This is a genomic window from Citrobacter portucalensis (assembly GCF_023374935.1).
GTDB lineage: Bacteria > Pseudomonadota > Gammaproteobacteria > Enterobacterales > Enterobacteriaceae > Citrobacter > Citrobacter portucalensis.
The window spans coordinates 114,269-171,939 of the sequence record NZ_CP092467.1 but is presented as its reverse complement, the minus strand read 5'-3'; the positions used below and the strand labels follow the sequence as shown (position 1 = coordinate 171,939).

The following is a 57,671-nucleotide window of genomic DNA, read 5'->3' as shown; positions in this document are numbered from 1 at the left end:
CGATAAAGTAGATGTAACCATATGCTGCACGACTACCTCTATCCTGAGACGTACCCAGATGTGTGGCCCCCCACAGAGGTCCAGCTGCACAACCTACCAAAACACTTACTATCCAGTTACCAATACCAGTCATCCAGTAGATAAACGGAATAAATGGCAAGTAAATTGAAAGTGTAAATCCAGCGCTAAACATAAGTAATAACAAGAAGTAAACAGCTGGGGAAATGGCATCAAGCCCTTTATCTACAGCACTAATTACCCCTGTCATATCGACAACTTTTCCAAGAAGCGATGATTCCCCCCCTGCAACCGCAGCACGTAGGATGGTGTAAGCTGTCAAAGTCCCCTCAGCTGCAACAAGAGTATAATCCCCAACGTTTTTCATCTTAACTAAAGGGTTTACTTGTCCTGTTGTAGTACCAGTCCCACTATAATTTGTTGCAATATTGCTTGTTAAGCTTACGAAAAATGGGGTAATGGAGTTCATGAGTATGCTATTGGGGTCATTACCCTCTGATGCGCTTAACTCATTTTTCGATGTTGTTGTACCTGCAGGGGGAGCATAGCTGGAGTTCTGCAACTGAGTTCGATAGGTACTCATTAACGCGCTGAAAAGATCACCGCTACCAATTTCCCCTAAAGAGGACATCCCACTGGTCGCTGGTGCGCGACTGGCAACTTCAGTCAGGCGCTGGTTGGCCGTGGCGAAAGTCTGGTACCAGGCACCGAGAGCCGCCCAGCCGTATGTGTCGAGGTAATTCCTGACTGCATCCTGAATGCCATTCTGCTCATTCTGTGCCGGCAGCGCGCGCTGGACCGTTTGTTCATAGTTGCTGGCAGCCCGCTGAATGCGGGTTTCGATATCCGGGAGTGTGCCGCTGCCGGTCGTTCGCTTATTCATAAACCCTGTCACAAACTCGCTGGCCGCACTGTCCATATCCTGGATCATGGCTTCCATTGCTTTGTTTTGTGCGTCCACGACTTCTCGTGTGTCGCTATTACTGAAGGGGTTAAAGAAGCTCCCGGAGCCAGACGAGGAGCCCGATTTCTGTTGTTCCGGGATTGTCGCTGTGCCACACACTCCACTGCCGTTAGTGACCCGGTAGGTATAATTTCCTCCAGACGAACCGAATATCTCCGTCATTTTTGCTGTGGTGGAATTGGCAGTGCTGCTGTAATCGTCCAGTGCCGTGTTGATGGCGTATTTGCACAGCTGCATCTCAAAAATACCGCGTGCAGATGTGCGGGTCGAGGCCTGAGTGGGCTGTACCGTCAGGGAGTAGCCGCTGGCAATATCATTTGCAGCTTTGGACACCATCAGGTTGGCAGAGCCCACGCCCATAATCGATGCGCCCCAGAGGATGATGAGCTGAGACATGCTCCAGCCATTGGCTGTCGGGATAATCATCAAAAATCCTGAGACGGTGCTCAGTGTACTGGTGATATCGCGATCACCACTGAATACCTTTCCCTGATGCCCCGTTTTGTTGATGTGCTTCAGGCCAATAATCACAAACCAGACGACGGCAAGGACGGCAATAATTCCGTTAAACAGCGCAAACAGATTCCCGATCATCGTGGTATTACCGGCGGCGAGAGGGTCCAGTACCACGTCGCCGAAGATAGTGACCAGTGCCTGCCGGGAGAGGTCCTGTGCATTAGTCGCAGCAGAGACTATGTCATCGTAAGTTACACCGGCGCGTGCCGGCGTAACAGGTATAAGCAGCCCTGCGCAAAGCGCACGAATGAGATTTTTCACGGTAACTCCGGATAAAACATGAATGCCGGGATGGCGATATGGAGCAGAGGAGGGTCGTTATTTTCTGAGAATGGCATCTCGTACGGCATGTGTTTCCGTCATGAAGTGCTGAAAGGTGCCTCCTTCGGCAAGACTTACACGCCGGTTGCGTAACTGCCACAGTCGATAGGTTACGATTAGCGCTTTTGACCACGCCACGCCAGCGCCGGAAAACAGCACCACACAGGTGCTGATCTGGTGCGCTGTGATACTCCCACCGATAATGAATGTTGTCAGTGGCGCAAGCGGAACGGGTATAACCATAAGCCAGAACAGAAATCGCCAGCGCCGGCGCTGGCTAACATACCCCTTATCCAGTTGTTCGGGAGTAAAGCCGGATTCTTCAATGGCTTTTTCCCAGTCAGGCGCTGCAGGCGGTTTGTCGTCGGTATTGAGCTCAGGAAAGGCATCACGCATTCGCTCCAGATTACGTGACGTCATGTGTCTCGCTGACCGCAGAAACCACTTCGTTTCCTGCACTGGTAGAAAGATGCTAAGCAATCCGATGGTGATACGCCCGGTGAGGCTTTTTTTTCGTGAGACTATTTTTTCAGATGTCATTTGGCCGCTCCCTGGTTCATGGCTGATTCGAGTTGTTTTAGTCGTGGGGCATAGGACTGACGGGCAAAGGCAGCGAGCAACTGGCCGTCGATAACGTTCCCTTTGCGCATCAACTCTTTAATGTCATTAAGTTGCCAGTTCATCTGCGCCGTGGTTCGGATGAGTTCGCGCATAAGGTTATCTCCGTTCATTTGCTGCAGGTCAGAGAGATAGGCTGTATTTGCATATCGACGTCCGGCCTCAAAGGATTCAAATTCTCGCTGGCTCATGTAGCCCTTCGCTTTCGCCTCGGGTGAAGCCACATCATCAAAATACTGCGCTGCGGAAGGGGACTGCAGTGCTTCTTTCAGAGCATCACGGGTGGTTTCACTGGGCTTACTGTCGGCAATCAGCGAGAGCTGAGGTTCAGAGGCGGCATCGGTGATACCGTTGTACTCGTTGAGCAATCCTACATACGTCCGTCCGGTTACGGTGTTGACTTCACCTTTACCGGGCGTGCGACCGGCCGAAGGGCGAGATGTGTTTTTCATGTAGGCCATTGCGGCGTCGGTCTGTTCCTGTGTCCAGGACAGTGCTGGTGCCGTCCCTTCCGGTCCTGCTCCACCATAGATCGAGCGTACTTGGCTGTCACCACCGGGCATTTTACTGACTGCTGGGCAGATCCCCGTCCCACCAAAACGCTCATATTCTGCTGCTGTGCAGTACGCTGCATGCACGTTCGCACCGTCATAAGCGTCGCGGGCCTGCTCTTCTGATGCAGTGGAAATCCTCTTACGCACCGCTGAGCTGGAAACGCCTTTGCCGGAAGAGAGTTTTGATGCGGTACTACCTGACGCACTTTTACTTTGTGCAGCAACGCCGGAGGCTGAATCACTGCAGACCGAATCCGGTACCGAAAAACTCTGTCTAGCTTCTTCCAGCCGTTGGGTTTCATTATTGAAAATCATTTGCTGACGGGTGGCCTGTCCATCCTGATTAATCAGCGCGCCGAGCTTGTCAGCATTCTGTGTGATTGCTGTACCGGTGGCCTGCTGCATCTGTAGTATTTCGACCAACGTTGCCTGGATGGTGGCCATCTCAGGCAGAACCTGAGTAGTTATCGGAACACTGGAGTTCACGTTGACTGTGAAAGCACTGGCAACAGTGGGAAGGCTGGACGCGATGGCAAGTGCCAGCGCGGGGAGATGGCGTTGTATCATGAAATTCTCCATTTAGTTGAGCGGGGTAAATACGTTGGGAAGGCGAGTTGACTGTGGGTCGGGGGCGAGGGCTACCAGAGGGAAGGTCTGAAAGCGTCTGCTGATACGTCCTTCCCGGCTGCGGGTGTCTATGATAGTCAACCCACGACGAGCGATCCGTGAGTGAGTTGAAGGGGTAATATCCAGTACAGGCCAGTCTCCTGGGCTGAGTTGTGGGGTCTCTGCCCCCTCCGGCCATAACCAGGTATCATCACTTAACACCGTCCTTATATCCTCAGGTAACAGCCACTGGACCACATGACGCGATTCTCGCACCTGTTCGCCTGGCTCTTGTACCTGCCATATGGCCGTAGTTACCAATTGGCGAGGACGATCTTTGATCGTAAGAAGAACGCCACAGGCTTCTTGTGGAGCCCGACGATCAGTAGCGTATACAGCCCGAGAGTTCACTGCACTGTCTGTACGAAAGTGACGAGATGGTAGAACAAACTCCACGCCGTCAACATCGATCATCAGGCGTGAAAGTCTGACCTGTCCCTTTGCCGGGCGACGGCAGCGTGGCGTCAGGTGGATGGAACACATCACAGGTCATACCCCAGTTCGTTAATCATTTCGTCCGCCATCAATTCGATGACACCCTTATCGCCACGGACGCCACTGTTACGCTCTCTGTACTCAATGAGTTTTTTTGCAGACCCTCGTGGGAACTTATCTGCCAGCAACTGACGGGCACGGGCAGTGCCGATCGTCGCGGAGAGATTTTTGCGTAGCGCACCGTCTTTTTTGTCTGAGTTAAGCGACCACAGCTCCAGCGGTCCGAGCGTAAACCGGACAATCCGCGCCAGCGTGCCCTGGGTCGTGCGCATCATACACAGCATCGGTACTCCACTACCGTCTGCAGCAGGACCGGCTGGCATACGCAGGAAAGCATGGAGATTGTGTTCGGGGATCTTAAAACTGTCTCGTAAAAGAGGAATGTCTTCCTGGCGGAAGCGCAGCAGCCAGAGGGTGTTGGCAGAGTCGAGCAGGCTTTTCGGGTAATCGGTAAGGAACTGGGTACTTAACACTGTGCGGATGCCAAACTTACGCTGTTCCCTGTCCTGCGTGTCCAGCGCCTCGAAGATGAAATCAATGCCCTTGACGTTGTGCAGCTCGTCGTAGATTTTTGTTTTCATTTCGCTGTCGAGCTGGTTGATGCGCCGTATAATGCCCGGGAGATAGGCTTCCGGCACCGTTTTCAATATCTCTTCCTGATACTGAGGAAGCGTAAAATCACCAGCTGTTATGTGGCCAGCAAAGAGGAACATGATGCCGGTTTTCAGTCTGCCTGCCGGGGTCTTATCGCCAGCGACGTTGTTTAAGTCTACGGCAATAATGCGTGTGTTCGGGTTCAGCGCGAAGCGAGTCCGACTGGCCATCATCGGATAGTCCTGTCGTGCCTGAATCATACAACGCTCAATGTACTCCAGTAGTGGCTCCTGTGAACCGTCACGCTGTACTCTGCCAAAACTCTCCTGAATTGCCTCACTGCGTAGCAACGCTGGCATATCAGCGAGTTCTGGTACAGCCTGATAGTGCGCCCGTTGAGCCGCGGACAACTGCCCACGCTCATGGAGGAGATCACGTACTTCATACCATGGAGTCGCAGTCCACCATTCCTGATCGTGCTCATCTCTCAACCCGCATGACTCCAGCGCCTCGTCCACTTCTGGCTCTACGTTTGACCGGAACATGTTTGGCTCAATACCGCTGCGCATGTCGTACGCCAGATCAATCAGGCGGTTCACTATCTGCCGGGTATCGGTCGGGTTCGGAGGTGTTCCTTTATCTGGTTCAATACAGAAGGCCATCAGCATGGACGCGATAAATTGCTTCTCCGGCGTTACTGGCTTATGGGCACCGTACAGGATGTCGAAAACATTGCGCGACTTAGACGGGTCGTTGCTAAGAATAATACCAACGGCTTCGTCCTTTCGCTCCTCCGGCAAACTGTCACGAATCAGTTGGATGAACCCCATAGCGCTGAATCCTTTATCGATATGCGCCACATAGGGAAGTGAAACCTGGGCGGAAGATACCTGTATTTCCGTCAGGGTATTAATCAGTACCGACTTACCAAGGCCTGAGTCACCCGGGGCAAGTTCGGTGTGCTTGTTCTGTCGTGAAGAACCCAGCCCAACTTCCCAGGCGCAGCCGTCTTCAGTGTGCAGCATCAAATTACCTTCCCCGCGCCAGACGGAACCTGGTCGGTTGAAAGGCAGCATAGAAAGCGCATGGGAGAGTGGCGGATAAAGCGGGACGGGGCCTGAGCCTGCTGACGCTGCCAACATGCTGTTGACCCATCCCCGGCGTGGATCACCGAAGGTTGTGGTTGTGTTACAAACCCCCCACCCCTGCATAGCTGATTCAAGCAGCATCTGATTACGGGTGCATACTTCACGGGTACGCCCCCAGGTGGAAGCTACAATGGTCATCACGCAAACTGGGTCTCGTTCATCCGTTTCAGCCAACTGCGTAAAAGCGTCGTAAAGCGGACGAATGGAGGGAATAAATTGTCCAAATGATGAAATATTCTTTTTCCAGCCCAGCGCCTTCATCCCACCCGGCATGATGTCGATCCGAATACGCCAGGGAACGGCACGTGGAACCAGTTTAACCAGTTCATTGAAGGGGCTGGGGTGCTGAGGAGGCAGAGTTATGGCTACCATGCCGTGCCACAGCCCCTCTGCATACACCAGATTACCTTCAGTTTTTGGTGTACAACCAAAGACCTGAAGATTCAGGAAGGGAGCAAGCAGAGCCGTGGCGTCATCATCATGAAGCGTACCTGAGGGGGCGGCCTTCCCCGGTAGTGCAGGGCGCCATGCTGCCGATGTGCTGTTACGTGCTGTTTCACGTCTGATTTCGTTACAGAACTCAGGCACGTCGAGCAGGCGGACAAGCAGGCCGTCTCCGCCGCGTACGAGTGCTTTTTCAAGAGTAGAGATAAAGCTGTCATGCCTGATCTTCAGACCAGACATTTGCCAGCGCCAGGGTTCCTGGCCAAAACGCGCGACCGGCGCTTTATCCTGGATAGCCCGAACGGTGGCGTTGAAATCTGTTCTTTCCTGATGGCTCACCAGTGTCGGTGAGCTCCAGACGGCAAGCCAGCATCGCTCACGGACAAGCCACGGTGAGATTACGTTTACCTTTTCATTGAGCAGGTCATCCAACTGGATGCCGATGTGCTGAATGGAACGCTTTTGTGGGGCGATCATGGCGCTGACTTCGTCACGCCCCTTTTCCGGATCACGTTCAAAAATGAAGGCCAACTTATGGCCGGTATTTTTCCAGGTCGTACTGAGTGTGGAAGTGAGGTGAGCGATCATTCCTTCAAACGCATCCGGATGGTCGGCTGAAGCTGTTTCTGACAGTTCACGCAATGCCCCGGAAATTTCGAATACAGAAAGGTAATAGCCATGATGGGTGACACCAATATAAGGTGCTTCCAGCCAGGGTCTGAGCTCCAGGTCGTGTTTGTCCAGTCCGATCACTGTACGAATGTCGCAATAGTCGACAAAGTCAGCAGAGATGGTGAAACGGGAAAAGGTGTTCATAACGTCTTCAATGGCGAAGACAAGGCGGTTGATATTCATAGCAGTGAAGACTCCACCAGGATGGCGTGTATTGATGGGCGCGATGGCGCATCTGTGTGACGAGGTGCGCTTCAGTTTTGTGTGACAGTGGTGCCTGGGGGCTGCGCCGATACTATTTTTTTCTGCGGGATTTCTGACAGCACGTCACTGTCCGTGACTGAATCCGGTGTAAGGATCAACGCCACGCCGTTCATTTTCTGTCGCATTTCATCGCGAATGACTGGCGGGAAGCGTTTAAGCGCATCTGCATAATCAGCAGGCCGCCACCCTCCGAAACGTTCTTCCAGAGGCAATCGATGCCGGATCAATTCCGACAGCACCCGGCGACCCTCCCGAATTTTGTAAGGAATGTTGCTGAAAACGGCCTGCAGAGCTTTTCGGTTCAGGGCGACGACATTACGTGGATGCAGGTCCGGTAACCAGACCATTACACCCTGAGCAGCAGCAAATCCGTTGAGGGCATGCCAGGCGTGGCAGATAAAACAGAGATTAAACGGCAGCGTGAGCCGTTCGAACTCAGCATATTCAGTATCAGACAGTAAACCGGTATCGGTCAGAAGCGCGGTCGGAATGTGGCGCAGGGCAAGGCGGCGGGCGGCAAGTGATGCGTGCTGCATCCCGGTTTGTGCGGCTTTCAGTGCCCGAGTATGTTTTTCGTATTCAGCCGGTACCTGCGGCGTGGGGCGGGACGCCAGCTGAGCCAGCGTATCTTTCGCTCTGAGTAGCCGGGCCTCTGCATCCTGCGCGTCTTCCGCCAGCCGGGTTAAGGGCAGGGATTCCGGTAACATAAACAGATGTTTCATATCAGCACCGCAGCAATAACAGCGTCCCCCTGAAACGCTCACGGGGGCAGGAAGTTGGGGGGCTGTGGTATGGACAACATCAGGCACTGGAAGCGGATGTAGCCACCGAAGGTCAGGTGTCTTTTTCTTATTACTCATCGTTTTCTCCTGAAAGGGTCGGTGTTTACCGACCCTTTCCTGTGATTAGCTGATGGTGACGGAGCTGGTACCGAGCTGTTTCTGGGTACGACTCATGATTTCAGGGACAACGGCCAGCAGACCGCCAATAGCCAGACCTGCACAGCAGCGGCCGAGTGTTACCTGCGGGTTGGTACCAATTTTTTTGAAGGCCAGTAGGGAACCGATGAAGATGAAAACGCCGATCGCCTGGGCAATTTCCAGCCCGGAAGTTTTACCGCTTTTAGCACCGTCAGCGGCGCTGCGCATCATGTCGGCAATATCGCCTTCAGCGAAGGCCATGCCGGGTAACAGGAACGTAACCAGGGCACATAGCCCCTGAATCATTCGCTCACGGCACTGCATCATGGTCAGCTGACAGAAAATAACAACGGCATAAATACGCGCGGAAATAGCACGGAAAAGTGACATGGTGTCTCCTTGGGTTATAAAAAACGAATGGTGTTAAAAAGCGAGTCCGAAGGTGGAGAGTGCGGCATCGATGAGCTGAGGTGAAAAGACCATCGCGGTTCCGGCCATCAGCTTTACGGTCGCGGCACGAATACTTTCGCTTGAACTGAGCGCGGTATGCCCCTCAAGTTCTGAACGTCGAAACATATCGAGTGCCGCATAGACAAATCCCACTCCTGCGAGCCGAACCAGGGAAAGCACGGCGTTAGCGGCCCCTGCAGCAACGCCGTAGGTGGCGGGCTGCACATAAGCGATCGCATCAAAAGATGTGGCGCCAAAACCAAGCTGCGCACCACTGGCATTAATTATGGAGGGAAGGGATACCAGTGCGGCGCAGGAAAAAAGGCCAATAGCGAACCTGCCCGGAGATAAGGGACCACGACTGGAACGTTGCCGGACCAGTAGGGCGATGAGGCCAAAAAAACCAATCATCTCAGACCAACTGAACAGTAAATCCAGTCCAGCGGTGAAGATGCCCGAAGCCAGGTTCTCTATTAGCGTAATGGCATCCAGTGCCATTAGCGCAGGGTTCCTCCTGTTGTCACCACTGAGCGTGTGGCGGGATCAATCTGACGAATAGTGACTTTACCCAGCGTATCCCCCTCCCGGACGGACCAGGTACTGCCCTGCCATTTGATCCAGGCCATTCCCGACTCCAGTGACATGATTTTCATGCCTGAAATAGCACTGGCTACCTGCCGTTTTTGGAGCCTGGAAGCGGGTTTTGAGGTATCAGAGGCGCTTGCCCGGGCTTCCAGCACTGCCAGCTTTTGTATCAGGTCAGTAAGCTGGGCACGCGTTTCTACCGCGTATGCCTCATCCCTCTTGATAGCATCAGACAGACGGGTGACGCTGTCTTTCAGTGACGTCAGAGAGTCATTTATCTTTCGATCGCGGTCGTTCAGCTCGTCACGAATATCCGTCATCATGCTCGTCGTATCGCCCTGGAGCATCGGAGGTGCAGTTTGTGTCGCTGGCTGCGCTACGGGGATCGGGGGCCTCGTGGGCTGAATAGTCTCAACCGAACTGTGCGGTGCACCGTCGAGCGTACTTTCAACCTCACTGAAGCTGCTTTCAGACGGTGTGTTACTTGTAAATGACAGTGACGGACCGAACAGATACCAGAGACTGACCACTGCCAGAAGCGTTATCCCGAGAAGCCACGGCAGAGAATAGCCAAACAGCAGCTCCCGCTTCCAGAAAGGCAGTTTCTGACGGGGATCTGGCGCACCAAAATCATCCTCGTTTTCCAGCGTGTCTTCTTCAGATATGTCAATTTGCTGATTCATCATTGTTCCTCACGGGTACGGTATCGCCATATTGACGACGGATTTCAGCCTGGCGGCGCACGATGGCTTCCTGCAGGCGGGATTCTGTTTGCTGCTCTGCTGCAACGGGTGTTAGTACTGATGTACTGGTAGCGGGGAGTGCGACTTTCTTATTACTGATAACGTCGTCTGAAGTTACTGATTCAACGAAGAGAATGGAGATAACCTCTTTCTGCTTCACTGTGACCTGGCGGAACGGCTCGCGGGCCATCTCCTGTTTGATGACTTCCGCACCTGTCTGGGCTGTGCCACCGACCATTACGCCAGCTACTGTGCTGCCGTCAGGTTTCCCCACGCGTCCGGTGACGGTTCCGACGCTGGACTGCATGACCTGCGTGTTAGCATCTTTGTACAGTCCCCCCAGGTCGCCAAGACCACCTAATACAGCTGGCAGAACGATGTGTGTCCCCCATCGATGGTTGACATCGGAGGCCACCGAAGACATCAGGTTTTTCTCGCTCTGTGCGCTTGCTTTTACGTTCAGTTCCATACCGTTCCAGTTCATACTGGTGAATTTGATATCGAGTCCATTTCCGGCAAGTTTTACTGAAGGGCTATGAAGTCTGGCACCAGCCAGCGGCCCGGCAGGTATGACCGCAACCACCTCTGAGTTGGGGTTATCCGAATCCACGGCAGTCTCCATATAACCGGACGCACGAGTGAGTGCAGGGATGAAGACCTGTGCGCTTTCTGTTTTAGCTGTGGATTCTGCCTGGCGGCCAGCACCAGACGCTGGTGAAGTCCGCGTAACGCTTGCCAGTGCAGTGGCAAGAACCGGTGCATCACCGCCCGCCTGCGCGGCACTGATTCGCGTAAGCAGTTTCTGGAGTTGAGCCTGGCGTTTCTCGTTCGCCTGCTCTTCTCCGGCCGTGTTTTCCGTGCGTCGTGACGATTTTACCGACTGTGGCGATGGTGGATCTTGTGATGCTGGCTTTGTTACCGGCGGCTTATCAGGCGGGGGTTCCGTGACTTCAAGGCCTACCGGGAGGCTGGCGATAAAAGATGAATCAGTCCGTGCGGCTTCTTGCGCACCTAAGTCGTTTGAGGCTTTCAGCAGCTCACGGTATCGCGGGCTTTCCGTTGTGGTGGTTACGGCACTTGAGGCCGTGCCGTTAAGGTTAACGGCAGAATCCTTTCCTGAAGGGTCATGTGTCAGCCATGACACTAACCAGTAACCGGCAGTCAGTAAAGCTAGGGCTCCAAATCCGATTATTGAAATAAGTTTTTTGCCGTTATTTCCGGCATCCTGTTCTGCGCTCATTACTGAAGCTCCGGCGTGACGTTAACGGATTTCCCGTTCACTGAGAAGGTCAGTAACGGGGTGAGGGGGAGTTTCCAGAGATGTGTGCCGTCCGCTGAAGAAAGTGTCTGTTCAAACTCATCGCGAAGCATTGCCCGGGAACGAACCATCAGATCATCACCGCTTTGCCAGATGATGGTGTCTGGAACGTTGCCCTGGAATTTCAGGCGACGGGCATCTTTCGGTGGCGTGCCATCCAGAAAGGCCTGCAAAGTGGCACTGTGGAGTGCGATTTTATCGACGGTCACGCCGGGGAGTGCGGTGCCAGGCCCCAGGCGTGGGACACGTAAATCCAGCCGGCTGTCGATCTCCTGGCTGGCTGTGCGGGTGTCAGTCTCACCACTTGTCACGTTAATCATGATCGGAACATCGAGTCCCTTCAGATACACGGAAATGTTCCCTGCCGCCCACGGACGCAGCGGGGTTATCGCCAGCATGTTGGTGCCAGCATTGAATTTCACGTCAAAACTCTTCGGACTGGCATTAATCGGCGGATCCGACTGTGGCCACGGCGCACCACTGATGTCTGTCAGGGTAACGACGCTCTGGTTGTTCATGGCCGTACGTACCAACGGGATACTGGCTCCTGGTGAAAGATTAAGGGTTAACGAACTGATGCGCGGAACCACGCTTATCATTGGGGCATTTACCGACCGCTCGTTGTCTGTCAGTCGCAGACGCAGTTCGCGTATCTCATCCGCTGACAGAGGCGAGTCCATGCTTGCCGCTTCGTCTACCAGCGGTGAGCTTTGTCCTGGTGCCGGTAACTCCCCACTAATCCGGGTTGCGGGTACGTCCGTTGTATGTGGTTCAGCACCTTGCTGGGCTGGAGCTGCACTTGTTGCGCCAGGTGTCCTGGCGTTCTGCCAGCCAGTATTGTCAGCAGCGGCTGCGAGAGCCGGACCACACAGCAGTAGGGTGGTCATGAGATAACGAAGTTTCATGGCGGGAGCCTCAGAGGTTGCGGGGGGCGTTGCGTGAGATCATCTGGCGGATTTCCATCCCGACAGGTTTCTGTCGTGGATCTACGCGCTGGATGGTGATTTCGAAAACAAACGGCTGTTCGGGCTTGCTGGTTGTCTGACCAACCAGACGCAGACGTACCGGATATTGCATAGTCCAGAACCAGGTTCCGTCAGACAGGCGTCCACGCCGGATGACGACACCAGCCCCAACGGAGCCGGTAAGGTTCATACGTTCACGCTTCAGGGCATCATAGATATTGGAGTTAGTAAGCGCCTGGATGTAACTGGCGTGCCCTTCTTCAGAGAACAGCGAGGCCGTGGAAGATACCTGCTCACGATAGTGAACGAAGTCCAGGTTAAAGGCTCGCATCAGAGCCTTGCTGCCAAAGGCGATTGCATCGTCCTGGCTCCATGCCGGTTCGGATGTGGGAGCCAGGCGAACCAGGCGTCCGCTGTCGGTGGCAAAGTAATCCCGTGGCTGTTGTATCAGAGCCCAGGTTAAACCGGCGTTGAGTATTATGCTGATAAGTAGGCCAGTCCCCAGTCGGAGATTACTCTTCATCAGCTCTGGTGCCATTTTTTGGCGCTTTTCTGCCGTGATCATCATTTTTACGGCGTCGTTCAGCGGATCCTCCGTAGCGGAGGAGGCCCGCCCCTTTGCAGGGGGGGCCGGTTGAGTCAGTTTTGTCATAGGTTTCGGGAGTTGAAGTTTTTCCAGGGATCGATATTGTCTGGAATCTGTTCGTTGACCTTATCAAGGGCAGCTTCGCAGACCTTATTTTCCAGTTGAGAAATGATTTCATCGAGCCCGGGGAATTGCGGCAGGCTCACTTTGACGCTCTTGATACGGGACAGACAGGACTGCAGGGAGGATGAGACATTGCTTTCGCGCTGTTCCCAGGCTGTTGCGGCCGCCCTGGCCCGCTCATAACCAGCCTGACTACCCGCTTCAGCGGCACTTCCTGCTCGGCAGGTCGCCGCCGTAGCGGCGGTAGATACAAGCATGAAGCCGGACAAGAGTCCGGCTTTAAGCATTTGATATCGCATTCTCTCTCCTTATCGGCTTAGCGGCCGGGGCTGTGGGAGTGTTCCTGATGAAGCGTTTTTTCCTGTCTGCCCTCCGGCTTTCGTGCGTCATCCCATTGTTTCCAGGTCTGTTCAAAACCAAGACGCTGGAACAGGGTGTCTGCCTGTTTTTCCGGTGTGTAGAGTCGGGCGGGAAGCGGTGTGTCCTCTTCCCGACCTTTCAGGTGGAACGTCATCAACTGAGGAGCGGCACGGGTAGTGCCGTCGGGTTCGAAATTCACCGCCTGTCCGTAACCCGCAAAGCGGGGACCGTCGTCGGTGATTGCATTGATAACCAACTGACTATTGTCGGTGGTTGGTGTGGCCAGTGCCGGATACAGTGTGCCATCCAGTCGCACCATACCCTGCAGATGTTCCCCCGCTGACTGTACAAGCAGCAGGTCTAACTGGTTTGACTGTGTGTCCATAGAGGCCATAACGGGTATCAACCTGTCCGGGGCGTCTGTGGATGGTGGCAAAATGCTTGCTGCAGCTACCGGTGACTTCACCGGGTGTCTGTCTTCACCCAGATAAAACTGACGTTCTTCCAGGCGAGGTGGCAGCTTCAGGTCTGTGGTGTACTCGGGCCAGGCCTGACGGATTTGCTGAGTGAGACGGCCAAACGTATCGACCGGAAAAACTTGCAGGGGTTGCCCCTGCTCTGGCCGATCGTGCGCCACGGCAAGGCCAGTCGAAGCGGACGTCAATGACCAGTTATTTTTTACGCGTCCATTTTCCTCTCCTGGTACATGCCAGCTGTCACGGGAGTTAAGCGTCAGTGTAACCACATCACCGGTTTTGTGGTTTTCTATAAGTTCTCTTAAATCCTGCCCCCAGTAGGTATGACTCCCTCCACGGTTCTGTAGCTCGATAAAGAAGCTCCCACCCTTTTGCTCTTTATTTTCGTAGGTCGCCTCGCCAAAGTTTTTCAATACCGCCGTGATGCTCTGCCCTGGTTTCAGTGTGGAGGGCGCTGGCTCAGCGGGCATTTCCGGGACCCGGATACTGTCGGCAGCCTTTGACGCGACAGCCTCAGTAGAGGTTGAAAACGCAGGCTGAGGCGTGCCGGGTTCTTGTGCCTGTGATACCGGGTTTGGTGATGCAGGGGGTGTTGGTGTGCCAGGCGCGTTAGAGGAAACAGCTTCAGGTGCGGCTGTTGCCGATGACAGTGGCGGTGCGGCATCAGGTGATGGTGTCTGCCGATTCAGATCCGGCGTAGGTATATGCGTTGTGATTGAATCACTGGTCGTCCCCATCTGTTGCCGAAGTGCCTCAAGTTGCGCGCGCTGCGCAGGCAACTTCATGCGGATATCGAGGTCATTTTCGATAATAAGACGCATAGCCTGCTCTTTAAACTCCGTACTGCCGGTTAGCTCCACCACGCCGCCGTAAAAACGTGATGCAACCGCCAGCGCGGCGAGTACCCTTCGTTTGTCCTGACTTGCACCGTTACACATTTCGAGGCGGTTGCCGAGATCGCGAAAGGCATCTTCCCCGTCGAGGCGGTAGAGCACCGTGTTGTCGCGCTGCTCTTCCGTTGACAGGGCTTTGATGATTTTATCCAGATCTTCACGTTGCAGCGGTTCCGGTCTACGAGGCCCATAGACAAGTCCATCCGCTTCATTCACCTCATTCTCTGCCGTTTTCGCCCAGTTCGGTTTCGGCTCTGGAATGTCTGCCTCTGCATCGGCTGTCTGAGTTTGTTCCTGTTTTTTCCCGGTTGATGGTACTCCAGGGGACTGTGGAGGGATTGGCAATTCAGACGAGATCGGTGCCGGGGGCTCCGCGTTTTTATCATGTAACGCCGCCTCAGGTTTTACAGCCTGTTTATCCGTTTCCTGCCGTTCATGGGCTGTAAGTTGTTCCTGAGCAGGCATAGGGGGTAAGTCATCAGACTGACTGTGCATCCATTCACCAAACTGTGGGTCGTCCATTTGCGCGCGTATGTCTGCATAATCATCCAGGTCAGGTAACGGTGTATGCGACCCTGCTTCGACGACGCTCTGGCTACTCTGACTGGAATCATCGGGAGATGTCCCGAGCGTCCCATCAGGGTTGTTCTGCGTATCAGGAATTAAAACGTCAGCTTCTATTGGGGGCATGGGGGATGGCTCATCGTGTACATCTGCAGGTTGAGGTTGTTCCGGCTCAGTCGGCGCGGGATTCTGTTCGTTGGCAGGAGTTGCCGGCTCTGGTTTATTGGGTTCTGCAACGAATTTCTGGTCAGGGTTTATGTTTACGACAGCACTATCAATAATGCGGCCCAGTGGCGCAGCGCTATTATCATGATTCAGGTCAAGGCTTCTTATTGCCTCCGCATATAGTCGGTTTAAGGGGGTAATATTTGTTTTTCTATCAGGGGGACTATCAATAGTTTCAACGAATGTATGTGTAAGTAGAGCCGTCAACCTTTCAGCTTCATCGGGCCGGTTTTGAGCCACTGTCAGATTTATTAGTTCAGAACGGATGGCTTCATAATGTATTGAAATATTCTGTTCCTTTTGCAATATCTCTGACAATCTCGAAGCATCCTGAGCAACGTTACTTAATGCCTTGTCTATATATTGCGTCATTTCTGCTTTTATATTTCCACCTGCAGAGCGCAAACGAATATTATCAATTAAATCCGTATTGATAATAGCGACATAACTATTGTCTTTTAATGCATCAACGCCTGCCTCTTTCAGAATGCTCATCCCCTGAGGGCTGCTGGCGAAGTTAAGAAAGGTGTCATCTATCGCCTTGCTGTCAGCGAGTTTATTTCCGATCTCTGAGCGAGAAACATTTTCGCTTTCATTGAGTTGCTGATGCCCCGATTTTCCAGCTTCTCTGATTCGTTCCCGTAGTTCATCTGTTAATGTGGAATTATCCCAACGATCTAAAACAACAGATTTAGAAGGGATCTCTAATTCATATATGTGAAAGTCCTTATGATTTATTTCCTCCATCACATACTGCACGCCTAAAATAGACGTGTCAGTATAAAAACCTTTCCCCACCAGATTTTGACCTAATCCTATTTTTTCAGAATCAATGGCACTGAAGGTGGCAGGTGAACCATGAAACAATGTTATCGTTTCACGCCCGACTTTCTGTGATGTCTGGTTTTCTGGAGGCTGCGCTGGTGCCTCCGTCGCTGGTTTTTCTGCTGCAGTGGCCTCGGCCAACTTACTAACGGTATGTTCACGGACGATGTCATTATCGGATATATGTGCGATATCCGGAGATTCATGATTATCCATAGCAGTTTCCTGAACAGGGGTGAAGACAAGACCGCCTTCTACAAAGGCGTTACGGGTTTGTGAGTTTGTGTTGAATGGGGTTTCTATCCCCATAGCGTGAAGCTGAACATTGATGAGATGCCTGGCGAGGTCTTTTCCTCTACTGAGGATCAAATCGTTGAAGTCAGTAAGGTTTTGTTCAAGCTCTGCCGGTGTAAATGCTGGGGCTATTACTTCACCGTTCGTCAGTTCGGCGGCCCTGGTGGCACTTAGGATGCCTTTATTCTCAGGCTCACCAGTCAACGGGTTTTTTAACTGATGGTCGTTGTCTGCGCAGAAGATAAACTGACTGTCAGGCCAGACGGCACGGGCGTTCTGACCAACGGCAATCATGTTTCCTGCATCAATAGTCATCAGTACCGGCAGACCTGATGCCTCATGTATGGAGGCTGCTGTTGCATATCCTTCAGCAAACAGCAGCGGCTGGCCATTCTGCGGGGTCCCCAGAGCAAACCAGTTACCTGTTTTTTCACTGTCTTTAAGAATCCGGGCGTCTTTCCCACCGGTAAGAGGAATACGCTGGTAAGAGCGAATGTCGCCATGCGCGTTGCTGAAGGGGATAACAAGCTCTTGCTTATCGTTGATTCTTATACCCGGAGCGGCCTCTACTCCCTTGCGGGTCAGGTAGGCGTTTGATGTAGCCTGTGGGTACCGGTCAACGTATCGGGCGGCATATTCCGCCTGACGTTTATACTGCTGCTCAAGAGCACGCGCATTGTCTTCACGGGTTTGCTGGGCGTGAGCCCGGAGATGAAGGCGCGCAAGCGGGTCCATCTCGCCACCACCTGAAAACACCCACTGCGTTGGTTTTGCGTCGGCGCTGCGATAATCGCGGTACCATCCGGCAGGGCGCCCATCCAGGTATGCTTTGTAAGCTCCGCTTTTGGAACCCTTTTTGTCCTGTTTTGTCGGTACACGCTGAAGGCTGCCATCCATCACGGGCACCCCTTTAACAATCAGCCCTGCTTCTTCGAGTTTTTGTGCAAACTCTGTTACCGGATCATCTGCATTCATCGACAGTTCGTGTGGCCGGGGCATCCATCGTTCGAACCTGCTCAGCTCGGCACCTGGTTGGGCATACCAGAGCCGGTGTTCATTGTCCCATTCAAGGGCTTTCTGACCATTGCTGAAACGTGGGTGGGCATTGATGGCTTCATCCTTCTCTTCATGAGGCACGGCAAGCCATACGCGGTGATTCTTTTTCATGACCTTGCTCCAGGGCGGAGGCGAATGGGATAACGCGGGAAGATGCGTTACGGTAAGGGGTTCATTCAGTCGCAGAGATAATCCGGAAAGGCATATCCGGTGGGCAGAAGCAGTGACAGAAAACGCAAGCATTCGTCTCAGATGCAGTTGCTGCTGATATTTCTGATATTGACTTATGATGGTTCAACTTCATATTTAAAAGATTTTTTGACTGCATAAATGACAGAATTAAAAGAGATATAAATCCCAGGGATACAAACCCATAAAGATGAATTAAAGACATAATCACATCATCCAATAGAAGTCTGGTGAAAATAAATATCTTTGATTTTGTGTTTTACAGGGTTACTTAATGAGATGTTTATATGATCTTTTTGCCGTCCGGCATAATAAAAAGTGAATGATGAGATAATTCAGCAATAACATCATTAATTCCAATGGCTGTCACAGCTGTCAGTACACTTCTTTTATTGAGAAAAGCATTTACGCCTATAGATATGTTTATATTATTTGGTTTTCCATCACAGACCATCAATCCTTGGTCTGAAAGAGTTGCTATCTCGTTAATCAAAGTTGTGACGCCGGAACCCGGTTTCCCAAAAACTGCAACAAAACAAGGAGCCATCTCTTTCAGTATGGATGCACATTCATTCGGATCAGGTCTCCAGAGTATTCCACGCAATTCAACGTCAAGCTTATTATAGAAGAAAACTCCGGGGTGGTGTAAACCTGATATGTTTATCATTCCATCTAAACTTTCCAGGGTAAGGCTTTCTAAACCTTTCTGAATTACCAGTTTAACCATTTCTTCTCGGTTTGCGGGGTATTGAGTGCGATTAAATAGCTCATATCTTTTTTTGTCGATGAGCGACATTGTTTTTTTACACAGGTTAATTATCATAATTTTCCTCACTATATTCGTTTTTATATTCCTAACAACTTCACAACCCGGTCCAGTCTCTCGGCTTTTCAATGAAATGTCGGTACCACCAGGGACGACCGGAGGCAATCTTTCCTCTGAAGGTACTAACCACGCGCAGGCAGATGGCTCGTATACTCCAGCCAAAGAAATTCAGTGCAACAAAGAATCCCAGAATGGCGGAACAGATATACAGCGTGTTCATGGATGGCCAGCGAAACCAAACCAGATACAGCAGCAGGAACGGCAGCGGAATACCAAAAAAGCTGACCGGCGGAGTGGCATAACGCCAGAACCCTTCTCGTTTCATTGCGTTAGTTCCTTACCTGACAGATAGAGCGCCGCTTCATCTCTGTCTATGTCACCTGTTACGAAACCTTCCCGCACCTGATCGACAATACGCCGCTTTTCCATCCTCAGAATGGTGTCGATGTGCGCCGGCCACTTTTCTGACGGGATATTCTGAAGCGCGTCGCGTAAGTCATCGTCGAATACGATGTATTCCCGAAGGGCACGACGTTTGCCATCAGTTGTTTTGACAAGTACCTGGACTGCGATGAAACGCAACATACCAAGAAGCTCCCACGCGCGCGCGTCTCGAATCTGAGGCGGGAACAAACCAAGTAATCGGTTCAGGGTTTCACCCGGTGACTTTGAGTGCAGAGTCCCGATAGTCATGTGTCCGCTTTCCCCGGCCTGAACAGAGGCTTCTGCTGTTTCAGTATCACGGATCTCCCCGATACCGATGATCTCCGGGTTACGGCGCATGGCGGAGCGAAGCCCATCTGCAAAACTTGCCACGTCACGGCCTACCTGAGCCTGATGCGGTGGCAAAAGGTCATCGGGACGGCCAAGAATGTACTCAACCGGATCTTCGTAGGTCACAATCTTGCGGTCAGGTTGAGTGTTCTGACAGTGTCGATACAACGCCGCCTGAAGTGTTGATTTTCCGGAACCTGTTTCGCCGCAGATGAGACCCAGCCCGGTTTTTGGCAACATGGAGGCTGCCAGATCAGGCTCTATACCCATCTTCAGAAAGTCGGGAATGATGTGTGGGATCACGCGCAGAGTGACGGATAATGCCTTTTCTTCCCGGGCAGAGGTTCCCTGAATAATGTGCGCGCGCAGTCGCACGCGTTCACCCCGTTTCAGGCCATAACGCCCGTGCATGTCGCCGTCGATCTGGATGGCTCTGTCCGACGGTTTACCACCCTGCACTCTAGGGCGCACTTCTGGTCCCAGCAGGTCATCAAGCATATTTCCCAGCATGGTATTCGGCAGTACGGTGTCGGAGACTCTCTCACGCCGACCGTAACGGCTAACGGAAACGGGAGATCCACCGACCAGGTCCACGTCACTTACAGCTTGTGCTGAGCACCAGGCAAAAAATGCCCTGAACTCGTCGGCTGTGAAGGCACCACTAAATGGAAAAATCCCGAACTTATCCGGGATAACAGATGTGTTCACGAGAAAACTCCTCACTGAATGGTAACAGACGGGCGCCAGCGGGACTTCTGGAGCTCAAACGACGCATGTGATTTGAGTCGGCGTACGCGATCGCCAGTAATGAGTTTCTGCCCACTGCCGGTCACAGTCTGCTGTTGTTCGGTAACTTCCGGTCGGGAAATCATTCCCCGACGCCAGAGCAGGGAGTAAAGCATCATGCCCCGATAATCACGGGTGAGCTGATTCATACTGGCTTCAAGGGTCAGATCGGCATTTTCGCGACCTTCCTGCCAGCCTTTTTTCAGCGCGTCTTCCCATACCTTTCTCTGAGAGCTGTCTTCCGGTACGACCAGCCCTTCTGTGCCCGGGGTTGCCGTGGTGGCCAGCCCGCGAAGTAACCAACTGCGCCAACTGGGCGGGTTACTGACAAATCTCTCCGGTCGGATAATGGTCCAGACCTTTGAGGCGGTGCGGATTTGATCAGGAGTGATGCGTGCAACGTCCTGCGCTTCATCGATAACCGGCGGCAGCCAGCCCTCAGGGCTGATAAGCGGCCGGAAATCGTAAAGGGCGTTGAGGGTTGACTCTCGGGCATTTAGCGCCTGGGTCAACTCCCACGCCCGCTGAGATTTACCCCCTCGAAATCCCAGTGTTCTGCCAGCATCAGTAAGCATCTGCCAGCGAGTTTCGGAAATACTGTCAGGTCTCTGTCGCTCCGGATTGAGCCAGGCCTGCATATCTGGTGGAGACACACTCGCATCTGTTGGTGACGCAGGACGATCGGTGGCACAACCGGTCAGGAGCAGTACAGGGAAAAGTAATAAGAGAAAGCCTTTCATTTCTTACTGGTCTCCGGTTGCATGAAGTTGAGCTGGAGCAGTCCCGGATACTGATTCAGGGTAGCTCGCCATGCTGTCTGCGCTTCAATCACGCGCAGCACGTTGCTGAACGTCATACCCCGAACGTGTAGCGTTACGGGTAGGGGCAGACGCACGCCGCTGTAGTTGAATTGCAGGGCTCGTGCACGCGCCAGTTCAGCCAGTAACTCCACAGCATCACCTTCCCAGTCGAAGGAAACCTCAGCACTGTTAGTACGTATTATTTCCATGGGAGATGGCGCATTTTTCGAACCGGACCAAAGACCGTTATTCCACATCTGATATTGCGTGTGACGGGCAACGGCGACAGATGATGCTGCACCGTAGCGGTCGGGAGATACTGAAGCTGGAGGTGTCGATGGTGGACTCCAAGGCTGGCAGCCGGCAAGAAGGGAGATAGCCAGCACGCCGGGAAGAATTAAGTAGTTCATAGTAGTTACCTTGCCGGGAGGGCGACTGAGGTTAAGGCCAGAAGATTCAGGGCGACGGAGTTTTGCAGACGGTAGAAATATTGATCGGAAGTAAACGGCAGAGGAAGCCCATTGCGGGCTTCCCAGTGATTATCAGAACGTGAACTGCAACTGCGCAACAGCGCCGTAGGTACGATCAGTTCCGGCTATACCGGTAAGGTCCAGATGTACAACATCAAACGGAGAGAAGCCCAGACCAGCGGTGAAGGCGTTACCCTCGCTGGAGACCATGTTCTGGCGATAGCCAGCACGGACCTGCATCCAGCTCCAGGCGTTCAGCTCAGCCCCTACACTGGCGAACTGGCGTTTGTCATCTCGCTCAAAACGGCTGGCTTCGGTCAGATCCACATCGAGTGCGGTGGTCAGGATGTTGTTGCTCCAGGCGACGCCAGCAGTGGCCTGAGGTTTCACTTTGAACGTTTCTTTCTCGCCGTTCACTTCTTTAGTGTCAACACTGCAGGCAATGATGTTCTGTACCGCCAGACCCAGCATCCAGTTATCTCCGAGGTTTGTGGCCAGACCTATGTCGGCGTTAAATCCGGTTTTGGTGTTGCGGTAATCGTCTGAGTTCACGTCATTTTTGTCGAAGTCGTTTACCGTTGCGCTGTAATTGAAAAGATCGATTCGCTGATACTTGGGCGTAATGCCCAGGGACCAACTGTGTCCTGCCGTTTCAAATTCATGCGCCATAGCTACACCTACGTCGGTGATAACGGCCGCCCGACCATAGGCACGGGACGTTAGTGCATCTTTGTCTACCGCATCTGCTGGTATGGCCCCGCTGGCGATTTTGTCGAGATACTGCAGATCGTGGTCGCTGACCGTGCCGTTTACGGAAACGGTGCCCCATGATTTCACGACAACAGCAAATGGGAGTACTTTATTCGGGGTGGTGGCAATAACAGATGCCCCGACCTGCCCATTTGCCTTCACATCTTTCAAATCTTCCAGCTTATTGCGTAACGCGGCAGCGCTTTCGCTAACACCGCTTTGGCTGTCGACAGCATTGTCAAAATTGTTCCACAGATCTTTCACGTCATCGGCAGTATCAATGGCCTTATCGGGGTCTGCCACCTGGACACCCACAGACGGCAGCACCAGACTGAAGTCATCATTCGCGCCAAACTTCGTCAGGAGTGCCGGATTGGATAAGGCGGCAGTGCCGTAGTGTGCAGAGGCCACGCCGGTGCCCCCCATGGCATCGCTGCGGGCTTCCATGTAGGAGGTTGCTGCACCTGCATGAAAAGTCATCATGACGGCGGAAGAAATCAGTGTTTTTGCAATGTAAGTCTTTTTCATCATTAAATTTCCTGTAGTCAGGTCTGGATTTTGGGCAAAAGAAAGTCCTGATGCGGCAGCATCAAAAATTTCTTTTTCTTTTTTAATTCAATATTTCTGCGTGGTTTAAAGCTGTCTGAATATAAGTGCGGGTAGCGTTATTCCTTGTTCAAGCGCTGTGGATAGTCCCTTGCTGACCGTGACGGTGCGCAGAGTGCCTGTTGCGGCATGTTCCCTGAGGAGGCGTTCTTTCCAGTATTTTTGCTCTTTGTCCAGAACGAGCGGAATAATGGATAACACCGGGAAATATGTCAGCTGCGATGAAGCAATTTTCTTCTTAATTAATATGCCGGTTCGTTCCTGATATTCATCCTCACCTGTATTTTCGGTCGTCCAGAAAATAACGCTGTCATTATTATTCTCATCTGAAGGAATTATCATCTTCCGTAAGGCATCTTCCGTTTGTGGCCATTGATGTTGAACCAGGGTGGTGTCGACCGTTGGAACATTCCTGCCTAACAACCAGTCCGGTGAAACGAAAAACCACTGAGCGAGCGCCTGCAGGAGCGGAGTGGACAGATAGTCCATCGTTCGTTCCCTGTCCTGCAGTACGCTCACCCGAACATTCCATGATGAAAGCAACTCTGCGATATCAGTCGGGTTAAGCTCATGTGCCTGCATCAGCACTTCAAAGCGATCGATGATACTAAGCGCGGTATTGCTGAACGGCAGGAAAATATCGCGCAGAGAACCTTCTATAACCAGATTCAGTAGCTCCGATTGAGATATCCCAATCTTGCCTGACAACTCATCAATCAACTGGCGGGTGCCGGGCCTCATTCGGAGTGATGTGGTCTGCATAGGCTTCTTTTCATTGCGCTGAAGCAGTTCTGCAATCCTATTCCGATCAAGGTCGGGGAGCGCCAGAAGCGAGGTGAAAATCGCGGTAAGACTGTTTGCCACGTGGCCCCCTTAAGTAAAATTACATCTTGCGGTTCAGTGAGTTAAAGAATAATTAATCGTGTCGCGCATGTATAACGAGTTAATTCGATCGTGTAGATCGACTGCGTTTGCGTGTGCATTCTGATTGCGTTAGTGCGCTTGGTTTTAACGCACATTCCGGCGCGGTCGAATAAGCACAAGCACGCCGGTTTCAGGTACGGTTATCCAGCGCCACTCCTGTATCAATGTTTGCAGGCGTATCCCATTTCTGACGACAGCAGGAATTGAGACTGTGGCGCAGCGCCAGCGGTGTGTATCGTCCATTTTTCCCATCAGTACGGTCATGCTTTTCATGTGTGCCGGGCGCATCAAATGGGATGTGAAGTACACGGGGGCGCTGTTCCTTTGTAACGTCAGTTGCAACGTGGCAAGAAAACTACGGTGAAAGCGCGCTGCACGACGAAGATTAAGATGACCAACCCGGTCAAATGTCGAAAGGTGCAGGGTAGTGTAATGCTTCTTTCGGTGACGAACCGAGGCCGCACGAAACCCTTTCCAGGGCGTCACGGCACTAACGATTGTCATTACCGGGCAATACAGCAGTAATGTCAGTGGTACTGCTGAAAGGATAATCAGATACACAGTCCCTCCAGGATAAAGGTTACGCCCGGGCCGAGAGAGCCTGGGCGGGGTTAAGCGGACAAATCATGATGTGGTCGTTTGTCTTGATGGGGAGTTCCCCTGGTGCAGGGACTCGTTCGCCGCGCTGGGCTGCAAGTGCCAGAGTGCGCAGTAGCAGTTCGCTGGCGCGGGTCAGAGCAAGTTCGCGGGTCGGCGCCGACACCATTAAGTTTTCAAAGTCGCATAGCATCACTCTTATGTCACCAGTACTTCCGCAATCCTGTTCTACCAGTGCGGGATAGGGTACGAAGTAGGGGGCAATCTTTTGAGTCTGGCGCCGTCGCGCGTCCAGCTTGCTGACCAGTTGGTAGGCTCTCAGATGGGTGTAGCGTTTAAGCATATTCATCGACCGATGACCCGAAATGGCAGCGACTTCCATAACGTTCAGTGTACCGAGCTCGAAAAAGCGACTGATGGCCTCGTGTCGAAGATCATGAAAATGCAGATTTTCGATCGTGAGGGCCTTGAGGGCGAGCCGCCAGGCGCTTTTGAAACCGGATGACGTATATGAAAATACTTTACCTTTGAGCAGGGCCGGCATCATCTGAAGTAGATTGCGTGCCTTACGTGAGAGGGGGACGTCACGCGATGACCCATTCTTGGTGTCTGGCAGGTGTGCTACGCCATGCTGCAGGTCAATATATTCCCATTTCAGGTTAAGGATTTCACCCTGACGCATGGCCGTTTCCAGCGCGAGATGAAAGATTATATACAGCATTAAGTTTCGCTCGCGGAAATACCGGGACAGTCTGCGCTCTTCAGTGGATGTCAGGCGGCGATCACGACCTTTTGATACTTTTGGTTTACGCACTAATTCGACCGGATTGCTACGGCAGGTTCCCCATTCCACACGTGCAATACCGAAAAGCGATGACAATAGCGCCAGCTCAAGTCTTACTGTATTACCGGTGATAGGGTTCCCCGTCCTGGGGTTGCGCTGGGTCAGTCTTTCATCACGGTAGGCGGCAATATCAACCGTGGTGATTTCGTCCATATTCCTGCTGGCCAGTGGGTGGCGCTTAATGACGTTGGTTCGGTAAAACTCCTGAAGGTGACCCTTTTTATGAACGGATACTGATTCGTAATATTTATCGAGGCCACGACTGAGGGGCATTTTTCTAATACGCGCAACGGAAGACATCATTACTCCTAAAAAGGTGAAGAAAATAAAGCCTTCAGAGAAAAATGCAATAATCCTGTCAATCCGGTGCCTGGCGTTCCCCCTCTCCATCTGATGGCATTTACACCTCTCTCGGAGCGTTTAAAGGCGTTTTTAGTAGCAGCAACACAACTGGAAAACAGTTTAAAATCTATGCCTGGGGAGGCAATCCTCCCCCCCAAAAAATCAACTTTGGTAACTCAGATAACTGTGCAAATACGTTTTCACTGACAGCCTCAGTTGGCGGCTACACCGTCGCAAATTCGGTAGACGGAAACTCACAGTGGGGTAAAAGTGGTAGCATTGTTTTTGACGTTCCGAATGGCTCTACGTTCACAATCGCATCGAATGGAATGATGAGCTACGGTTGCGATTACGGCACGTTCAGCGTGTTTCGTTTCCAGTAATGTAAACAGCCAAAAAGTAGTTATATGCGCTATAAAATCAATACCCTATACCCATTATCACGGACATAAATCCCTCACTATCACATGACACATAGATATCATCAGCAAGTGGGTCGCCACGCCCAGAACCAGTGGCCTTAATATTGGCATTTCTAATCGGCTGGCCTGTTCGTGTATCCCTGCATGGGATTCTGTAAGAGGGTTTTGCCCACACGCCGGATTGACAGGTAAATTCAGCACGTAGGTGTGTAACCGATTACTCTCCAGTAGTAACCTTCAACTGGATAATCGTCGTTAGTCACTAGCATGCCGGAACTCGATAAATTGTAAGCACCCATATCACCTCCGCGTACACCGTTTTTCGGCATATTAATTGCGGTAACAGTTGCACTAAATGCGGCGGTCATATAGTGCGGAAATGATTCATAACGCGAGCCATCATTACCAAGAGCGCCGCCCTGTCCCCATTGTTCGATAAGACCAGTTCGGGGATTACATGACCAGCCGTTCTTGCCTAATTGCACAATCATATCTCCGCTTTTCCACACGCCGGATTGACAGGTTAGCTAAATGGGCAGCAATACACATCAACATGCTCATCATCTAAGGCTTTAGGCCATAACATGAATCGACTTCCTGTTTGAACAAATCCCACAGGACATAAAGCAGTTTTATAAAACTGTCGCTGTCCTGGATTTACCCACGCATCAGGTGAAACTATCCACTGACAAGCGGAATTGTTTATCTTTCCAGCACCGCGCCACACGCCGGATTGACAGATTAATTAATTCAGTCTGACTGCAAAACATCTAACGTTGTCTATAGTGCAAGTCTGGTTATCTTCTGTACAAGCATCAGATCCAGTGGCGATCCAACCTTGTGCCGTTAACCCGCTCGAATTCAAGGAAGTCTGGCAAATATCGCCGTAGTTATTCCCTGAATTTACTGACCATGTGTAACGCTGTATTTTTTTTTCCCCAGAATTAGCCCACACACCGGATTGACAGTTACCTTGCGCACATTGCATAAGCTGCAAAACAGTTGTTATTTGAACCAGCCCCTGTGACTACCCATCTGTTATTAGCTACATCGGGATAACTGCCGTCAGGGGCGTTGTAGGCATTACTGGCATTGCCTGAGAAATAGGTCAGGTTATATCCGCCAGATAACAACCGATTACCAGCCGGACATGCAGCATATGAGTAGGTTTTATTGCAGCCACTGGCACCAATAACAACGAAACTCTCTATATCTGAACGGGCTGATTTCCACACGCCGGATTGACAGTTAGCTAAATGGACAGCAATACGCATCGACATGCTCATCGTCAACGCTCTTAGATACGCCGAACATTCGCGTGCCGGTCATTACATAGCCAGCAGGACAAATCACAGGTTTGTACGTTACATCACCGCCAGCACCACCTGCAAAATAGTTGTACGCCACTGGCGACTCGAACCAGGCACAACCTTGAATACTAACTTTGCCGCCACCGCTCCACACACCGGATTGACAGGAAAGTACGCCGCCATTGGCATCGCGGCTTATCTGCCCATTCGGGTAACAAGCGATGCCTGCAACGTTGATCCGATCCAACTGCAAAACCCCACCTGCTGACAAGTTGCCTGTTGCCTTGACTGTGGCCCCAGAAACCTCGTTAGTTGCCGTAATATTGCGTCCGGCACTAATGTCGCTGTCGGCACGGACCGTTGCTCCTTTTACCTGTGCTCCGGCTGTAATGTTTTGGGTGAAACTACCGTTTGCACCGCTGACATTACTGGTAAAAATACCGTTTGACCCACTGACGTTTCCGCTAAATGTCCCAGTCTGACCATTAATAGTGCCGACACTGTTCAGGTTGTTACCACCCATGTCGATAGCAGTGTGCATTTTATTCAGATCGGGGCGGCCATTTACCTGAAAACGGTACAGCCTGTCATTGTCCTCCTGCGCGCCAGACAGCTCATCTGTTGAGAGGAGTACTGCAATATGTCCATTACCAGAGGTGGCACCGTAACTGCTCAGCAGGATTTTCCAGGTACGCAGGGCACCTGTGGCGGTTTTACCATCATCAATGTAGCCCCCGAAACCGGTTTTAATATCCCTTGATATCAGCCTCAATGCCTTGTCCGGGTATACACTGCCACCGCTGGATACTACCATGCCCTGTAGTAACTCCGTGTTTTGCCCATTCCTGACCAGATAAGTGTTCAAACGCTGGCCCTGACTGTTTGTTTCGGTGAAACCGGACGGCAGGAAACCCGTGTTTTTAAGCATGGCCGTAGTTATCACTGTCGGCGCGGTGGTACTGGTTGCGCTTAACAGAGTGGCGTAGTTACGACCGACGTATCCCCGTGCAGCAGCTGCGTATGTACTGATATGGGATGCTTCAACCTGCCAGTTTTTCTCCTGCTGCCAGTCTTTATATTTAGTGAGTCCAAAGACGGTCATTGCCATCACAACTATGAGCGCCAGAGCAACATCAAGATTCGCCCAGCCACGATCGTGCTTTTTCATAAGATTGATATCCATACGGGTTGATACAGATTGGATAGCTGGAAGAGACTCCCGCTAAGACACAGCCAGGGGCCAAGCGGCCCCTCTTTTTTTCCGGACAAATGCCAGGTTAGCAGCCAGAGCATAAAGGCTGCAGTACCAAGCAGAGTGGCCAGTGCTGCATCTTTCCCCCCCATCCAGGCCGTCAGACCTGTTATCAGCCATAAATCTCCCCGACCAAGACGCTGATCGCCCCGGTTTATCAGGACACTCAGCAACGTCATCAGGCCACCCACCACAGCGATTTCCACCAATTGCGTATATACACCTGCAATCGAAACGTCTTTTGTTACTCCCCAAATAAGTCCTCCAAGTAACAGACGTGCTGTGAAAGTACGTGGCAAATATCCACTGACTGCGTCGGTGATACCGGACTGAAGCAGGAAGCCCATCATCATGATGGCTGCAGCCCGATCGGCAATTGGAGCCGGTGACAGGGCGGCGATCATACTGAACGTGGCGAAAAGCCAAATCCCACCAGTTAAAAGCGAGTTCCTCTCCTTACCATGAGCAGTGGTATCTTCCAGAAAGTCGAGTACTCTCCACATCAGGCCTCTGCCAATGAGCGCAAAACCCAGCAGTAGCGGCAGGCTCCATGCTGTTGCCAGGCTGGTGACTATGATGGTTCGCATATTCGCTTTCCTTTCTCCTGCCGGCAGACTCGAAGTCCTTTCAGTTCCAGATAGAACCCCCAGATACGGTTGGCATACTGTTCGCGAGTTTCGTGCCTGTCTTTACGAAATCCGGCGTTGTAAGACCCGAGGCAATTCCATGTCACACCACATACCTGAAAGTGGCGGGCCAGTATCCACGCTCCGATCTGAATATTCAGACAGGGTCGTTTCAGCAGGTCTTCTGCACTCTGGATGATGCCCATTCGGATGAGCTTTGGCACATGGGTTGAATTTATCTGCATCAACCCATAGTCCGTGCTGACCGGATTACCCTTTTTATCCCTGTTAGTGTTTGTGACCCATGGACGGAGCCAGGACTCCCCTTTGGCCATTGCCTTAAGCAGCAGTGGCTCTATCTGGTATCGGGCACCGGCACTATTAAAGCAGGCATCATACGTATCAGGAGGGGAGTTCGAACTGGCCATCAATGGACCTGGGGAAAAGGATAAAATGAGCAGAGTCATTGCCAGGTTGCAGGAGAGAATGCGTTCCCTCCGCATATCGTCTCCTTAGCTGTTGAGCGTGAAGATCAGCTTGTTAGTACCGGTACTCCCATTGTCAGCTGTGCATTGTGCGCTGGCTTCTTCGGTTGTCACGATTCCATCACTGTGTGCCGTGGAGTTGACGGTAATGGCATCAGCAATTTTGGCCCGGCTGAGCTGTGTGGCAAGCGAGACGCAGGCATCCTGAGGAACCATTTCGTAGGTCAATGAGAATCCGTTTGAGAATCCAGATACAGTTACAGGTGACAGTGTCACTGCACCACCCCATCCATTGTAAAGTGTGGCAGTCCCGGAAGAGGCTGTACCCCGTACAGTCATACTTTTAGGCTGGACTTTCATCTGGATAAGCGCGCCCATCATTTTGGCTCCGGAAGTGAATGTGTAACCATCTCCCCCTTTCAGCAGGTTTTGTGTACTGGTGATGAGAGATTGAATATTCGATGATTCCTTACCCACGTTGACGTTATTTTTGAGGGCGAAGTATCCCGCCAGCACAAGGCCGATGACGACCAGGACGATCAGGGCAATACTCCCCTGTTCCAGAAACCCCCAGCCTCGATGGTGCAACACTGTCTTAACCGGTTTGTATGTCTGAGAAGTTGATTCAGAATTAAATTGCATGATTTTTCCTCGTTTAAAAAGCGCCCGACGAGCTGTTAAGGGCATTGATATCCATAACGACAAGGACCAGAAGCAAAAGCATCAGGATCATTGCCAGGAACATGAGACCGCGGATAACGACTGCACGTTTTGCTACTCGCTCCAGAGTTTGTTCAAGCCAGCGCTGGCCGTAGTTAATTATGATTTCATCATCGCCGTCCCCCTGTAGAAGGGAGAGAAAGTTGGCAGCTTCCTGCGACGGAAAGTCATAACCGCAATCTTTCAGGGCCAGTCCGAAATGTTTACCTTCACGAACGTGTTCGGTAATTGCTTCGATACGCACAGCAAGCCAGGGGGATGCCGTTTCCTGCAGAATCTCCAGCGCGTCTTTAGTTTTGACGCCGGACTGCAGTAGTGCACCGATGTTCAACAGGAAAGTTGCACCCTGAATATCCTTATAAACCGACCATGGCATCAGACCGTCGAATGCACGGCGAAGTTTGTCGGGGCGGTGCCAGCGGGGGAGTGACCAGATAGTCCAGATAGTTGATGCGATAGTAGCGATGGCAGTTATTACGCCATATTCACTGAAATACAGCGAGATACCATAAAGAAAACCGAGTGCACCGGTCCAGTTCTCTGGCGGGCTGATTTCTGTCAACGTGGGAAGTAACTCAGTATTCAGCACATAAATGGTGCTGGCCATCATGATGGCAAAGCCGATCGGATAGATGGCCATCTGCCATACTGCAGCACGAATACGCTTACCGGCGCTGGTCAGAGCACAGGCGTATCTTAGCGCGCGTGGTAGTGACTCGCTGCGTATGCCTGCGCTTATGACGGACGCTTCTGCGGCCGGTAGCCATCGGGAGAGCGTACGCTCCAGCGTTTTTTCCCCGCTGTTTTCCCTTAAGGCATCAACACAGTCATCCGTCAGCTCAACGTAGGGATGCCAGTTCTGGCCGAAGTTTGTCCATGCATTGCGCATTTTCTCCAGTGAAGGCTTAAGTTGTTGCTGGTTTTCAATCAGAAATCGCAGGGCATCATAGAACTGAACACGGTATCGACCGCTGAACGTCTTGCGAACCAGGGTATATCGGAGTCGTTTCAGGACGTGCATTTCACGCATCATCCACCTCCAGACGTTCATCTTCATCGAGCGGAATGATACGGTTGGCCATCAGCGGGTCGACCAGTCCTTCGTTGATTTTATGCAGGACGTGCCGGACACGGCTGATCCCCTGCATGTGATTTATCCAGTATTGGCGCGCCGCGACTTTTCCGTCTGTTTTCAGCAGCTTAAAAAGACGGTTATTGGTCTCGATAACCTCGGCAATGACGGTACGCCCCCTGATCCCCTGACCGACTTTACCGCGAACCTGACCGTTTATCTCCACCACTTGTGTACATGCTTCACATCCCTCTGGGTTGTGGAAATAGAGCTTATCGGTCGAACAGATACCTTCAATGTTGCAGTATTTCTCCAGCCAGTCCTTTTCCTCGACAGTCAGGCTGGCGACCTTATCCTGCCAGGATATACGACATTCAGGACATAGCGTGGGTACCAGGCGCTGGCTGATAAGTCCAATCAATAACTGGGCATCACACAGCAGATTTTCGTTAATGCCGAGCGTAACCATGCGTTCCGGGATACCGAGTGCAGAGTTTGTGTGCAGTGTAGTCATCACCAGGTGTCCGGTCTGGGCGGCATAAATGGTGGCCAGCATCGAGATAAGGTCGCGCATTTCCTGCATCATGATTGAGTCAGGGTCCAGTCGCAAAGCTGACGAGATGGCTTTTCCCCAGGCGATATGTACTGCTTCTTCATCAGATTTGTCGCAGATGATCGGGGTCTGAACGGCACCCACGACCTGTCCCTCAAGCGGATCTTCAATGGTCAGAAGGTGTTGCCCGGGGTTGGTATCGAGGTATACCCGACAGGCGGTACGCAGCGTAGTGGACTTACCTGAACCGGTAGGTCCCGAGAGAATGATTTTCCCTTCAGGGCGGTCAATCATGCGTATCAGTAGCTTGATTTGTTCGGGCAAATACCCCAGTTGTAGAAAGTCAGGTACGTTATTGCCGTCATCCGGGATAAGGCGCATTACCGCAATCAGACCATCGCCAGTTGGACGGTGGCTGTAGCGGGCACCAAACAGGCCTATTTTCCGCATCATGGCTGGAGAGAGTCGTGCATCCTGCTCACGGTGTGGGTAGAAACTGGTTTCTGACACATCCGACATAGAGAGAATACAGGTGGCACAGAGGGACATTCCTTCCTCTCTCTGACGTTCATCCACCACATGTAAATAGCCGTGAACCCGCATTTTGACCTGGAAGAGCGAGTCTGAAATCAGGAAGTGAATATCTGAGGATCCGAGCTTTCTGGCCACTGAGAAATAGTTCAGGATCCGTTGCTCGCTGTGGCTGCTGTCGCCACCCAGATCTGCCAGCGTCAAACCAGCCTTATCGCTGGCCTGAGGTTGAGCAGCCTGTTTTTTTTTCGCTTCACGTAAGTCCGAGAGAGTGACAAAACGATGTTTGATCCCTGGATGCTTGTTCATTAAATCCATCAGCGCGGCTTGTACACCAGGGTCGCCTCGCTGGTTGGTGTCGATAAGGATTTCTTTCTTTTCTCCGTCATCAAACAGCAGGAGAGATTCTGCAGTAATACCGTTCATGGTTAGTCTCCGAAGGCAAGCAGTGTGCCATCGCTGAGTGTGACACCGGCAAGCGTAATACTCCTGACTGTGCTCTCCAGACCAGGAATACGGCTCCCCGGCGATACAACCAATGACTGTCCTGATGGTAGTTGTAGTGTGGCGCGGAGTTTTTGGTCGCGACCGTTGATTTCCAGCACGACAGGGCGATTATTTGAGGGAACTGTGCGTGCAGGTTGGCCGGGCAGTGAAGTATCGCCGGCGATAGCTCCGGGAAGGGAGGGGGCGATGGTACCGGCACCGGCTTGGTTTTCCTCCAGCTGGCGCTGAAGTTGCGCCCCCTGAACTTCTGCCTGGAGGATGATGTTTCGGATATGCAGTTGCTCAAGCTGTCCTTTTGTCACTTCGGCTGGTTGTGATACCTGCTGGTTAGTTGACTGAGAGGCCTGAACGGGTAATGGACTCAATACTGGCAGCAGGAGCCAGAATGTCGCTTGTCGCAGAAAGTTACTGTGCTGACGCATAAATTTTACCTTCAGTGGTATAGCTGAACGCACTGCCATTCAGCTCGAAAGAGATTCGGGTTAGTCGGATACCGGTTTCATCCAGACCGTCGAATAACATGATGGAGGGGAGAGGGGCGGAGAAACTAAACACGTATTCCTGCCAGTCCTGCACGGGAGGCGGCTCTCCGTTTGCCCCAGGCAGGGCTGGAGGTGCTGCTACATCAGTGATGTTGAGCATGACCTGTTGTCGCTGGAACCAGGAGAGGATACGGATGAACTGCGCTGAGCTGTTCGGCACGGCTTCATCTTTGAGTGGGCTGTCAGGGGGGGCCAGTGTAACCCTGGCTTCCCGCCCCCCCTCTTTCAGATTGAATACAGGTGTGACACCGAAAACTTCCCGGGCGCGGGCCAGGAATCCCTCTACTGTACCGCCCGGCATAATCTGGTACAGAAGTGTTATCCCATCAGGTGAACAGGTTCCGGATGTCAGCTTCCAGCTTTCCAGAACATACTTCGCCGGATCGGTCTGTCTCTGACAATCATTGAGAAGATCCGTAGCCGTAACTTCATGTGCCCAGGGGTGAGGCAGGGATTGAGGTTTTACCTGGGTGGCAAACATCGCACGCGCCCTGGCCTGGATTTCCTCGGCGGTGAGTGTCGGCTCCTCTGGTGGCGTGGCAGCCTGCCACCAGGTAATGGCACCTGTACCTATTAGCAATATCGTGCAGGCCAAAAACCAGCGTTGTCTTTGCAGTCCATCAACATGTACACGGCATTGCTGTCGTCTACGCGCAGATAGTCCGGTAAAGAGACTGTTTGCTTCAAGCGGGGTGTCCACTGTGGCCAGACATTCCCATCCTTCTGACGGCGGTTCATTCATGCTCAGGAACAGTGTCAGCAGCGTTTGCATTTTGTCTGTGCCCCCCGTTTTATCGGCGGTGACGGCAGGCAATCCATTGATGCTGGCCAGAAACACGAAATCAGTACTATTCAGTCGGTAAATACCATATCCGTTTCGTGTGCTGGCACAAAAAGCGAGCGCCAGTGAGTAAAGCTGATGCCGGCGATGACGGGCTGGCAATCGGCCGCCCCCAACTACCTGTTGCTGCCTGTCCCGTCCATTTATTCGTTCACTGGAAGTATTAACACCGATGCCTGCAGTACTGGCTGGCTGTGCTTTTCTCAGGTGAAATGACTGTAGCCGGAATTTCTGCCTTTCCTTTGGTGCCCAGTCCATTCCCGCCAGCCAGTAACGGCTGCGGGATTTTCCATCCCGAATTGTAAACAGGTAAGCCTCATCATTCATTTCAGCCTCCAGAGTTCTGCGGGAACGTTGGCGTGATCACTATGACCAAAGTGGTTCGCTCGTTTTTACCTGACTGACCTCCGCCCAGGAGCGGGTTCCCTGGCGTGAAGGTACCGGACTTATTGACGGAGGTATTGTTCTGATCAAAGCCGGTGAGGATCAGCGACTGCCCGGCCCGGAGGTTTGCCTTCTGGCTCAGGGAGCGCAGTTTGGTATATGGCATCTCTATATAGGAGTTGCCGTCTTTTGACGTGAAGTTACGAATAGTAGGTGGATCAGACAGATTGAAGTTCACCTGCAGCTGAACATTACCTGTTTCCTGAATTAACGGCAGCAGGGTCATGTTGAACCCTGTAGTGATCATCCCCGGTGTCAGAGTTGTGGTGGCGCCAACATCAGTGGTTGTTGTTGTAGCCGACTGTGCCACATAAACCGTCTGATCTGCCATCTGGATAGGCACGGGCGTCAGGTTTGTCACGGTGCTGGACTGAGAGGTGACGACGCTGACATCACCCTGTTCAGACAATGCTTTTAGCAGCAGGCTGGAGCCAGCAAACTTCGCGGCATTACCGGTAGCGGTATCAAGAATGGACGCGCCGGCAGATATACCGCCAGAGAGATCCCCGGTAGCGTTATTAAGCGTTGCGCCAGCTGAATGAAGTGACTTGTAGACCAGGTTCCAGTCAATCCGGAAATCTTCATTTCGTGAATTACCGACGCTCAGTACTTCAACATTCAGCGCTACCTGCCGGTTCATGATGAGATTCTGCTCGTTCACGTAACGGGCCACGGCAGCCTGTACTGAAGGTGTATCCGTCACAATCAGTGATGAGCTGGACGAGGACAGCCAGTAGCGGCCTTTATTTGGCGTCAGCATGGACTCAACAGCTTTGCGCAGATCAGCATACAGATCGTATTCCTGACCGGTAGTTGTGCTCTGGGAGGTGGTGGATTCCCCGGATGCGGAGTTATCAGTGCCACTGGTGGCCCCCATACTGCTGGTCGTTCCTGAACTGACGCTCGACGTGCTGGACGTTTTGGTATTCAGCATGGCCAACGAATAGGTCCGGGTTTCCATCAGGTAAAACACGATGGTGCCATTATCCATTCGCCAGTAGAGACCGCTACGGCTGGCCATCAGATCCAGAAGCCCGCCCAGATCGCCCTGCCACATCAATCCGGTAAGATTCAGTGGCTGGCTGGTTCCGCTTGTTGCCGGAGAGGTTACGCCACCCAGGCTTGCCAGTGGTGTCCTCCCATTGTCATCGGGGGGCGGGAGTGAGCCACTCATCTGGCGTGTGACGCCGGTGCTGACACTACTTTGGCTGATATCAATGGCATCAGGAGTAAAGATCACCGGTGTGCCGCACAAAGCTGTGATGCGTTGTGCCAGTTCCTGCAGCGTAATGTTCTTTTTTGCCTGGGTTATGTTGCAGGACGGAGCCTGGCGGTTTCTTTCCCGTACGGCGACAGGAATGGGGCTGGGGTTAATCCACTGCCGGTCCGTCCAGGTCAGTGGTTGTTGGTGTTGGGTTCGTGGCAGCTGCGCCTGCGCGCGGGCTACCGTGGCATCAGATTGAGCCTTCGTCTGCATTTTATTGATTTCAGAGAAGGTACAGCCTGCGAGCATGGCAAAGCAGGACGCCATCAGCAGGCGCCGCAAAAGGGTTTTCTTCATGGGGAAAATCCGGATTAGTTGAGGTAAACCACGGCGCCTTCAGAAACGCCCTGTGGTGCCGTGAGTCCGGTGGCAAGACCGGAAAGCCAGATTAGCTGACCACTTCTCATGGTGCCGATAAGTGCCGAACCGCGACTCTGTGCCCGTAACGCATCAACGAGCCCAGGTTGTTCCGGCATCCAGATCCACAATCTGCTCTGAAGTAACCGGTACTGGATTCGGCTGTCGGGGGTGAAGGGAAGACCCAGTTGATCGGTTGGGATGGAGCCGTCCTTCTGACCTGTCTTGTAACGCCAGTCATTAACACGATTAGCGATGGTCAGGAACTGGGAAGCATAAAACTGGCCGCTCTGTGTTTGTATAGCTGTCCGACTGTTCTGATTGCGTTGGGAATCTATATCACCGGCGATAAGGAAAAATATCATGCCGATGGCCAGTATGACCCAGCCCATCATCGACCTGCCGGAGTATCTGTGACTGATACCACGCACTGCATGCGGGAAGCTTCTGCATAAAGCGGTTTCTGTGCGGTACGGTAAAGGTCGAACATTTGGCCGAGCATGGTTTCAAATGAACCGCGGAATGTCAGCGGAGCATCAAGCCGATAATCCGTCACGGCGACAGGCCATATAACCGTCCAGTGTGGTGAAGCGCCAGATTCACAGCGTGTGTCCTGTGCCCATTTCATCAGCATTTCTCGCAGAGTTGTACCAGCCGGTGCCGTCCAGGTTTTGCCCTGAATCACAGGTGCGATAGGTTGTCCTGTGACTGGCTGTGGTTTCACCGCTACCGGTGCCGGTTTTGTCGTTACAGGGGCCGGAGATTTAACAGTTGTCTGCGCTACTGGTTGGGCTGAATCCGGGCCGCTGAATGGATTTCTCGGTATGCCAGCTGCTTGGGCAGGAGTTGTTCGGTTTTCAGTGAACGACGCAGAGGTTGTCAACTGAGCGGATTGACCCCTTCGCTGCAGTGTGATGGCATGACGATTCCAGTCCACCTGCGCCTGGATTGATTGCTCTTCCAGCAAACGGTTGAGCACTCTGGTCCACTGGTCATTGGTGTATACCGAGACGATACGGGTATTCAGGACAGGGCGCAGTGCATTCTCGTAGTTCAGTGCCCAACCTGTGGGAATGATACGTTTGACCCACTGTTCGAGTGTGAGGTTGCGCGCCGGGGATAATGACAGAACTGCAACGGGACCTGGTGTGCCAATAAATGTAAGTGCTGGCAGTGATGGATTCGTGACTGAACCAGGTGCGCTGGATTTACTTGTGGAGGAAGACAGCATTGTTGGTTGAGGCAAAGGCGAGGTCTTCGATACCTGCGCTGCAGTTGCCGGCTGTCGTACGGGAACAGGTGTAGCGACCGGGGGCGCTATCCGCCGTTGTGTTTGTTTGATTATATCAGCGCTGTCGCTGATCTGACCGTCTACAAACACGAGTGCAGGGGTGTCTGGTGCGACGTTACGGTTTTGAAATCCCGTGCAGCTGCTTAACAGTGACGGTATTAACAGGGGCAGGGCAATTTTATGCACGCTGACGTCCCGGGTGAATGGTCGAAACTTCATGGTTTGTTCCTTTTGTTATCGGTCAGTGAAGGTCTGGCCGCCAGAGATTACCGCTGCCGACATTTTCGCGATCTCCCCATGCGCCCCAGGCGGATTCCGGCAGGGTACTATGTCCGATATAGAGAGTGCGTAAAGTAGCTTTAGACAACGAGGTGTCCCGGCCTCGAACAACAGAGAAACGATCGAGATAGAAAGACTTTTCAACTTCTTCGTCCTCGTTTTGTTTCAGCAGGAGTTGAAATGTAATAGGTGAAATCATTGAGCCTGTTGCGGTAAATGCTTCCTCCATACGAGTGAGTTGCAGGATGTGATTCTTCCGAGTGCGCTGGCGCTCCATTATTTCGGTGACAACTTGTTCAGGCCAGGGGCAGAGGCAGTGTTTCCAGCCAAGTCCTAGAAGTGAATTAAGTACTGCCCGGAACCGAAAAAGATCGCAGTTTCCGGTTGATACAGAGTTGGTCCAGAGCGTAGTCAGAACGGCATCAATGGAGCGGTTTTTTTCGGTTTCGAGTAACTGCCGGATAGTCATAAACTCGCTTCCCATTCCTTTGAATGTCGGTATTCTTCTTGCTCCGCTTAACCATTCAGTGATGAATCTACGTTTGCCACGCTCTGAGGTTATGTGATGGTTTTCGACTGCCGTACGTAAGGCAACGAGAATGCACCACAAGAGATGGCTGACCTGTTCCTGAGTGGATTGCATGGTTTGTCTCTCTTAGGTTCCGGTTTCTGGCAATGACGTCTGTACCTTCATTCCGCCAGAGTGAAGGAAGCCTGAGTGCAGGCTGGTTAAAGGAACAGAGGGTGTTCATCGGGCAGGACCAGCCCAGACGTCATTGCCGGAAAACGGTGCAAAAAAAGCCCCCGTAGACGGGGGAATTAAAAGGGATGGAGTGATAACTGGTTAAGGCCAGTTTAAGAGGCTACGGTAAAGTACATTTCAAAACCCCCATGCATCAGCATGGGTGATCATATCGAACAACATCGCTGTCCTGGATATGGGGTGCTCCATTTGTTCTAGCTGTGTCAGTCGTTTGTACTGACTTTTTGTAAGCCAGATATTTGATGCAACTTCCAGTTCATCCCTTGCAGCAGGGTGATGGGTAGGATCGGGGTATTTTTTCATTAATGCTTCAACCACCCTTGTGTTCACCGGGGTGATTTGGCTACCGAACTTCACAAAATCGCAGAACGCTGAGTGCGCCCTAATAGTATCTATCTTTTGAACATCAAAATTGGCTTTTAGGAAAAAATATCCAGGAAAAACTGCAGATACCCTTTTTCTGAAAACATGCGGTGCATCAGCACGCCGTATTTTCGTTAAGGATAATGGCGTCCAGGGGGTAATTCTCCTGTCGTGTAGCCAGTCGAATAATTTCTCGCGATTTTTGCCCCCCGTAATATAGAGAGCAAGATACCATTGTTGGTTACATACAGTCTCAATATTCATTTTTGAACGCTTCGCGCAGAATTGATCCATGACGGGATAATTCAATGTTCAACGGGGTCGAACATACTCAACCATGATGACTTAACAGTCTTACTAACAAGCACTTAAGTTTGTCAGCTGTTATTGGGGGTCTCATAGTTCAGGGTGCTCTTGTAGGGTAGACCCTCAAGTAAAATTGGCGGCAATACTTAATGGTCTGCGCTTATGATTCTATCTCGGTAAATCAAAGTAAAGTGTAAATAGTCCAAGTCTTAAAAATGCACCCTTGAGGGGTGCATTTTTTGATTAATTTGTGATCATTAATGAAATCATAAAAAAGTATGAGCGTGACAATATTACAGCACGCATTGCATCATTGCTTTTTAAGTTCAGAGCTTTAGTGCTTCGCTTAAGATGTGATCGGACCGTCTCAACAGAGATATTGCAAATGTCAGCAATGGATTCATATGTATTTCCGTGGGCATACAGAGTCACAATTTCTAACTGCTTTCTGGAAAGTTCCGGAAAAACGCTATGCAGGGCGTTAATAGTGTTCTCATTAATCATTGTGAAGTCCCCTGGCAAATCAGTACGTAATAAATTTACGCGTAAAATGCATCTCCCTTAATGGGGAGAAACCCCATTGAACGTGTTGTGATATGTGGTATGGGTTAGGACATTCTGTTTAGAGAATACACCAGCTACAAGCCATTGAAAGCCAAGTATATTTGCTAGGGGGGATTGAGGATTCTTTGATAAGTTCTTGCGCATTGTAGATGAAGCTCCCGTGTAGATATGATATCGGCTGCCACGGAGTTCTCACGCTCTGGTGGCAGCCCAGGCAGGGGTGAGAAACCGGCCTACACGGTACCGGCCAACCTTACGGTTGCCCTACCTGAACCGCCATTACACAGATGTGCTGGTTCAGTACACAAAAAAACACGCGATGCGTGTCAATGTGCACGTGTAGATACGGGTTCTCACGCCCGGTCACAGGATTTACTATGACTTTTGAAGACTACTGTTTGCTTAGTGATGAGTCAACTAGATACGCATCAGGATCAGCTCTGAATAATCTAAATCTCGGCTTTAAAAATCGAGGGGGTATGTAGGCATCCCAGTTATTCTTCTTGCAAACTTCTAATAGCTCGCTCCCTGATGCGGTCCCGGTTTTCTGCAGGCATCTGCTGATTCTATGCTCTACCGCTTTTAAAGAAGTCCCTAATATCCGAGACATAATTTTCCTGCTGTATTTAAGAGATATTAAAAAAATGATCTCCCATTCAGCATTAGTAAATATCTCGGACGGTACCCTATAAACCAACGATTTGGGGACGTCTCCCGATAGCAAGCTATCTGGTCCAAAAATATCAACAGGTCTTACCTGAAGCATAGTACCTGAACAGATTCCTTCATCGTCATAATAGGGCCGGGACTCGAAGCACAAAGCATGTATAGAGTTGCTCTCACCTATTGGATGCGTAACGATAGAAGAGAATTGGTCTTCATGCTCCATAACGAGTTCTTCCTGATTGTGTATTCGCTGTGAAAGGTAAGCTAAGGATGTAGGAAGTTGGTCTAATGTTTTACCTACAATAGGATAATCATTAGGGAGTTTTAATAACCTAAGAAAGGCTTGGTTAACTGCTACATACTGCAGACTACCATTCTTGATCGTCATAGGTTCTCTGCTGTTGGAAATCAGGTTTAAAACCTGAGGAGCAAGTTGGAATTTTTTTTTGAAGAAATGATTTTAGACATCATCCGCTAATGGCCGTATCTATTTGAATTTTAGAGGTATATTCTGTGTGCGGATGTACTATATCATGTAAAACTACACTTAACTGAGTTTGATCAGCGATCATAATATTAGTTAATGATGCTTTTAAGTGTCTGATTGTATGCTACGATACAATAATTCGTAGGTGCTATCTGTAAACCAGGAGGAGTTATGGCACATCCGATACATTGCACGAAAGTCGCTGGTATCACGGAGTTCAAAAGGGATCCGTTAGGGACTGTCGAGTCAGCAGAGGGTGATGCTATTGCTATTCTGAATCGTAGCGCGCCGGCGTTTTATCTTGTACCACTAGAGCTTTTCGAGAGCTTAAAACGAGACGCAGAAGCGCATCGTTCAAGAAGTGAAGCTTAATCTAGGAGCTGGAGAGATCCTAAAAATTGATCCTGCATTGTTGTGGTGATAAAGTCGGTGAACTTATTGTTATAAATGAATTTATTAGGTTGTCACGCCTAAGAAGGTGACAGGTTCTGGCAGGTTAGTTAGCTAAGCCCAGAAAAGCAAAAACCCCGATAATCTTAGATACTTGGCGGCATCGCGAGATTAACGGGGTCCTTAACAAATCATGCAGAAGTTGTTGCTTCTGTATGGGAGTATAACCCGTGCGCGAAAAAAGACAAGAGATTCCGTGCTTACTCCTTCTGTGCAACATAAGCGCAGGAAGTAGTGAGTAAGCAGATTTCTGAAGCCACTACACTTTACCGTCAGGTAAAAAATCCGAATCCAGAGTTCATTCCTGAAAAGGGAAAGAAAACCCTACCATTCTGCGAAAAAATTCGCGAGAAAGCTGTTGGCTTCACTCAGCGTGCAGAGTTTCAGGCTCTGGTTGCTATGCTGATCGCCCGTGGTGAGCGCAAAAAGCGCCCGCCAGTGTTACGCATACGGGCTCTGGAAGCAGCTGTTCAGGCAATGTGCCATTATTTTAATCCCCTGGCTAATCGCGTTGGTTCATCGCTTACTACCATGAGCATTCGCTGCGGGCTGGCCACGGAAAAAAAACGTCTGTCGATCACCCGCCTGACGGGGGCACTGAAGTTTCTCGCTCAGCTCAATCTCATTACCTATAACACCGAATACGACAAAGAAATCGGCTGCAATATCCCCACAGACATAACTTTCACGCCGCTGATGTGGCAGGTTCTGGGGGTGTCTGAGGAAGCAGTTGCTGCAGCCCGTCGCAGCCGTATCGAGTGGGAGAACAAGCAGCGTGAGAAGAAAGGGCTACCTCGCGCCGGTGCTGATGAACTTATCAGTGCAGCCTGGTCATACGTGCGTGAACGCTTCCGACAGTATCATAAGTCACGTTATGAACACGGCATGAAACGGCACAGGGCGCGTAAAGATGCTCCCCGAACGCGTAAAGAGATTGAGCAACTGGTTCGTCTGCAGATCCAGAAAGAAATCAGGAAGGGCCGCTTCTTCGGTAGTCTTGATTCGGTGCGCGCGGAGATAGAACGTCGTGTCACGGAGCGAATGAAGCTCTCGCGTGGCCATTATGCTCGACTCGGTGATGCCTTGCTCGTCACAACTTAACGCCTGCTAATACACAATCGATATGACCTGGTGCCCTGGCGCCGGTTTACTCCTGCCTGCTTTACCGCTTGTATTGCCGTTTTCACCTGTTCCAGTCCATGTTTCAGGTCTCTGAATGACAAACTCGTTCTGTAGACCTCGAGGTTAATAAACTTAAACAAAATCCGCCCGTTGTTGGTCACGCATTTCTGTGACCGATCGCGCAATGTTTCGCCGCTTTTCGTTCTTCTTCTACTTATCCACACAAACTACAAGAGGGTATTGCTTCAATCCACTGGTAGGATATCGTTCAAACCACTAAATGGTTTTTTTACAAACCACGATGATCCTTTTAAACCCCCGATCTCCTTTCTTTTAAACTTCAGTTATTACTTACTTTTAAAAATAAAACCTATTCAGCACCTGTCCTGTGGACATGTGTATAACGCCCGCCCTTGCAGCGGACGTTGTCCGCGCCGGTACGGTTCAGGCGCTTTGCGCCTGGAAGTAGCTCCCGCCAAAGATGGCGGGCAGGGTTCAGAACTTTATAAACTGCCAACATCTGATAACTGACTTTCCAGATCTTCAACTCCGCACACAAACTCACCACTGAAAAGCGCCGCCACCCGGCCCAAAGGGCCGGAAGACATCGCTTTTAATGATGGATGTTGTAACTAGATTCTGAGTCGCTTTAATTCATTCTGCCGACAACTCCCAGGTAACACGCCCGTAAGCGGTCCTTACGGCCCGCTAACGCGGAGATACGCCCCGACTGCGGCTAAGCCTTGTCGTGACCACTCCGACGACGCACATAGCTTCCTGTGCTGTCTGTTAGCGGGTTATGGCTTAACAGGGGGAAGGGATGGATTGGTGGAACCTATCAGAACTGTAACCGGCTACGCCGGGCGACGGCGCCACTCACTTTCAGTGCCATGGCTAACATCTGCTGGCGCCTTTATGCCGCCAGGCGGCATAAAGATTCTATCTTTATAACAGTAGCTACTGGAACTGCCGAAATTTCCGTGGAACATAAATTTTAGCGTTCCACATCCTGTGTATAAAAGACCTCGTCAACATGACAACAAAGAAATAGCTGTTTGGAGCGGAAATATTCAATGTGATATTTATGGGTAGGTATTTTTACGAGACAACTACAGTAATATTCGATGCCGATGCCGATGCCGATGCCGATGCCGATGCCGATGCAGTGGGTATTATTAACTGTATCGAGTATGAATCAAACAGCTGGCTAAATAAATATCGGGAGAAGAATGACGTTGTTGAAAGGGAACAGTAAGCACTATAACAGCGACAGCGGCGAAAAAAACTTTGTCATCTGCTGCAGGATCGAGTTTTGCTGGGTTTAATTCGCGTTATGGTCCGTCTTTTGCTTGGTGATTTCCGACCAAATGCCTTAGCAATGTGCTGACAGCGCTATGCGTCGAACGAGGGAACGTCTGGGATAGGGTTTTGAGGTAATACGACTTGTGGCATAGCTCAGGAGGCGAACAAGCGTCCGCCATTGCTGAATAGTTATGGGCTTCAGATGGATTTTTTATTCGAATTGTTATACTTTGTAAAAATTACTTTGTTGAAAACTATATTGATAACCCAGCAGATTAGCACTCCTAAAAAAGCTGCACCATAGATGCGTTGGTTCGGATCTGTAATCCAGTTTAATGGCCACACCGCATCAATTTGCGAAATATTATTTGACCCAATTAGTTGAATTTCAGATAAGCATGCGTAAGAAAAGGAAAACGTTATTATATACAGGACTGTCAAAAAAATTGGTTTAGGAAAGATTCTGTCACTCTTTTTATTCATTTTAGAACTCCTGAGGAGATTTTTAATGATATATATTTAATTAGACTTGTTTCTGCTACGCATATATAAATTTATAGGTTGTTTTCTGATATGTCCATTAGTTTTAGTATGTTTAACTTAAATACTTTTTATTGCCGTCAATATATATCTGAGTGTTGCTATGTATAACAGGAAAAGAAAGGAGAAGGATGCGCAGTGACACTGGCATAAGTAATCGGTTTCCCCTGCTGTCGGCAACGTGCGGAATCAGGGGCATCATTGAGATAACTTTATCTCTGATGCTGCTTCCGCCAACGCCAGGGTTCTGTCTGTTCGGGGGCTGACCAGAGTCCAGTTGCCTGGCGTCTGGCTTCGTCTTCGAGGGCAGCGTAGTCAGGTTTGATGGGTTTTCCGTGATACCGGTACGCCCAGGCCAGTCCCTTACGGATCTGTTCGGCATTCACGTCCTTAGCGTCAAACCACACCGTACCCAACAGCCGTCCATAACGGTCCGTATCTCCTCCCGTGACGGTTACGGTGCGCTGCGCCACCATCGATGAAAGTGCCTGACGGGAGCGCTGGCCAAAAGGCTGGCTCTTTTCGGGCGCATCGATGCCGGCCAGACGAACGCGGGTCAGTCTGTTCCCTGTTTCAAGAATTTCAACGGTATCCCCGTCCAGCACGCGCACAACCCTACCGCTAATATCCGCACTGGCAGAAAACGTCAGTACGATCATAACTATTGAACATAACAGGCGGATCATGCATATACCTCATGTGCTGTTCTGCTGCGATCTTCCTCATTACCAATCAACTGCACGGCATAACTAATATTGGGGAGCCCGCAGAATTCGGAAAAAATCGTACGCTAAGGTTTTCCGGGCATCCGTAAGGGCCGAAACTTCCCGTCTTCCAGTCTGCGGCTCTGCCGCCAGACGTAATCGCCGGTTAGGTTGATGTGCTCCCAGCCCAGCGGCGACAGGAATTGCAGCAGCTCGCCGTCCACCGGCTTGCCGGCCTCGACCAACCCCTGGGTGGCGCGTTCCAGGTACACCGTGTTCCACAGCACGATAGCCGCCGTCACCAGGTTGAGGCCGCTGGCCCGGTAGCGCTGCTGCTCGAAGCTCCGATCCCTGATTTCCCCAAGGCGGTTGAAGAACACCGCCCTGGCCAGCGAGTTGCGCGCCTCACCTTTGTTCAGGCCGGCATGCACGCGGCGGCGCAGTTCAACACTTTGCAGCCAGTCCAGGATGAACAGCGTGCGCTCGATCCGGCCCAGCTCGCGCAGGGCCACGGCCAGTCCGTTCTGGCGCGGGTAGCTGCCGAGCTTGCGCAGCATCAGCGAGGCGGTGACGGTGCCCTGCTTGATCGAGCTGGCCAGGCGCAGGATGTCGTCCCAGTGGGCACGCACGTGCTTGATGTTCAGGGTGCCGCCGATCAGCGGGCGCAACGTCGGGTAGGCTTGCACGCCCTGCGGCACGTACAGCTTGGTTTCGCCGAGGTCGCGGATGCGCGGCGCGAAGCGGAAGCCTAGCAGGTGCATCAGGGCAAAGACGTGATCGGTGAAGCCGGCCGTGTCGGTGTAGTGCTCCTCGATCCGCAGGTCGGACTCGTGGTACAGCAGGCCGTCGAGCACATAGGTGGAATCGCGGACGCCGACATTCACCACGCGGGTGCTGAACGGCGCGTACTGGTCGGAGATATGGGTATAGAACAGCCGTCCCGGCTCGCTACCGTACTTCGGGTTGACGTGCCCGGTGCTCTCGCCCCGGCCACCCGCGCGGAAGCGCTGGCCATCGGAGGATGAGGTCGTGCCGTCGCCCCAGTGGGCGGCAAAGGCGTGGCGATACTGGTGGTTGACCAGCTCGGCCAAGGCCGCCGAATAGGTTTCGTCGCGGATGTGCCAGGCTTGCAGCCAGGACAGCTTGGCGTAGGTCAGGCCGGGGCTCGACTCGGCCATCTTGGTCAGCCCGAGGTTGATCGCATCACCGAGGATTGCGGACAGCAGCAACGTCCTGTCTTTGGCCTCGGCCCCGTCCTTCAAGTGGGTGAAGTGGCGGCTGAAGCCCGTCCAGTCGTCCACGTCCATCAGCAGTTCGGTGATCTTGATGCGCGGCAGTAACTGGCTGGTTTGGTCGATCAGCGCCTGCGCCCGATCCGGCACCGCCGCATCCAGCGGGGTGATTTTCAGCCCTGACTCGGTGAGGATGGCATCGGGCAGCTCGTTGTCCTTGGCCAGGCGGGTGACGGTGGCCAACTGCTCGTCCAGCAGCTGCAAACGCTCTTCCAGGTACTGGTCGCTGTTCGGGTTGATCGCCAGGGGCAGGGCCTGCTCGCGCTTGAGTGCGGCGAACTTCTCGGCCGGCAGCAGGTAGTCGTCGAAGTGGCACTGTTGCAAATAGTCGGTGGTGATAAACTTATCATCCCCTTTTGCTGATGGAGCTGCACATGAACCCATTCAAAGGCCGGCATTTTCAGCGTGACATCATTCTGTGGGCCGTACGCTGGTACTGCAAATACGGCATCAGTTACCGTGAGCTGCAGGAGATGCTGGCTGAACGCGGAGTGAATGTCGATCACTCCACGATTTACCGCTGGGTTCAGCGTTATGCGCCTGAAATGGAAAAACGGCTGCGCTGGTACTGGCGTAACCCTTCCGATCTTTGCCCGTGGCACATGGATGAAACCTACGTGAAGGTCAATGGCCGCTGGGCGTATCTGTACCGGGCCGTCGACAGCCGGGGCCGCACTGTCGATTTTTATCTCTCCTCCCGTCGTAACAGCAAAGCTGCATACCGGTTTCTGGGTAAAATCCTCAACAACGTGAAGAAGTGGCAGATCCCGCGATTCATCAACACGGATAAAGCGCCCGCCTATGGTCGCGCGCTTGCTCTGCTCAAACGCGAAGGCCGGTGCCCGTCTGACGTTGAACACCGACAGATTAAGTACCGGAACAACGTGATTGAATGCGATCATGGCAAACTGAAACGGATAATCGGCGCCACGCTGGGATTTAAATCCATGAAGACGGCTTACGCCACCATCAAAGGTATTGAGGTGATGCGTGCACTACGCAAAGGCCAGGCCTCAGCATTTTATTATGGTGATCCCCTGGGCGAAATGCGCCTGGTAAGCAGAGTTTTTGAAATGTAAGGCCTTTGAATAAGACAAAAGGCTGCCTCATCGCTAACTTTGCAACAGTGCCATAAGAATATCATCAATAAAATTGAGTGTTGCTCTGTGGATAACTTGCAGAGTTTATTAAGTATCATTGCAGCAAAGATGAAATCAATGATTTATCAAAAATGATTGAAAGGTGGTTGTAAATAATGTTACAATGTGTGAGAAGCAGTCTAAATTCTTCGTGAAATAGTGATTTTTGAAGCTAATAAAAAACACACGTGGAATTTAGGGAATACTGATGTAACACGGATTGACCGTATTGGGAGTTTGAGATGGTGACAAAGAGAGTGCAACGGATGATGTTCGCGGCGGCGGCGTGCATTCCGCTGCTGCTGGGCAGCGCGCCGCTTTATGCGCAGACGAGTGCGGTGCAGCAAAAGCTGGCGGCGCTGGAGAAAAGCAGCGGAGGGCGGCTGGGCGTCGCGCTCATCGATACCGCAGATAATACGCAGGTGCTTTATCGCGGTGATGAACGCTTTCCAATGTGCAGTACCAGTAAAGTTATGGCGGCCGCGGCGGTGCTTAAGCAGAGTGAAACGCAAAAGCAGCTGCTTAATCAGCCTGTCGAGATCAAGCCTGCCGATCTGGTTAACTACAATCCGATTGCCGAAAAACACGTCAACGGCACAATGACGCTGGCAGAACTGAGCGCGGCCGCGTTGCAGTACAGCGACAATACCGCCATGAACAAATTGATTGCCCAGCTCGGTGGCCCGGGAGGCGTGACGGCTTTTGCCCGCGCGATCGGCGATGAGACGTTTCGTCTGGATCGCACTGAACCTACGCTGAATACCGCCATTCCCGGCGACCCGAGAGACACCACCACGCCGCGGGCGATGGCGCAGACGTTGCGTCAGCTTACGCTGGGTCATGCGCTGGGCGAAACCCAGCGGGCGCAGTTGGTGACGTGGCTCAAAGGCAATACGACCGGCGCAGCCAGCATTCGGGCCGGCTTACCGACGTCGTGGACTGTGGGTGATAAGACCGGCAGCGGCGACTACGGCACCACCAATGATATTGCGGTGATCTGGCCGCAGGGTCGTGCGCCGCTGGTTCTGGTGACCTATTTTACCCAGCCGCAACAGAACGCAGAGAGCCGCCGCGATGTGCTGGCTTCAGCGGCGAGAATCATCGCCGAAGGGCTGTAACTGGTTTTGTTGAATAAATCGAACTTTTGCTGAGTTGAAGGATCAGATCACGTATCTTCCCGACAACGCAGACCGTTCCGTGGCAAAGCAAAAGTTCAAAATCACCAACTGGCCCACCTACAATAAAGCCCTCATCAACCGTGGCTCCATAACTTTCTGGCTGGATGATGAAGCTATTCAGGCCTGGTATGAGTCAGCAACACCTTCTTCACGAGGCAGACCTCAGCGCTATTCTGACCTTGCCATCACGACTGTGCTGGTCATTAAACGCGTATTCAGGCTGACCCTGCGCGCTGCGCAGGGCTTTATTGATTCCATTTTTTCTCTGATGAACGTTCCGCTACGCTGCCCGGTGTAATGTCGGTGCTGATTTGGTCTTCAATAAGGCGATTTTTAGCCCGCTTTTTCCGGGGGGATGAAATGTTATTGGATTGCTAAATGATTTCAAAAAAGGGGTAACATAGAGCGGGGATTAGTGTGGCGAGGCGCAGGTTTCCGATGGCAGGCTAAACGCAAAAAATGCGCTTTTTAGCCGGTGATGAGGTGAGGCCGGGAGGGGATGCGTCGCCGATCACAGTTTACAACAGGGTTTGATAACGGGAGGAAAAGTCATGCTGCAGGGATTGAATCATCTGACGCTGGCGGTCAGCGATCTGGCGTCAAGCCTGGCATTTTATCAGCAGTTACCTGGAATGCGCCTGCACGCCAGCTGGGATAGCGGAGCCTATCTCTCCTGTGGGGCGCTGTGGCTGTGCTTGTCGCTGGATGAGCAGCGGCGTAAAACGCCCCCTCAGGAAAGCGACTATACCCACTACGCCTTCAGCGTGGCGGAAGAAGAGTTTGCCGGGGTGGTGGCTCTGCTGGCGCAGGCGGGGGCTGAGGTATGGAAAGATAACCGCAGTGAAGGGGCGTCTTACTATTTTCTCGACCCTGACGGCCATAAGCTGGAGCTGCATGTGGGGAATCTGGCGCAGCGGCTGGCCGCCTGTCGCGAACGCCCCTACAAGGGGATGGTCTTTTTTGATTGACGGGTTAGTTCAGCTTACTGCCGGATTTCAACGTGCAGATCCACAGCGGTGAATTGATAGAGCTGAGCAAGATAGCCTTTTCGTTGAGCTTCTGAGCGTTGAGAAACAGCCCGTCGTGGCTGTCGGACATCTCGCGCATAAAGTAGTCGAAAATCACGTTCGGCGATTCATCAATCGAGGAGGCGCTCGATTCCCACTGATTGATGCGGTAATGACGCTCGGTGGCCGAGATGCGTTTGCTGCTGTAGGTAAACTTCACGTAGCGTTGCAGGTAGAGCCAGCCGGCGGCGGAGTCGGTGTAACCTTCGACCACCATCGAGCCTTTACCCTGCGCGCCAAAATTGAAGTGAATATTGCCGTTAACGTTCTCTTTGTCCATGTTCTCAAAGCGCATGATGCCCTTAGTGGAACAGCTCATGACACCCGCGTTGTCGGCAGGCAGCAGCCGCCAGGCGCTAAACGCGGCGGCGGCAATAAATACCAGAACGCAGAGGGCAAAGAACGGACGCGGCGCGAGTCTCATTACGGCTTCCAGGAGTAGTAAAAGTAGTTATCGCAATAGCTGAACGGGTTATCTTCATGCATGGCGCAGTGGGCAAGGAACACGCGCCCCAGCCCGTTGGTTTCGAGCCGATCGCCGTAGAAGAAAAGAAAACGTTCACCGGGTTTACAGGCAATATTCAGCCGCTGGCGTACCTCATCGAAGTTTTTGCCGTAGGACTCTTCACTGACCGAACGTCGCATTTCATCGCTGGCCAGCAGTTCGCACTGGCTATGGCTGAGGCGGGTCAGCGCGATAGGCTGGGATTCACTGATGCCGACCAGACTGAAGGCAACCAGAAGCAGGGCAATGGTGAGCAAGCAGGCTCCGGCCATGTACCAGCACATCCCGCGAGCATGTGCGGAGCGCGGTGCGTCTGGCGTTGTCGTAACGGGCGGCGGTTCGGCAGGCGTCTGTTGTGGTGAAACCGGCGGCGCGTCGTCCAGCGCTTCGATAATGACCTCGGGATTAAGCTGCAAATAGCCGCGCGAGACGGTGACGATGATGTTATCGACGCCGTAATGGCGAAAGGTCTTCCGCAGCATGCTGAGATACTGATTCAGATTGCTGTTGGATGAGGTTAATCCATTGTCATCCCAGACTTTTTTCAGAACATCTTCCCGGCTGACAATCTCGGTATGGCGCAGAAAATAGTTAAACAGGGCGCTGGCGGTGAGGGATAGCTGGCTGTCCGGTTCATCGCTTTGCGGCAGCGTCAGGGTTCCGTCGGTGGCGTCGTAGATAAAACGGGCATTGATGTTGTAGCGCATCGCGGCCTCAGTCTGTGCTTCACGCGGGAAGCGTCATTTTATTCAGGGAGTCAACCAGCGCGCGACGGTGGTCGGCGCTCATGGTGATCCCTTCCGTCAACTCCGAAAGCCAGATGCCGTCAGCGGCGTAGCGCACCAGCGTGCCGGTTGGGCTGTTATCCAGCTCATCGCCCTGCGCCAGTTTCTCCAGCATCCAGTCGCGCCAGCATTTGCGCAGCACCGGTTCATCGGGCATTGCCAGCGACAAAACCATAAGCTGGCGGCTTTCATGGGTGTCCGTGAGATCCGCCAGATAGTTCAGATAGGCGCGGGTAAACCGGCCATAGCTCACGCCATCCTGTTGCATCAGCGCGGTAATCGCTTCTTCCATGATTGCCAGCAGACGCGCGAACAGGGCGAATATTAGCGCCTGCTTGTTCGGGAAATGGTGGATAAGGCCGCCTTTACGGCACTGTTGCAAAGTTAGCGATGAGGCAGCCTTTTGTCTTATTCAAAGGCCTTACATTTCAAAAACTCTGCTTACCAGGCGCATTTCGCCCAGGGGATCACCATAATAAAATGCTGAGGCCTGGCCTTTGCGTAGTGCACGCATCACCTCAATACCTTTGATGGTGGCGTAAGCCGTCTTCATGGATTTAAATCCCAGCGTGGCGCCGATTATCCGTTTCAGTTTGCCATGATCGCATTCAATCACGTTGTTCCGGTACTTAATCTGTCGGTGTTCAACGTCAGACGGGCACCGGCCTTCGCGTTTGAGCAGAGCAAGCGCGCGACCATAGGCGGGCGCTTTATCCGTGTTGATGAATCGCGGGATCTGCCACTTCTTCACGTTGTTGAGGATTTTACCCAGAAACCGGTATGCAGCTTTGCTGTTACGACGGGAGGAGATATAAAAATCGACAGTGCGGCCCCGGCTGTCGACGGCCCGGTACAGATACGCCCAGCGGCCATTGACCTTCACGTAGGTTTCATCCATGTGCCACGGGCAAAGATCGGAAGGGTTACGCCAGTACCAGCGCAGCCGTTTTTCCATTTCAGGCGCATAACGCTGAACCCAGCGGTAAATCGTGGAGTGATCGACATTCACTCCGCGTTCAGCCAGCATCTCCTGCAGCTCACGGTAACTGATGCCGTATTTGCAGTACCAGCGTACGGCCCACAGAATGATGTCACGCTGAAAATGCCGGCCTTTGAATGGGTTCATGTGCAGCTCCATCAGCAAAAGGGGATGATAAGTTTATCACCACCGACTATTTGCAACAGTGCCCTTTCGACTACCTCCCCTCAAAGCCATATCACGTACGTTAATCCTGACTTCATTAAAATCAGTGGTTTCACTGAGGAAGAACTATTAGGCCAGCCTCACAACATCGTAAGACACCCAGATATGCCGCCTGCTGCATTTGAGCATATGTGGAGTACATTAAAATCTGGCCGCTCATGGATGGGGCTAGTAAAAAATCGCTGTAAAAATGGCGACCACTATTGGGTAAGTGCTTATGTAACGCCAATAGCTAAGAATGGTTCGATTGTTGAATACCAGTCTGTAAGGACCAAGCCTGAACCTGAGCAGGTTTTGGCTGCGGAAAAATTATATGCTCAATTGAGAAGCGGGAAGGCCGCGAGGCCGAAATTGGCTGCTAGCTTTTCCGTGAAAATACTCTTGCTCATATGGGGTAGTATTATATCAAGCGCAATGGCTGCCGGCATGCTTACTGATACATCAATAAGCAGCTTATTGTTAGCCACTTTAATGTCAGGAAGCTTAAGCTCTGTTAGTGTTTTGGCTATTCTCTCTCCTCTTGGAAGACTGGTTGAAAGAGCCAGGAATATTTCCAATAACCCATTAAGTCAATCCCTCTACACTGGGCGCACCGATGAGTTTGGCCAAATAGAGTTTGCTTTACGAATGATGCAAGCTGAAACAGGCGCCATAGTAGGTCGCATAGGTGATGCATCAAATCGGCTTAGCGAACACACCCGAGGCCTACTAAAGGATATTGAGTCAAGCAATGTACTTACAGTTGAGCAGCAGGCAGAGACAGATCAAATAGCAACGGCAGTAAACCAAATGGTGGCAAGCATTCAAGAGGTTGCGAGCAATGCACAGCATGCTGCAGATGCGGCCGGAAGAGCAGACACTGAGACGGCATCTGGCCAGCGTCTGGTAGCCCACACAAGCCAGTCAATCACTGCCCTTGAAGGTGAAATTAGGCAAGCCACTCAGGTTATTCATGAGCTTGAAGGTCAAAGTAACGAGATATCAAAAGTTCTTAACGTTATACGAGGGATCGCCGAGCAAACGAATTTGTTGGCACTCAACGCAGCAATTGAGGCCGCGCGTGCTGGTGAGCAGGGGCGTGGTTTTGCTGTTGTCGCCGATGAGGTTCGCAGTCTTGCTGCTCGCACACAGCAATCGACAACGGATATTCAAAGCATGATCAGCGCTCTACAAGAGCGAGCGCAATCCGCTGTTACAGTCATGGAGCAAAGTAGTCGGCAAGCGCACACGAGTGTAGCTCACGCAGAGGAAGCAGCTACAGCTCTTGATGGAATTGGCCAACGCGTTAACGAAATTACCGACATGAACGCGCAAATAGCGACTGCGGTCGAGCAGCAGGGAGCAGTAAGTGAAGACATAAACCGCAGTATTATCAATATACGCGATGCTGCTGATACCAATGTACAGACCGGGCAGAATAATTTGCAAAGTGCGAAATCTGTCGCTCAGTTAACTAGCGCTCTGAGCGAACTGGCAAAACAGTTTTGGGAAAAACGAGGATAACGCTTTTCAGTATCTCGACAGGGATAACTTACTTTACCATCGGTTATCCCTTTTAGCCGCACAAATTTTAGCCATGGCTTTTCAGGAAGTCAGGGCTATCAGAATGGCCTTAGAAAGCCTAGTCAAAGAGCTGTCACGAGAACACCGTTAGCTTAGCGTACGATTTTTTCCGAATTCTGCGGTTCCCCCCTGTAGGGCAAGCAGTTGCGTGACACCTGCGAACACGAAAAGAATGTTCAGTGCCCACCACGGATGGTGATGCGCAAAAGCCAGGCTGAATACAGGCTGGGTTATGACGGCCCATCTCCACAGACGGTTTGCCCTCACCTGGAGCCGTTCCGGTGTGCGCTGCACGTTCATCGCCCAGATAAGCGTGAACAGGGGGAAGGCCATCCGGCCAGCCGCATACAAAAGCTGGTTGCCGGGCGTCAGGAACAGGGTGTTGATGTGGTCGGCCAGCATGGCGATCAGTGCCAGCACTTTGACCATATCCAGGGCAGCAGGACTGATCTGCCCTGGTGTCTGAAGGGGTCGAAGAAGGCTGGGAACCGTGTGACTCATTCGGTGTATTCTCCTGACGGCACGCCATCAGCAGCCAGTCCTGAACATGATGCCAGAAAGCCCTGCCTGTCTGTGACGTCACGCGAACCTTTAATTTTTCCAGAATTATGCGTGCCGCAAACTCTGATTTATCCCGCAGCACACGCATGGCGCCTACCACATCCTTATTCTGAACACAAAGACTTAAAATATGAAAATCGTTCATAACCCTTCCCTCCTGACCCTTTAATTATCGGCACAGGAAGGAATAAATTTAGAGTAAATTCAATTTATTCAGTATGTTACCATGAATATCAATGGTCAGTTGTCGTATCAATATTATGTCCATGGCAAATCCCCGCCACCGTTACTGAGGGTATATTCTTCTTGGAGTCAGTTTGGATATCGAAAATTATTGTACTATAAGGACTTCCCCGGCATGTCAAAGCCGGTATTTATGGTTTCTGTCTGCTCTTCAGTAAAAATAAAGGGGAGAGACTGCGGTACTATAAACGGCCATGATGAATCGTCATCGATTCGGGCCCTGATGAAAGACGCGCGCGAGGTTCTTGTTCGTTAAGCGGATACGTATATCCTGTACAATAGCCAGATAGGCCTCACGGGGTCTAACCCTTTATCATCAACGAATTGCAGGTCAGATGGTTATACAGCTTCGAGCTTTAGTTGACTGAGTACAGCCGGAAATCATCACCGTAATGTAGTGATGCCCAACACAGCCGCGCATTTTTGGCGGCGATGGCCACAACAGCCCGCCAGTACCCTCTGCGCTCAACCAACATACAAACCCAACGGCTGAATGAGTCAGTCCTTTTCCCGGCGCCAATAAGCACTGAACGAGCCCCCTGAACCAGAAGCGTTCGCAGATACGAATCACCGGCTTTTGTGATCCTGCCGAGTTTCGACTTTCCCCCGCTGCTGTATTGTGATGGCGTCAGCCCCAGCCAGGCTGCCAGTTGACGTCCATTTTTAAAATCATGTGCATTACCGATACTGGCGACCAGTGCACAGGCCGTTGTGGGACCAACGCCCTTTAGCTCCATCAGCCGCTGACTGCGATGATCTGTTTTGGCTATGTGGGACAAAATTCGGTCATATTCAGTGATGTTAGCTTCAATGCGATCAACGTGTTCCATCAAATCATCAACACATTGCTGAACCTGAAGCGGTAAAGAGCTCTTCTGCACAGAAACCATGTGGCGCAGGGCATCAGCACTTTGTGGCGCGATGACACCGAATTCAGATATCAATCCTCGCAGACGATTATACGTTGCTGTTTTCTCTTCGATAAAACCCTGACGGGTACGATGTAAACACTGCATGGCCTGCTGGCTTTCGTCTTTCACTGGTACGAACCGCATATGCGGACGACGAACAGCTTCACAGATAGCCTGAGCATCAGCTGCATCATTTTTTCCTGATTTTCCGGCCATACGATAAGGCGATACAAACTTAGCAGCCATCAGACGTGGCTCATGACCATACTGCCGAAACAATCTTGCCCAGTAGTGAGCCCCGGAGCATGCTTCCATCCCGATAACACAGGGAGGCAAACTTGCAATTAACTCAGGAAGTGCAGCACGCGATACTTTAGGCTTAACCAGAACAGTTCTACCATTTTGATCAACACCGTGAACAGCAAACACATTTTTAGCAAGATCGATACCGACAGTCGTGATAGTCATAACGAATTCCTCCGGGACGATGTGTACCCCATGATTGCACAAGAGTTAATCAGGAGCATAATCAGGGGAAGTCCCTTCCATTCGTTAAGGTCGTTTTTTGTACTACCAGGCTGCGGTAAGGGAGATTGACCACGTAGACAGGCAGCTGTGAGCGAAGAGCGGAAGTGAGAATTTGTCATGATTACCCTGATGCGGGACTAACATTGGCCTCTGATAATCAATGGAGAGCAGGTCAGGGTGACCAGTTCCATCTGAAAGAGATCGAAATTCACTGGCGTGAAGTGCTGCGCCTGGCAACCTCGATAAAGCAGGGAACCGTGACGAGCCAGCTACCCCAAGCAAAACGGACTTGCCAAAGCACTGAGGAAAATTGGCCGTATTGAACGAACGCTGTATATGCTCGACAGGTTCCGCGATCCGGCACTTCGTCGGCGGGTCCAGGCGGGACTGAATAAAGGAGAAGCCCGTAACGCGCTGGCGCGCGGTATTCCTTCTCCGTCTGGGTGAAATCAAGGATCGTAAACCGGAAAATCAGAGCTACCGCGCCAGCGGACTGACGCTGCTGACGGCAGCTATCTCGTTGTGGAATACCGTCTATATGGAAAGAGCGGTCGATGCCCTGAAGCGTAAAGGGATGAAGATCAACGAGCAACTGCTATCGCATTTGTCCCCGCTAGGCTAGGAACATGTTAAGTGAGAGAACCTCTACAAGTAAGGTTATTAATTGAATGATTTAAAGGGTCCGGCGCCACGGTCATCTCGGTGACGTCTGTCCGGAGACCTTTGAATAGGCCTCGTCACGAGGCCAAAATTATTCAACGGTTGTGAGGGTTGTCCACACCGGAATACCTATTCATACATAAACATCAATAGTATTTTCGAGGTTCTTATCTTCCCTTTTACCTGACTGAGTCTGCGTTTCCTTGTCCTGCTTCTCAGCCTGCTGTTTTAGTAACTGTTGTAATTGAGCAGACAAACTTTGAATTTGCTTTTGTATGATAGCCACCATCTCTTTCTTCTGATCTGTTGTCATACCATCTTCTGACGACACCTTACCAAGTTTTTCTGTAAGTGACTGTATCTTCTTTAAAATTTGTGATATCTGAGATGATTCACTATTAGCTGAACTGTTAGAACTTTTTATACTTGTATTAGTTTGTATTGATATAGACATAGAACCTCCATGGTAAATATATAGGTGTATCGGCATATACGCAGATATACTTTAGAATTCTTATGATTTATTTTTTCATTTTTTTCAGGCTGTTATATAGACTGGCTTGTTGCGGTTCAGTTTAACGTATTACCAGACATGATTTTGAACGCGCTGGACAGCGTGGTGAGTGAATATCTTTTGGCTGAAGGCCGGAAAGTACATACTCTTTTTGTGTTTACACAATTTGTAGTTACGATAATCCATCCTCACG

Annotated in this window: 51 protein-coding genes and 6 pseudogenes (1 of these 57 cut by a window edge); 8 read left to right on the top strand and 49 right to left on the bottom strand. The window is 51.6% G+C overall.

All coding sequences use genetic code 11. The features are described 5' to 3' along the window. The 40 genes and pseudogenes from LY264_RS25550 to LY264_RS26050 all read right to left on the bottom strand — a co-directional run. Nucleotides 1-1,759, bottom strand: partial view of a DotA/TraY family protein gene (locus LY264_RS25550; protein ID WP_153754031.1) — the 5' portion only. Its footprint begins 401 nt before the window's first position; only the first 1,759 of its 2,160 coding nucleotides appear in the window; the start codon lies at nucleotides 1,757-1,759; the stop codon falls past the left edge of the window. 57 nt (nucleotides 1,760-1,816) lie between these two features. Beyond that, nucleotides 1,817-2,359: a conjugal transfer protein TraX gene (gene traX, locus LY264_RS25545; protein WP_153754032.1), complete on the bottom strand. Its 543-nt coding sequence runs from the start codon at nucleotides 2,357-2,359 to the stop codon at nucleotides 1,817-1,819. Then, on the bottom strand, nucleotides 2,356-3,558 hold the full coding sequence (gene traW, locus LY264_RS25540) for a conjugal transfer protein TraW (RefSeq protein WP_153754033.1): 1,203 nt from the start codon (nucleotides 3,556-3,558) through the stop codon (nucleotides 2,356-2,358). The genes traX and traW overlap by 4 nt, the downstream gene beginning before the upstream one ends. A gap of 12 nt (nucleotides 3,559-3,570) precedes the next feature. Continuing rightward, nucleotides 3,571-4,143 carry a conjugal transfer protein TraV gene (locus tag LY264_RS25535; protein ID WP_153754034.1) on the bottom strand — a complete coding sequence of 191 codons (573 nt, stop codon included), beginning with the start codon at nucleotides 4,141-4,143 and terminating at the stop codon, nucleotides 3,571-3,573. After that, on the bottom strand, nucleotides 4,140-7,193 hold the full coding sequence (locus tag LY264_RS25530) for an ATP-binding protein (RefSeq protein WP_153754035.1): 3,054 nt from the start codon (nucleotides 7,191-7,193) through the stop codon (nucleotides 4,140-4,142). Before LY264_RS25530 ends, LY264_RS25535 begins: the two co-directional genes overlap by 4 nt. 71 nt (nucleotides 7,194-7,264) lie before the next feature. Then, complete coding sequence (locus LY264_RS25525; RefSeq protein WP_228553287.1) at nucleotides 7,265-7,996, bottom strand: conjugal transfer protein TraT; 732 nt, start codon at nucleotides 7,994-7,996, stop codon at nucleotides 7,265-7,267. Nucleotides 7,997-8,179: 183 nt separating this feature from the next. Further along, a complete protein-coding gene (locus tag LY264_RS25520) occupies nucleotides 8,180-8,584 on the bottom strand; it encodes a DUF6750 family protein (RefSeq protein WP_040231201.1) in 405 nt (134 codons plus the stop codon). A 33-nt stretch (nucleotides 8,585-8,617) separates the two neighbouring features. Further along, nucleotides 8,618-9,142, bottom strand: a complete 525-nt coding sequence (traQ, locus tag LY264_RS25515) for a conjugal transfer protein TraQ (protein WP_040231200.1) — start codon at nucleotides 9,140-9,142, stop codon at nucleotides 8,618-8,620. Beyond that, nucleotides 9,142-9,915, bottom strand: a complete 774-nt coding sequence (gene traP, locus LY264_RS25510; RefSeq protein WP_153754036.1) for a conjugal transfer protein TraP — start codon at nucleotides 9,913-9,915, stop codon at nucleotides 9,142-9,144. Before traP ends, traQ begins: the two co-directional genes overlap by 1 nt. Continuing rightward, nucleotides 9,896-11,212, bottom strand: a complete 1,317-nt coding sequence (traO, locus tag LY264_RS25505) for a conjugal transfer protein TraO (protein ID WP_153754037.1) — start codon at nucleotides 11,210-11,212, stop codon at nucleotides 9,896-9,898. Before traO ends, traP begins: the two co-directional genes overlap by 20 nt. Then, a complete protein-coding gene (locus LY264_RS25500; RefSeq protein WP_123924694.1) occupies nucleotides 11,212-12,195 on the bottom strand; it encodes a DotH/IcmK family type IV secretion protein in 984 nt (327 codons plus the stop codon). Before LY264_RS25500 ends, traO begins: the two co-directional genes overlap by 1 nt. A 10-nt stretch (nucleotides 12,196-12,205) precedes the next feature. After that, the gene (locus tag LY264_RS25495) at nucleotides 12,206-12,907 is read right to left on the bottom strand and encodes a DotI/IcmL/TraM family protein (RefSeq protein ID WP_040231195.1); all 702 of its coding nucleotides are present in this window, start codon (nucleotides 12,905-12,907) and stop codon (nucleotides 12,206-12,208) included. Then, nucleotides 12,904-13,263 carry a conjugal transfer protein gene (locus LY264_RS25490; RefSeq protein ID WP_249457701.1) on the bottom strand — a complete coding sequence of 120 codons (360 nt, stop codon included), beginning with the start codon at nucleotides 13,261-13,263 and terminating at the stop codon, nucleotides 12,904-12,906. Before LY264_RS25490 ends, LY264_RS25495 begins: the two co-directional genes overlap by 4 nt. 1,289 nt (nucleotides 13,264-14,552) lie before the next feature. Further along, a pseudogene (locus tag LY264_RS25950) lies at nucleotides 14,553-17,768 on the bottom strand (LPD7 domain-containing protein); the annotation flags it as partial. A gap of 361 nt (nucleotides 17,769-18,129) precedes the next feature. Then, a complete protein-coding gene (locus tag LY264_RS25475) occupies nucleotides 18,130-18,669 on the bottom strand; it encodes a hypothetical protein (protein WP_153754039.1) in 540 nt (179 codons plus the stop codon). Between the two features lie 40 nt (nucleotides 18,670-18,709). After that, nucleotides 18,710-18,997, bottom strand: a complete 288-nt coding sequence (locus tag LY264_RS25470) for a hypothetical protein (RefSeq protein WP_040231189.1) — start codon at nucleotides 18,995-18,997, stop codon at nucleotides 18,710-18,712. After that, a complete protein-coding gene (gene traJ, locus LY264_RS25465; RefSeq protein WP_153754040.1) occupies nucleotides 18,994-20,154 on the bottom strand; it encodes a plasmid transfer ATPase TraJ in 1,161 nt (386 codons plus the stop codon). The genes LY264_RS25470 and traJ overlap by 4 nt, the downstream gene beginning before the upstream one ends. Before the next feature lie 11 nt (nucleotides 20,155-20,165). Beyond that, a complete protein-coding gene (locus tag LY264_RS25460) occupies nucleotides 20,166-20,972 on the bottom strand; it encodes a type IV secretory system conjugative DNA transfer family protein (RefSeq protein WP_153754041.1) in 807 nt (268 codons plus the stop codon). Continuing rightward, nucleotides 20,969-21,442 carry a DotD/TraH family lipoprotein gene (locus LY264_RS25455; RefSeq protein ID WP_172694113.1) on the bottom strand — a complete coding sequence of 158 codons (474 nt, stop codon included), beginning with the start codon at nucleotides 21,440-21,442 and terminating at the stop codon, nucleotides 20,969-20,971. Before LY264_RS25455 ends, LY264_RS25460 begins: the two co-directional genes overlap by 4 nt. Before the next feature lie 132 nt (nucleotides 21,443-21,574). Next, nucleotides 21,575-22,783, bottom strand: a complete 1,209-nt coding sequence (locus LY264_RS25450) for a conjugal transfer protein TraF (RefSeq protein ID WP_153754042.1) — start codon at nucleotides 22,781-22,783, stop codon at nucleotides 21,575-21,577. A gap of 102 nt (nucleotides 22,784-22,885) precedes the next feature. Continuing rightward, nucleotides 22,886-23,722, bottom strand: coding sequence for a hypothetical protein (locus LY264_RS25445; RefSeq protein WP_040231179.1), 837 nt, complete (start codon nucleotides 23,720-23,722; stop codon nucleotides 22,886-22,888). Between the two features lie 144 nt (nucleotides 23,723-23,866). After that, nucleotides 23,867-24,343 (bottom strand): hypothetical protein, encoded by a 477-nt coding sequence (locus tag LY264_RS25440; RefSeq protein ID WP_123924625.1) that lies wholly within the window; start codon nucleotides 24,341-24,343, stop codon nucleotides 23,867-23,869. A 19-nt stretch (nucleotides 24,344-24,362) separates the two neighbouring features. Further along, nucleotides 24,363-25,526: a site-specific integrase gene (locus LY264_RS25435; protein ID WP_370458822.1), complete on the bottom strand. Its 1,164-nt coding sequence runs from the start codon at nucleotides 25,524-25,526 to the stop codon at nucleotides 24,363-24,365. Nucleotides 25,527-26,181: 655 nt separating this feature from the next. Continuing rightward, complete coding sequence (locus LY264_RS25430) at nucleotides 26,182-26,478, bottom strand: gp53-like domain-containing protein (RefSeq protein ID WP_153754043.1); 297 nt, start codon at nucleotides 26,476-26,478, stop codon at nucleotides 26,182-26,184. A gap of 477 nt (nucleotides 26,479-26,955) precedes the next feature. Continuing rightward, nucleotides 26,956-27,261, bottom strand: a complete 306-nt coding sequence (locus LY264_RS25425) for a hypothetical protein (protein WP_249457699.1) — start codon at nucleotides 27,259-27,261, stop codon at nucleotides 26,956-26,958. Then, nucleotides 27,236-28,465, bottom strand: a complete 1,230-nt coding sequence (pilV, locus tag LY264_RS25420) for a shufflon system plasmid conjugative transfer pilus tip adhesin PilV (protein ID WP_249457697.1) — start codon at nucleotides 28,463-28,465, stop codon at nucleotides 27,236-27,238. The genes LY264_RS25425 and pilV overlap by 26 nt, the downstream gene beginning before the upstream one ends. Then, nucleotides 28,462-29,136: a prepilin peptidase gene (locus LY264_RS25415; RefSeq protein ID WP_040231341.1), complete on the bottom strand. Its 675-nt coding sequence runs from the start codon at nucleotides 29,134-29,136 to the stop codon at nucleotides 28,462-28,464. The genes pilV and LY264_RS25415 overlap by 4 nt, the downstream gene beginning before the upstream one ends. Continuing rightward, on the bottom strand, nucleotides 29,121-29,603 hold the full coding sequence (locus LY264_RS25410; protein ID WP_123924696.1) for a lytic transglycosylase domain-containing protein: 483 nt from the start codon (nucleotides 29,601-29,603) through the stop codon (nucleotides 29,121-29,123). The genes LY264_RS25415 and LY264_RS25410 overlap by 16 nt, the downstream gene beginning before the upstream one ends. Before the next feature lie 84 nt (nucleotides 29,604-29,687). Next, nucleotides 29,688-30,302 (bottom strand): type 4 pilus major pilin, encoded by a 615-nt coding sequence (locus tag LY264_RS25405; protein WP_052463753.1) that lies wholly within the window; start codon nucleotides 30,300-30,302, stop codon nucleotides 29,688-29,690. Nucleotides 30,303-30,315: 13 nt separating this feature from the next. After that, a complete protein-coding gene (locus tag LY264_RS25400; protein WP_040231337.1) occupies nucleotides 30,316-31,410 on the bottom strand; it encodes a type II secretion system F family protein in 1,095 nt (364 codons plus the stop codon). Continuing rightward, nucleotides 31,403-32,962 carry a GspE/PulE family protein gene (locus LY264_RS25395; protein WP_153754045.1) on the bottom strand — a complete coding sequence of 520 codons (1,560 nt, stop codon included), beginning with the start codon at nucleotides 32,960-32,962 and terminating at the stop codon, nucleotides 31,403-31,405. The genes LY264_RS25400 and LY264_RS25395 overlap by 8 nt, the downstream gene beginning before the upstream one ends. A gap of 2 nt (nucleotides 32,963-32,964) precedes the next feature. Next, entirely contained in the window at nucleotides 32,965-33,465 is a 501-nt protein-coding gene (pilP, locus tag LY264_RS25390; protein WP_153754046.1) for a type IV pilus biogenesis protein PilP, read from the bottom strand. Next, nucleotides 33,449-34,753: a type 4b pilus protein PilO2 gene (gene pilO2 / locus LY264_RS25385; protein WP_153754047.1), complete on the bottom strand. Its 1,305-nt coding sequence runs from the start codon at nucleotides 34,751-34,753 to the stop codon at nucleotides 33,449-33,451. The genes pilP and pilO2 overlap by 17 nt, the downstream gene beginning before the upstream one ends. Nucleotide 34,754: 1 nt before the next feature. Then, complete coding sequence (pilN, locus tag LY264_RS25380; protein WP_040231333.1) at nucleotides 34,755-36,431, bottom strand: PilN family type IVB pilus formation outer membrane protein; 1,677 nt, start codon at nucleotides 36,429-36,431, stop codon at nucleotides 34,755-34,757. 14 nt (nucleotides 36,432-36,445) lie between these two features. After that, a complete protein-coding gene (gene pilM, locus LY264_RS25375) occupies nucleotides 36,446-36,886 on the bottom strand; it encodes a type IV pilus biogenesis protein PilM (protein WP_233609726.1) in 441 nt (146 codons plus the stop codon). Next, complete coding sequence (locus LY264_RS25370) at nucleotides 36,883-38,001, bottom strand: toxin co-regulated pilus biosynthesis Q family protein (protein ID WP_228553293.1); 1,119 nt, start codon at nucleotides 37,999-38,001, stop codon at nucleotides 36,883-36,885. Before LY264_RS25370 ends, pilM begins: the two co-directional genes overlap by 4 nt. Nucleotides 38,002-38,023: 22 nt before the next feature. Next, nucleotides 38,024-38,704, bottom strand: a complete 681-nt coding sequence (locus LY264_RS25365; RefSeq protein ID WP_153754048.1) for a hypothetical protein — start codon at nucleotides 38,702-38,704, stop codon at nucleotides 38,024-38,026. A 237-nt stretch (nucleotides 38,705-38,941) separates the two neighbouring features. Then, on the bottom strand, nucleotides 38,942-39,451 hold the full coding sequence (locus LY264_RS25360; protein ID WP_153754049.1) for a transcription termination/antitermination NusG family protein: 510 nt from the start codon (nucleotides 39,449-39,451) through the stop codon (nucleotides 38,942-38,944). Nucleotides 39,452-39,736: 285 nt separating this feature from the next. Next, nucleotides 39,737-39,997, bottom strand: coding sequence for a helix-turn-helix transcriptional regulator (locus tag LY264_RS25355; protein WP_153754050.1), 261 nt, complete (start codon nucleotides 39,995-39,997; stop codon nucleotides 39,737-39,739). Nucleotides 39,998-40,448: 451 nt separating this feature from the next. Continuing rightward, on the bottom strand, nucleotides 40,449-41,132 hold the full coding sequence (locus LY264_RS26050) for a helix-turn-helix transcriptional regulator (RefSeq protein ID WP_302050712.1): 684 nt from the start codon (nucleotides 41,130-41,132) through the stop codon (nucleotides 40,449-40,451). 762 nt (nucleotides 41,133-41,894) lie between these two features. Here LY264_RS26050 and repA point away from each other — a divergent pair. Together repA and LY264_RS25345 are read left to right on the top strand one after the other, a co-directional pair. Beyond that, a complete protein-coding gene (repA, locus tag LY264_RS25350) occupies nucleotides 41,895-42,761 on the top strand; it encodes a plasmid replication initiator RepA (RefSeq protein ID WP_137378394.1) in 867 nt (288 codons plus the stop codon). A gap of 1,105 nt (nucleotides 42,762-43,866) precedes the next feature. Further along, the gene (locus tag LY264_RS25345) at nucleotides 43,867-44,037 is read left to right on the top strand and encodes a hypothetical protein (RefSeq protein WP_153754012.1); all 171 of its coding nucleotides are present in this window, start codon (nucleotides 43,867-43,869) and stop codon (nucleotides 44,035-44,037) included. Between the two features lie 799 nt (nucleotides 44,038-44,836). Here LY264_RS25345 and LY264_RS25340 read toward each other — a convergent pair. Beyond that, nucleotides 44,837-45,310, bottom strand: coding sequence for a thermonuclease family protein (locus LY264_RS25340; RefSeq protein WP_153754013.1), 474 nt, complete (start codon nucleotides 45,308-45,310; stop codon nucleotides 44,837-44,839). Nucleotides 45,311-45,414: 104 nt separating this feature from the next. Beyond that, nucleotides 45,415-46,929, bottom strand: a pseudogene (locus LY264_RS25335) (Tn3-like element TnAs1 family transposase); the annotation flags it as partial. A gap of 65 nt (nucleotides 46,930-46,994) precedes the next feature. Here LY264_RS25335 and LY264_RS25330 point away from each other — a divergent pair. From LY264_RS25330 to LY264_RS25315, 4 genes and pseudogenes are all read left to right on the top strand, one after another. Further along, nucleotides 46,995-47,699, top strand: a complete 705-nt coding sequence (locus LY264_RS25330; protein WP_001067855.1) for an IS6-like element IS26 family transposase — start codon at nucleotides 46,995-46,997, stop codon at nucleotides 47,697-47,699. A 302-nt stretch (nucleotides 47,700-48,001) separates the two neighbouring features. Next, a complete protein-coding gene (locus tag LY264_RS25325; RefSeq protein ID WP_001617865.1) occupies nucleotides 48,002-48,877 on the top strand; it encodes an extended-spectrum class A beta-lactamase CTX-M-14 in 876 nt (291 codons plus the stop codon). A 34-nt stretch (nucleotides 48,878-48,911) separates the two neighbouring features. Continuing rightward, nucleotides 48,912-49,229 (top strand): annotated as a pseudogene (locus LY264_RS25320) (IS5/IS1182 family transposase); the annotation flags it as partial. A 259-nt stretch (nucleotides 49,230-49,488) separates the two neighbouring features. Further along, the gene (locus LY264_RS25315) at nucleotides 49,489-49,905 is read left to right on the top strand and encodes a fosfomycin resistance glutathione transferase FosA3 (RefSeq protein ID WP_014839980.1); all 417 of its coding nucleotides are present in this window, start codon (nucleotides 49,489-49,491) and stop codon (nucleotides 49,903-49,905) included. 4 nt (nucleotides 49,906-49,909) lie between these two features. On the opposite strand, the gene LY264_RS25310 is transcribed toward LY264_RS25315, so the two are convergent. The 4 genes and pseudogenes from LY264_RS25310 to LY264_RS25295 all read right to left on the bottom strand — a co-directional run bounded on the left by LY264_RS25310 (nucleotide 49,910) and on the right by LY264_RS25295 (nucleotide 52,420). Further along, entirely contained in the window at nucleotides 49,910-50,428 is a 519-nt protein-coding gene (locus LY264_RS25310; RefSeq protein WP_014839979.1) for a FidL-like protein, read from the bottom strand. Beyond that, nucleotides 50,428-51,216 (bottom strand): winged helix-turn-helix domain-containing protein, encoded by a 789-nt coding sequence (locus LY264_RS25305; protein WP_014839978.1) that lies wholly within the window; start codon nucleotides 51,214-51,216, stop codon nucleotides 50,428-50,430. The genes LY264_RS25310 and LY264_RS25305 overlap by 1 nt, the downstream gene beginning before the upstream one ends. 19 nt (nucleotides 51,217-51,235) lie before the next feature. Continuing rightward, a pseudogene (locus tag LY264_RS25300) lies at nucleotides 51,236-51,661 on the bottom strand (TetR/AcrR family transcriptional regulator); the annotation flags it as partial. 54 nt (nucleotides 51,662-51,715) lie between these two features. Continuing rightward, the gene (locus tag LY264_RS25295; protein WP_001067834.1) at nucleotides 51,716-52,420 is read right to left on the bottom strand and encodes an IS6-like element IS26 family transposase; all 705 of its coding nucleotides are present in this window, start codon (nucleotides 52,418-52,420) and stop codon (nucleotides 51,716-51,718) included. Nucleotides 52,421-52,444: 24 nt separating this feature from the next. On the opposite strand from LY264_RS25295, the gene LY264_RS25290 reads away from it, so the two are divergent. Next, entirely contained in the window at nucleotides 52,445-54,001 is a 1,557-nt protein-coding gene (locus LY264_RS25290; RefSeq protein ID WP_249457695.1) for a methyl-accepting chemotaxis protein, read from the top strand. 189 nt (nucleotides 54,002-54,190) lie between these two features. Here the strand turns inward: LY264_RS25290 and LY264_RS25285 are convergent. Together LY264_RS25285 and LY264_RS25280 are read right to left on the bottom strand one after the other, a co-directional pair. Beyond that, nucleotides 54,191-54,562: pseudogene (locus tag LY264_RS25285) on the bottom strand (TraX family protein); the annotation flags it as partial. A 659-nt stretch (nucleotides 54,563-55,221) separates the two neighbouring features. Then, nucleotides 55,222-56,244 (bottom strand): IS110 family RNA-guided transposase, encoded by a 1,023-nt coding sequence (locus LY264_RS25280; protein ID WP_000156887.1) that lies wholly within the window; start codon nucleotides 56,242-56,244, stop codon nucleotides 55,222-55,224. A gap of 239 nt (nucleotides 56,245-56,483) precedes the next feature. Between LY264_RS25280 and LY264_RS25275 the strand changes: the two are divergent. Further along, a pseudogene (locus LY264_RS25275) lies at nucleotides 56,484-56,923 on the top strand (Tn3 family transposase); the annotation flags it as partial. A 174-nt stretch (nucleotides 56,924-57,097) separates the two neighbouring features. Here LY264_RS25275 and LY264_RS25270 read toward each other — a convergent pair. After that, entirely contained in the window at nucleotides 57,098-57,418 is a 321-nt protein-coding gene (locus tag LY264_RS25270; protein WP_049040620.1) for a FlxA-like family protein, read from the bottom strand. Between the last annotated feature and the right edge of the window lie 253 nt (nucleotides 57,419-57,671).

Bases quoted from the DNA above. Each gene is read 5' to 3' on its own strand.
- LY264_RS25295 (WP_001067834.1), bottom strand. From the start codon at position 52,420: ATGAACCCATTCAAAGGCCGGCATTTTCAGCGTGACATCATTCTGTGG.
- pilM (WP_233609726.1), bottom strand. From the start codon at position 36,886: ATGATGGGCTGGGTCATACTGGCCATCGGCATGATATTTTTCCTTATC.
- LY264_RS25330 (WP_001067855.1), top strand. From the start codon at position 46,995: ATGAACCCATTCAAAGGCCGGCATTTTCAGCGTGACATCATTCTGTGG.
- LY264_RS25525 (WP_228553287.1), bottom strand. From the start codon at position 7,996: ATGAAACATCTGTTTATGTTACCGGAATCCCTGCCCTTAACCCGGCTG.
- LY264_RS25405 (WP_052463753.1), bottom strand. From the start codon at position 30,302: ATGCAATTTAATTCTGAATCAACTTCTCAGACATACAAACCGGTTAAG.
- LY264_RS25310 (WP_014839979.1), bottom strand. From the start codon at position 50,428: ATGAGACTCGCGCCGCGTCCGTTCTTTGCCCTCTGCGTTCTGGTATTT.
- LY264_RS25340 (WP_153754013.1), bottom strand. From the start codon at position 45,310: ATGATCCGCCTGTTATGTTCAATAGTTATGATCGTACTGACGTTTTCT.
- LY264_RS25520 (WP_040231201.1), bottom strand. From the start codon at position 8,584: ATGTCACTTTTCCGTGCTATTTCCGCGCGTATTTATGCCGTTGTTATT.
- LY264_RS25435 (WP_370458822.1), bottom strand. From the start codon at position 25,526: ATGATGTCTTCCGTTGCGCGTATTAGAAAAATGCCCCTCAGTCGTGGC.
- LY264_RS25325 (WP_001617865.1), top strand. From the start codon at position 48,002: ATGGTGACAAAGAGAGTGCAACGGATGATGTTCGCGGCGGCGGCGTGC.
- pilO2 (WP_153754047.1), bottom strand. From the start codon at position 34,753: ATGAATGATGAGGCTTACCTGTTTACAATTCGGGATGGAAAATCCCGC.
- LY264_RS25460 (WP_153754041.1), bottom strand. From the start codon at position 20,972: ATGAAAGGCTTTCTCTTATTACTTTTCCCTGTACTGCTCCTGACCGGT.
- LY264_RS25430 (WP_153754043.1), bottom strand. From the start codon at position 26,478: ATGATTGTGCAATTAGGCAAGAACGGCTGGTCATGTAATCCCCGAACT.
- traO (WP_153754037.1), bottom strand. From the start codon at position 11,212: ATGAGCGCAGAACAGGATGCCGGAAATAACGGCAAAAAACTTATTTCA.
- LY264_RS25415 (WP_040231341.1), bottom strand. From the start codon at position 29,136: ATGCGAACCATCATAGTCACCAGCCTGGCAACAGCATGGAGCCTGCCG.
- LY264_RS25450 (WP_153754042.1), bottom strand. From the start codon at position 22,783: ATGATGAAAAAGACTTACATTGCAAAAACACTGATTTCTTCCGCCGTC.
- LY264_RS25500 (WP_123924694.1), bottom strand. From the start codon at position 12,195: ATGAAACTTCGTTATCTCATGACCACCCTACTGCTGTGTGGTCCGGCT.
- LY264_RS25425 (WP_249457699.1), bottom strand. From the start codon at position 27,261: ATGCGTATTGCTGTCCATTTAGCTAACTGTCAATCCGGCGTGTGGAAA.
- pilN (WP_040231333.1), bottom strand. From the start codon at position 36,431: ATGAAGAAAACCCTTTTGCGGCGCCTGCTGATGGCGTCCTGCTTTGCC.
- LY264_RS25495 (WP_040231195.1), bottom strand. From the start codon at position 12,907: ATGACAAAACTGACTCAACCGGCCCCCCCTGCAAAGGGGCGGGCCTCC.
- LY264_RS25475 (WP_153754039.1), bottom strand. From the start codon at position 18,669: ATGATAATTAACCTGTGTAAAAAAACAATGTCGCTCATCGACAAAAAA.
- pilV (WP_249457697.1), bottom strand. From the start codon at position 28,465: ATGAAAAAGCACGATCGTGGCTGGGCGAATCTTGATGTTGCTCTGGCG.
- LY264_RS25345 (WP_153754012.1), top strand. From the start codon at position 43,867: ATGGGTAGGTATTTTTACGAGACAACTACAGTAATATTCGATGCCGAT.
- LY264_RS25280 (WP_000156887.1), bottom strand. From the start codon at position 56,244: ATGACTATCACGACTGTCGGTATCGATCTTGCTAAAAATGTGTTTGCT.
- traQ (WP_040231200.1), bottom strand. From the start codon at position 9,142: ATGGCACTGGATGCCATTACGCTAATAGAGAACCTGGCTTCGGGCATC.
- LY264_RS25400 (WP_040231337.1), bottom strand. From the start codon at position 31,410: ATGCGTGAAATGCACGTCCTGAAACGACTCCGATATACCCTGGTTCGC.
- LY264_RS25270 (WP_049040620.1), bottom strand. From the start codon at position 57,418: ATGTCTATATCAATACAAACTAATACAAGTATAAAAAGTTCTAACAGT.
- LY264_RS25355 (WP_153754050.1), bottom strand. From the start codon at position 39,997: ATGATTAATGAGAACACTATTAACGCCCTGCATAGCGTTTTTCCGGAA.
- LY264_RS25530 (WP_153754035.1), bottom strand. From the start codon at position 7,193: ATGAATATCAACCGCCTTGTCTTCGCCATTGAAGACGTTATGAACACC.
- LY264_RS25410 (WP_123924696.1), bottom strand. From the start codon at position 29,603: ATGGCCAGTTCGAACTCCCCTCCTGATACGTATGATGCCTGCTTTAAT.
- traX (WP_153754032.1), bottom strand. From the start codon at position 2,359: ATGACATCTGAAAAAATAGTCTCACGAAAAAAAAGCCTCACCGGGCGT.
- LY264_RS25360 (WP_153754049.1), bottom strand. From the start codon at position 39,451: ATGAATATTGAGACTGTATGTAACCAACAATGGTATCTTGCTCTCTAT.
- traP (WP_153754036.1), bottom strand. From the start codon at position 9,915: ATGATGAATCAGCAAATTGACATATCTGAAGAAGACACGCTGGAAAAC.
- LY264_RS25395 (WP_153754045.1), bottom strand. From the start codon at position 32,962: ATGAACGGTATTACTGCAGAATCTCTCCTGCTGTTTGATGACGGAGAA.
- LY264_RS25315 (WP_014839980.1), top strand. From the start codon at position 49,489: ATGCTGCAGGGATTGAATCATCTGACGCTGGCGGTCAGCGATCTGGCG.
- LY264_RS25365 (WP_153754048.1), bottom strand. From the start codon at position 38,704: ATGCAATCCACTCAGGAACAGGTCAGCCATCTCTTGTGGTGCATTCTC.
- LY264_RS25470 (WP_040231189.1), bottom strand. From the start codon at position 18,997: ATGAAACGAGAAGGGTTCTGGCGTTATGCCACTCCGCCGGTCAGCTTT.
- pilP (WP_153754046.1), bottom strand. From the start codon at position 33,465: ATGCGTCAGCACAGTAACTTTCTGCGACAAGCGACATTCTGGCTCCTG.
- LY264_RS25305 (WP_014839978.1), bottom strand. From the start codon at position 51,216: ATGCGCTACAACATCAATGCCCGTTTTATCTACGACGCCACCGACGGA.
- LY264_RS25455 (WP_172694113.1), bottom strand. From the start codon at position 21,442: ATGAACTACTTAATTCTTCCCGGCGTGCTGGCTATCTCCCTTCTTGCC.
- traW (WP_153754033.1), bottom strand. From the start codon at position 3,558: ATGATACAACGCCATCTCCCCGCGCTGGCACTTGCCATCGCGTCCAGC.
- LY264_RS25290 (WP_249457695.1), top strand. From the start codon at position 52,445: ATGATAAGTTTATCACCACCGACTATTTGCAACAGTGCCCTTTCGACT.
- LY264_RS25490 (WP_249457701.1), bottom strand. From the start codon at position 13,263: ATGCGATATCAAATGCTTAAAGCCGGACTCTTGTCCGGCTTCATGCTT.
- LY264_RS25370 (WP_228553293.1), bottom strand. From the start codon at position 38,001: ATGAAGTTTCGACCATTCACCCGGGACGTCAGCGTGCATAAAATTGCC.